Source organism: Pseudomonas sp. SDO52101_S400 (assembly GCF_054071635.1).
Genome location: NZ_JBSVWF010000013.1, coordinates 57,672 through 114,062, shown reverse-complemented (window position 1 = coordinate 114,062; position 56,391 = coordinate 57,672). Strand labels below are relative to the sequence as shown.

Annotated in this window: 42 protein-coding genes (1 of these 42 cut by a window edge); 17 read left to right on the top strand and 25 right to left on the bottom strand. The window is 60.9% G+C overall.

Annotation, left to right across the window (positions count from 1 at the left end):
• Positions 1-143 precede the first annotated feature (143 nt).
• The 3 genes from nfuA to ACW9HX_RS09225 all read right to left on the bottom strand — a co-directional run bounded on the left by nfuA (position 144) and on the right by ACW9HX_RS09225 (position 4,177).
• Positions 144-728, bottom strand: coding sequence for a Fe-S biogenesis protein NfuA (gene nfuA / locus ACW9HX_RS09235; RefSeq protein WP_003225494.1), 585 nt, complete (start codon positions 726-728; stop codon positions 144-146).
• A gap of 90 nt (positions 729-818) precedes the next feature.
• Positions 819-1,820 carry an acyltransferase family protein gene (locus ACW9HX_RS09230; RefSeq protein WP_457380342.1) on the bottom strand — a complete coding sequence of 334 codons (1,002 nt, stop codon included), beginning with the start codon at positions 1,818-1,820 and terminating at the stop codon, positions 819-821.
• Between the two features lie 59 nt (positions 1,821-1,879).
• Positions 1,880-4,177 (bottom strand): fatty acid cis/trans isomerase, encoded by a 2,298-nt coding sequence (locus ACW9HX_RS09225; RefSeq protein WP_457380341.1) that lies wholly within the window; start codon positions 4,175-4,177, stop codon positions 1,880-1,882.
• 159 nt (positions 4,178-4,336) lie between these two features.
• Here ACW9HX_RS09225 and metH point away from each other — a divergent pair, with 159 nt between their 5' ends.
• Together metH and ACW9HX_RS09215 are read left to right on the top strand one after the other, a co-directional pair.
• Positions 4,337-8,047, top strand: a complete 3,711-nt coding sequence (gene metH, locus ACW9HX_RS09220) for a methionine synthase (RefSeq protein ID WP_457380340.1) — start codon at positions 4,337-4,339, stop codon at positions 8,045-8,047.
• Between the two features lie 100 nt (positions 8,048-8,147).
• Entirely contained in the window at positions 8,148-8,366 is a 219-nt protein-coding gene (locus ACW9HX_RS09215; RefSeq protein WP_096819961.1) for a DUF2970 domain-containing protein, read from the top strand.
• A gap of 6 nt (positions 8,367-8,372) precedes the next feature.
• Here the strand turns inward: ACW9HX_RS09215 and ACW9HX_RS09210 are convergent, their stop codons facing one another.
• The gene (locus ACW9HX_RS09210; RefSeq protein WP_457380339.1) at positions 8,373-9,446 is read right to left on the bottom strand and encodes an ABC transporter substrate-binding protein; all 1,074 of its coding nucleotides are present in this window, start codon (positions 9,444-9,446) and stop codon (positions 8,373-8,375) included.
• A gap of 525 nt (positions 9,447-9,971) precedes the next feature.
• Here ACW9HX_RS09210 and ACW9HX_RS09205 point away from each other — a divergent pair.
• Together ACW9HX_RS09205 and ACW9HX_RS09200 are read left to right on the top strand one after the other, a co-directional pair.
• Complete coding sequence (locus tag ACW9HX_RS09205; protein WP_457380338.1) at positions 9,972-11,630, top strand: nitrite/sulfite reductase; 1,659 nt, start codon at positions 9,972-9,974, stop codon at positions 11,628-11,630.
• Positions 11,614-12,108 carry a DUF934 domain-containing protein gene (locus ACW9HX_RS09200; RefSeq protein ID WP_096819964.1) on the top strand — a complete coding sequence of 165 codons (495 nt, stop codon included), beginning with the start codon at positions 11,614-11,616 and terminating at the stop codon, positions 12,106-12,108. Before ACW9HX_RS09205 ends, ACW9HX_RS09200 begins: the two co-directional genes overlap by 17 nt.
• A 42-nt stretch (positions 12,109-12,150) precedes the next feature.
• Here ACW9HX_RS09200 and ACW9HX_RS09195 read toward each other — a convergent pair whose 3' ends face one another.
• Positions 12,151-17,028, bottom strand: a complete 4,878-nt coding sequence (locus ACW9HX_RS09195; RefSeq protein ID WP_457380337.1) for a dermonecrotic toxin domain-containing protein — start codon at positions 17,026-17,028, stop codon at positions 12,151-12,153.
• A gap of 193 nt (positions 17,029-17,221) precedes the next feature.
• On the bottom strand, positions 17,222-18,244 hold the full coding sequence (gene sohB / locus ACW9HX_RS09190; RefSeq protein ID WP_457380336.1) for a protease SohB: 1,023 nt from the start codon (positions 18,242-18,244) through the stop codon (positions 17,222-17,224).
• Between the two features lie 207 nt (positions 18,245-18,451).
• Between sohB and ACW9HX_RS09185 the strand changes: the two genes are divergently transcribed.
• Positions 18,452-19,162, top strand: a complete 711-nt coding sequence (locus ACW9HX_RS09185) for a histidine phosphatase family protein (RefSeq protein WP_457380335.1) — start codon at positions 18,452-18,454, stop codon at positions 19,160-19,162.
• Positions 19,163-19,210: 48 nt separating this feature from the next.
• Positions 19,211-19,528: an SCP2 sterol-binding domain-containing protein gene (locus ACW9HX_RS09180; RefSeq protein ID WP_085730743.1), complete on the top strand. Its 318-nt coding sequence runs from the start codon at positions 19,211-19,213 to the stop codon at positions 19,526-19,528.
• 52 nt (positions 19,529-19,580) lie between these two features.
• Here the strand turns inward: ACW9HX_RS09180 and ACW9HX_RS09175 are convergent, their stop codons facing one another.
• The 10 genes from ACW9HX_RS09175 to ACW9HX_RS09130 all read right to left on the bottom strand — a co-directional run bounded on the left by ACW9HX_RS09175 (position 19,581) and on the right by ACW9HX_RS09130 (position 33,690).
• Positions 19,581-21,164, bottom strand: a complete 1,584-nt coding sequence (locus ACW9HX_RS09175) for an ABC transporter ATP-binding protein (protein WP_457380334.1) — start codon at positions 21,162-21,164, stop codon at positions 19,581-19,583.
• 1 nt (position 21,165) lies between these two features.
• A complete protein-coding gene (locus ACW9HX_RS09170) occupies positions 21,166-22,188 on the bottom strand; it encodes an ABC transporter permease (RefSeq protein WP_457380333.1) in 1,023 nt (340 codons plus the stop codon).
• Positions 22,182-23,252, bottom strand: a complete 1,071-nt coding sequence (locus ACW9HX_RS09165) for a microcin C ABC transporter permease YejB (protein WP_457380332.1) — start codon at positions 23,250-23,252, stop codon at positions 22,182-22,184. Before ACW9HX_RS09165 ends, ACW9HX_RS09170 begins: the two co-directional genes overlap by 7 nt.
• Positions 23,239-25,089: an extracellular solute-binding protein gene (locus ACW9HX_RS09160; protein ID WP_457380331.1), complete on the bottom strand. Its 1,851-nt coding sequence runs from the start codon at positions 25,087-25,089 to the stop codon at positions 23,239-23,241. Before ACW9HX_RS09160 ends, ACW9HX_RS09165 begins: the two co-directional genes overlap by 14 nt.
• A 114-nt stretch (positions 25,090-25,203) precedes the next feature.
• Positions 25,204-27,858 carry a TonB-dependent receptor gene (locus ACW9HX_RS09155; protein ID WP_457380330.1) on the bottom strand — a complete coding sequence of 885 codons (2,655 nt, stop codon included), beginning with the start codon at positions 27,856-27,858 and terminating at the stop codon, positions 25,204-25,206.
• A gap of 118 nt (positions 27,859-27,976) precedes the next feature.
• Positions 27,977-28,480 (bottom strand): RES family NAD+ phosphorylase, encoded by a 504-nt coding sequence (locus ACW9HX_RS09150; protein ID WP_192558160.1) that lies wholly within the window; start codon positions 28,478-28,480, stop codon positions 27,977-27,979.
• Entirely contained in the window at positions 28,477-28,953 is a 477-nt protein-coding gene (locus tag ACW9HX_RS09145) for an antitoxin Xre/MbcA/ParS toxin-binding domain-containing protein (protein WP_457380329.1), read from the bottom strand. The genes ACW9HX_RS09150 and ACW9HX_RS09145 overlap by 4 nt, the downstream gene beginning before the upstream one ends.
• Positions 28,954-29,220: 267 nt before the next feature.
• The gene (locus ACW9HX_RS09140; RefSeq protein ID WP_457380328.1) at positions 29,221-32,145 is read right to left on the bottom strand and encodes a TonB-dependent receptor domain-containing protein; all 2,925 of its coding nucleotides are present in this window, start codon (positions 32,143-32,145) and stop codon (positions 29,221-29,223) included.
• A gap of 91 nt (positions 32,146-32,236) precedes the next feature.
• Positions 32,237-33,187, bottom strand: coding sequence for a FecR domain-containing protein (locus tag ACW9HX_RS09135; RefSeq protein WP_457380327.1), 951 nt, complete (start codon positions 33,185-33,187; stop codon positions 32,237-32,239).
• Complete coding sequence (locus tag ACW9HX_RS09130) at positions 33,184-33,690, bottom strand: sigma-70 family RNA polymerase sigma factor (protein ID WP_457380326.1); 507 nt, start codon at positions 33,688-33,690, stop codon at positions 33,184-33,186. The genes ACW9HX_RS09135 and ACW9HX_RS09130 overlap by 4 nt, the downstream gene beginning before the upstream one ends.
• 298 nt (positions 33,691-33,988) lie before the next feature.
• Between ACW9HX_RS09130 and ACW9HX_RS09125 the strand changes: the two genes are divergently transcribed.
• The 4 genes from ACW9HX_RS09125 to ACW9HX_RS09110 all read left to right on the top strand — a co-directional run bounded on the left by ACW9HX_RS09125 (position 33,989) and on the right by ACW9HX_RS09110 (position 39,282).
• Positions 33,989-35,707 (top strand): hydrogenase maturation protein, encoded by a 1,719-nt coding sequence (locus ACW9HX_RS09125; protein ID WP_457380325.1) that lies wholly within the window; start codon positions 33,989-33,991, stop codon positions 35,705-35,707.
• A 383-nt stretch (positions 35,708-36,090) separates the two neighbouring features.
• A complete protein-coding gene (locus ACW9HX_RS09120; protein ID WP_457380347.1) occupies positions 36,091-36,954 on the top strand; it encodes a LysR family transcriptional regulator in 864 nt (287 codons plus the stop codon).
• Between the two features lie 109 nt (positions 36,955-37,063).
• Positions 37,064-38,209, top strand: coding sequence for a sterol desaturase/SRPBCC family protein (locus tag ACW9HX_RS09115; protein ID WP_457380324.1), 1,146 nt, complete (start codon positions 37,064-37,066; stop codon positions 38,207-38,209).
• Positions 38,210-38,265: 56 nt separating this feature from the next.
• Complete coding sequence (locus ACW9HX_RS09110; protein ID WP_457380346.1) at positions 38,266-39,282, top strand: SMP-30/gluconolactonase/LRE family protein; 1,017 nt, start codon at positions 38,266-38,268, stop codon at positions 39,280-39,282.
• A 77-nt stretch (positions 39,283-39,359) separates the two neighbouring features.
• Here the strand turns inward: ACW9HX_RS09110 and ACW9HX_RS09105 are convergent, their stop codons facing one another.
• From ACW9HX_RS09105 to ACW9HX_RS09090, 4 genes are all read right to left on the bottom strand, one after another.
• Positions 39,360-39,530: a hypothetical protein gene (locus ACW9HX_RS09105; protein WP_457380323.1), complete on the bottom strand. Its 171-nt coding sequence runs from the start codon at positions 39,528-39,530 to the stop codon at positions 39,360-39,362.
• Positions 39,531-39,639: 109 nt separating this feature from the next.
• The gene (locus ACW9HX_RS09100; RefSeq protein ID WP_007959466.1) at positions 39,640-39,882 is read right to left on the bottom strand and encodes a YdcH family protein; all 243 of its coding nucleotides are present in this window, start codon (positions 39,880-39,882) and stop codon (positions 39,640-39,642) included.
• A 141-nt stretch (positions 39,883-40,023) separates the two neighbouring features.
• Complete coding sequence (locus ACW9HX_RS09095) at positions 40,024-42,135, bottom strand: ATP-binding protein (RefSeq protein WP_457380322.1); 2,112 nt, start codon at positions 42,133-42,135, stop codon at positions 40,024-40,026.
• 130 nt (positions 42,136-42,265) lie between these two features.
• Positions 42,266-42,955, bottom strand: a complete 690-nt coding sequence (locus tag ACW9HX_RS09090) for a GntR family transcriptional regulator (protein WP_457380321.1) — start codon at positions 42,953-42,955, stop codon at positions 42,266-42,268.
• 151 nt (positions 42,956-43,106) lie between these two features.
• Here ACW9HX_RS09090 and ACW9HX_RS09085 point away from each other — a divergent pair, with 151 nt between their 5' ends.
• The 7 genes from ACW9HX_RS09085 to ACW9HX_RS09055 all read left to right on the top strand — a co-directional run bounded on the left by ACW9HX_RS09085 (position 43,107) and on the right by ACW9HX_RS09055 (position 50,536).
• Positions 43,107-44,192: an ABC transporter ATP-binding protein gene (locus ACW9HX_RS09085; protein ID WP_457380320.1), complete on the top strand. Its 1,086-nt coding sequence runs from the start codon at positions 43,107-43,109 to the stop codon at positions 44,190-44,192.
• A gap of 1 nt (position 44,193) precedes the next feature.
• Complete coding sequence (locus tag ACW9HX_RS09080) at positions 44,194-45,111, top strand: ABC transporter permease (RefSeq protein WP_457380319.1); 918 nt, start codon at positions 44,194-44,196, stop codon at positions 45,109-45,111.
• Positions 45,108-45,896, top strand: a complete 789-nt coding sequence (locus ACW9HX_RS09075; protein WP_064597101.1) for an ABC transporter permease — start codon at positions 45,108-45,110, stop codon at positions 45,894-45,896. The genes ACW9HX_RS09080 and ACW9HX_RS09075 overlap by 4 nt, the downstream gene beginning before the upstream one ends.
• A gap of 15 nt (positions 45,897-45,911) precedes the next feature.
• Entirely contained in the window at positions 45,912-46,964 is a 1,053-nt protein-coding gene (locus ACW9HX_RS09070) for an extracellular solute-binding protein (RefSeq protein WP_457380318.1), read from the top strand.
• Between the two features lie 220 nt (positions 46,965-47,184).
• A complete protein-coding gene (locus ACW9HX_RS09065; RefSeq protein WP_457380317.1) occupies positions 47,185-48,381 on the top strand; it encodes an amidohydrolase family protein in 1,197 nt (398 codons plus the stop codon).
• The gene (locus ACW9HX_RS09060) at positions 48,378-49,865 is read left to right on the top strand and encodes an amidohydrolase family protein (RefSeq protein ID WP_457380316.1); all 1,488 of its coding nucleotides are present in this window, start codon (positions 48,378-48,380) and stop codon (positions 49,863-49,865) included. The genes ACW9HX_RS09065 and ACW9HX_RS09060 overlap by 4 nt, the downstream gene beginning before the upstream one ends.
• Before the next feature lie 11 nt (positions 49,866-49,876).
• Entirely contained in the window at positions 49,877-50,536 is a 660-nt protein-coding gene (locus tag ACW9HX_RS09055; RefSeq protein WP_457380315.1) for a flavin reductase family protein, read from the top strand.
• Positions 50,537-50,575: 39 nt separating this feature from the next.
• On the opposite strand, the gene ACW9HX_RS09050 is transcribed toward ACW9HX_RS09055, so the two are convergent.
• From ACW9HX_RS09050 to ACW9HX_RS09030, 5 genes are all read right to left on the bottom strand, one after another.
• Positions 50,576-51,235 carry a DUF799 domain-containing protein gene (locus tag ACW9HX_RS09050; RefSeq protein ID WP_457380314.1) on the bottom strand — a complete coding sequence of 220 codons (660 nt, stop codon included), beginning with the start codon at positions 51,233-51,235 and terminating at the stop codon, positions 50,576-50,578.
• Positions 51,232-51,594 carry a DUF4810 domain-containing protein gene (locus ACW9HX_RS09045; protein WP_085710128.1) on the bottom strand — a complete coding sequence of 121 codons (363 nt, stop codon included), beginning with the start codon at positions 51,592-51,594 and terminating at the stop codon, positions 51,232-51,234. Before ACW9HX_RS09045 ends, ACW9HX_RS09050 begins: the two co-directional genes overlap by 4 nt.
• A gap of 29 nt (positions 51,595-51,623) precedes the next feature.
• The gene (locus ACW9HX_RS09040; RefSeq protein WP_457380345.1) at positions 51,624-52,310 is read right to left on the bottom strand and encodes a CsgG/HfaB family protein; all 687 of its coding nucleotides are present in this window, start codon (positions 52,308-52,310) and stop codon (positions 51,624-51,626) included.
• A 167-nt stretch (positions 52,311-52,477) separates the two neighbouring features.
• Positions 52,478-55,576 carry an error-prone DNA polymerase gene (locus tag ACW9HX_RS09035; protein WP_457380313.1) on the bottom strand — a complete coding sequence of 1,033 codons (3,099 nt, stop codon included), beginning with the start codon at positions 55,574-55,576 and terminating at the stop codon, positions 52,478-52,480.
• On the bottom strand, positions 55,552-56,391 hold the 3' portion of the coding sequence (locus ACW9HX_RS09030; RefSeq protein WP_457380312.1) for a Y-family DNA polymerase. It continues 576 nt past the right edge of the window; 840 of the gene's 1,416 nt are visible here — the last part of the coding sequence; the start codon falls outside the window, past its right edge; it ends in the stop codon at positions 55,552-55,554. The genes ACW9HX_RS09035 and ACW9HX_RS09030 overlap by 25 nt, the downstream gene beginning before the upstream one ends.

Below are 56,391 nucleotides of genomic sequence, written 5' to 3'. Positions count from 1 at the left end.
ACAGCCCTTTCGCGAGCAAGTCCGCTCCCACACTTGATCGCATTCCAAATGTGGGAGCGGGCTTGCTCGCGAAGGCGTCATTGAATTTCACGCAAAAAAAACGGCGCTCACGGGGCGCCGTTTTTCATGCCGCAGCGAACACCTTAGTAGTAGGCGTTTTCTTTCTGCGTGTGGTCGGTCACGTCGCGAACGCCCTTGAGCTCCGGAATGCGCTCGAGCAAGGTGCGCTCGATGCCTTCTTTCAGGGTTACGTCCGCCTGGCCGCAGCCCTGGCAACCGCCGCCGAATTGCAGCACGGCAATGCCGTCTTCAACCACATCGATCAGGCTGACCTGACCGCCGTGGCTGGCCAGCCCCGGGTTGATTTCGGTTTGCAGGTAATAGTTGATGCGCTCGTTGACCGGGCTATCGGCGTTGACCATCGGTACTTTGGCGTTCGGCGCCTTGATGGTCAGTTGGCCGCCCATGCGGTCGGTGGCGTAGTCGACGACTGCATCGTCGAGGAACGCTTCGCTGAACGAGTCGATGTAGGCGGTGAAGCTTTTCAGCCCCAACGCTGTGTCTTCAGGTTTCTCTTCGCCCGGCTTGCAATAGGCAATGCAGGTTTCGGCGTACTGGGTGCCAGGCTGGGTGATGAAGACGCGGATGCCGATACCAGGGGTGTTCTGCTTGGAAAGCAGATCGGCCAGGTAATCGTGGGCGGCGTCAGTAATGGTAATAGCGGTCATGGAAACTCCTCGCAGGCTTGAGGCGGAGTTTACGCCAATCGGCGCGCGGCACAAAGTCCCAGTATTTACGTAGGAATAGTTCGCAATCGCCTAATTCGCCAGTTTGCCGTCGATTCGCGCCCTAAGCCATTGATAACTGCGCTTCTCCACCCATTCGTAGCTCAGCCACGAACCGATAGCGATAGCCAGCACACAGACGACAAACATCAGGTACGGGTTGATCCCATAGCGTCGTGCCAGATATCCGCCGGCCGACAGCACCAGCACGTGCATCAGATACACCGAGTACGAACAGTCTCCCAGCAACTTGAGCAGCCTGTTGTGTTCGACATGGCGCTCCAGCGCCATGCTGGCCATGACCAGCACCGCACTGGGCACGCCCCAGTTGAGCAATCGGGGTTCCGGCGGCAGGTGATAGATCGCCAGCAACGCACCACCAATCCCCAGCAACGGCAGCCAGAGCGCCGGCCCGATCCAGCCTCGACGGTAAAGCATGCCGATGCCGATCCCCAGCAGGAATTCATAAACGATGTCCGAGTGATAAAACTCGCTGACCCAGCCAAACCCGGTCCAGGCCTGGCACACAGCAAACAGCAGCGCCGCAACCACCAGCAAGCGGACTTGCAGCCGGAACAACAGCGCCCAGGCGAACAACACGTAGAACAGCATTTCGTAATTCAGGGTCCAGCCGACATTCAGGGTCGGATAGATCCCATAGCCGCCGGGATTTTCAGTCGGGATAAACAGCAACGACAGCAGCAAATGACGCCAGTCCACTGTCTGATCCGGCAGCAGCGGCCGGGCAAACACCACCAGCAACGCCATCAGCACGGTGTAGAGCCAATACGCCGGGACAATTCGAAACAGTCGATACAGCAGAAACCGCACCGGCGGTAGCGCTTTGCCTTCGGTGGACAGGAAAATCACCAGCCCGCTGATCACGAAAAAGATATCGACGCCCACGGCGCCCTTGTCGATGAACAGCTGCCCTATCGGCCCGCGCGCCTCGAAATCGAAGAAAATCTGCATAAAGTGATGGCAGACCACCGCCCATGCGGCGAGCGCTCGCAGGGCCTGCACTGAAATCAACATCGATGGCGCTCCCGATCCCTTACTCCACAGGATTGGGACAGCTGCCATAGATCAAACGATCAAAGATTCTCGTACCGGTTCATATCCAGCACGCCCTCTTCCACCGGGTCGGTTTCGTGGATGTACTGACTCAGGTCGTGGAAATAGAACCAGAACTGCGGATGGCTGCGCCGGATCCCCCAGCGTTCGACGATCTTCTCGAACTGCCCCGCATCTTTTGCACTTTCCATGGCATCGACAAATGCCGGCACCTGATCTGCCGGGATGTTGAACATGAAATTCGGGTAGCTGCTGAGCACGCCCGGATAAATGGTCAGGGTGTCGAGACCCGGCTGATAGCGCAGCGATTCACCGAGCAGGAACGCCACGTTGCTGTGGGCACGGTTGCGCAACAGGCTGTAGACCTCGCGTTTGCCGGAAGCGGTTTCGACGCGCAGCATGGTCGCTTCCGGCAACTGTTCGATCACTTTCAGGCCGGCAGCCGGGCGTGATGTCAGACGGCTGAGCGCCTGTTCGGCGTTTTGCAGCGCCGGGTCGATGTTCGGCCGCGAGCAGTAGGCATCCACACAGCGGTTGATCGGATCGGGCCGTGCGTTGAGGTCGCCGTAGCGGGCGAGCAACTGCATGGCGAAGTCATGCTTCGGGTCTTTTTCGTCGAGCTTCAGTGCCGTTGGCTTGTCGTCGTCGATGGACTCGTAGTCCAGCCACATCTTGAACTGGCCGCTGCTCTGATACCAATCGTCGAGATAATCCTCACGGGAATCAGCCGGCATCAGGCGCAGAAAGTTCTGTTCGGCACCGTTGCGGATCAGGTCGAAATACAGCCGGGTCTGCGCCTGATGGGATACGTTGCCGAACACGTCGAAATTGACCGCCAACTGGTAGTAGGTGCGTTCCAGCAGCGGATAGTCGAACAGCCACATCGTCTGCGGCACCTCACCGATCAGGCCTTTGGTCACCGAAGCGCTGTCGAAGTGGCGGAAGATGCTCAACAGTGCATTGTCGTTGCCGGCCCACAGGGTCGACCAGCTCGGCGCCGGCAGTTCGGCATAGCTGTCCCGGCGCAAGGCTTCGTACTTGTTGCGCTTGTTGCGATAGTCGCGCCACAGGCTCAGGACGCTGCCGACGTCGTCGTTCTGTCCGGGCATGGCCAGCAACGGCGTGGCCTGGCCGCGATAGTTCGGATCGGTGATGTACAGGTCATGTTCCGGCGCCTGGAACAGGGCCCAGAAGTTGTCGCGGATCACGTCGGTGGCGATCTGCCCTCGGCACACCGGGCCGCGAATGAACGTGCGCACGAAATATTCGGCGTTATCGAGCATGAACTGATAACGCGCCTGCGCCGGTATCGCCTCAAACGTGGCGAACGGGTTGGCCCGACTCTGCGGCCCGTAACCCGGCAGTGCATGAACCTGCCAGTTGCCGTTGTAGAACAGACTTTTGACCCGAGCCATCTTCGCCGCGCTCAGCGGGTAGGTGATGTGGGTCTTGTGCACGATCACGCCCTGCACCGGCCACAAACGGTAATACACCTGAGTGCCAGGATCGTCATTGGGACGGCGGGTGGCGATCAGGTCGATCGGCTGACCGGTCGGCGTGCGCGAGCGCACCCACTGGAAGTAATGCCCCGGCTCGCCGTCCTTGAAATAGATGTGTGCGAGAAACCAGTGTTCGAACAGCCAACGCCCGACCAGACTTTCCCGCGCGCCTGGCTGATTGAGCAGGTTTTCCCACTGCACGATCTGCATCGCTTCCCTGGCGCTCGGGGCCAGCCCCTGCTCGTCGATCGGCGCGCCGGACGCCAGCCAGCGCTGCAACGTCTGATATTGCTGGTTGGTCAGGCCGGTGACTGCCAGCGGCATGCCCTCTTTCGGGTGGGCGCCGGCATAGCCGTCGAACTCGGCCGGCATCGCGCACATGTTTTCCCGTTGCAGGCCGAGGACGATGTCTTCCGGCAGTTTGGCGTTGGGTGTCAGCGGTGTTTTGTGCCCCAGCTCCAGCATGCGCGCCATCAACGCAGCCTGACTGCCTTGGGCGTCAAGCACGGAATAGAAGCCTTTCTGCTGCCAGGCACGCTTGCCAAAAGCGTCGTAGAAGAGGCGCGTGGTCGGTGCCGCCTGGGTGCGCTCGCCGTCGTAGACCGGCATCTTGCTCGCGCCCCGCGCCGCGCCTTCGCCGCTGCCCAGGTTCAACTGACAGGCGGAGTCGTAGCACGCATGGCAGGCCACGCACTTCTCGGTGAAGATTGGCTGAATGTCGCGAGTATAGGAAATGGAAGGAGAACTGGCGGGAACCTGTGCAGTCGCACCCAAGCTAAAAACCAGCAATGCTGCGCTGATGACGACGCGGTACGACATGTCCCTGATCCTGATCCTGTAAGAAAAACCCGACGATTCTACCGTTATGACGCCCGTGCCAACATGAACGATATTCATGCAAAAGCGCTGCATGCTCTAAATCCGCACAGGTTTGTTATGATCCCGGTCCTTCGTCATGGCCTTTTTCGAGTAGTCCCAATGTCCGATCGCAGCGTCCGCCTTCAAGCTCTCAAGCAAGCCCTCAAAGAGCGCATCCTGATACTCGATGGCGGTATGGGCACGATGATCCAGAGCTACAAGCTCGAAGAGCAGGATTATCGCGGCAAGCGTTTCGCCGACTGGCCCAGCGACGTCAAGGGCAACAACGACCTGCTCGTGATTACCCGTCCCGACGTGATCGGCGGCATCGAGAAAGCCTATCTGGATGCTGGCGCCGACATCCTGGAAACCAACACCTTCAACGCCACCCGCATTTCCATGGCCGATTACGGCATGGAAGAACTGGCCTACGAACTCAACGTAGAAGGCGCACGACTGGCGCGCAAGGTTGCTGACGCCAAGACGGCCGAAAACCCCGACAAGCCGCGCTTCGTGGCCGGCGTGCTCGGCCCGACCAGCCGCACCTGCTCCCTGTCGCCAGACGTCAATAACCCGGGCTACCGCAACGTCACCTTTGACGAGCTGGTGGAGAACTACACCGAAGCCACCAAAGGCCTGATCGAGGGCGGCGCCGACCTGATCCTGATCGAAACGATCTTCGACACCCTCAACGCCAAGGCTGCGATTTTCGCCGTACAAGGCGTGTTCGAAGAGCTGCACATCGAACTGCCGATCATGATTTCCGGCACCATCACCGACGCCTCCGGCCGTACCCTGTCGGGTCAGACTACCGAAGCGTTCTGGAACTCCGTGGCCCACGCCAAGCCGATTTCGGTCGGTCTGAACTGCGCCCTCGGTGCCCGTGAACTGCGTCCGTACCTGGAAGAGCTGTCGGACAAGGCCAGCACCCACGTTTCGGCGCACCCGAACGCCGGCCTGCCGAACGAATTCGGCGAGTACGACGAGCTGCCGGTCGACACCGCCAAAGTCATCGAAGAATTCGCCCAGAGCGGCTTCCTCAACATCGTCGGCGGTTGCTGCGGTACCACCCCGGGCCACATCGAAGCGATCGCCAAAGCCGTCGCCGGTTACGCGCCACGGCAGATTCCGGACATTCCGAAGGCTTGCCGCCTGTCGGGTCTGGAACCGTTCACCATCGATCGCAGCTCGTTGTTCGTCAACGTTGGCGAGCGGACCAACATCACAGGTTCGGCCAAATTCGCCCGCCTGATCCGTGAAGACAACTACACCGAAGCCCTGGAAGTCGCCCTGCAGCAGGTCGAGGCCGGCGCCCAGGTAATCGACATCAACATGGACGAAGGGATGCTCGATTCGAAGAAGGCCATGGTGACCTTCCTCAATCTGATTGCCGGCGAGCCGGACATCTCCCGCGTACCGATCATGATCGACTCCTCGAAATGGGACGTGATCGAAGCCGGCCTCAAATGCATTCAGGGCAAGGGCATCGTCAACTCGATCAGCATGAAAGAAGGCGTCGAGCAGTTCATCCACCACGCCAAGCTGTGCAAACGCTACGGTGCCGCCGTGGTGGTGATGGCGTTCGACGAAGCCGGCCAGGCCGACACCGAAGCGCGCAAAAAAGAGATCTGCAAACGCTCCTACGACATCCTGGTCAACGAAGTCGGCTTCCCGCCGGAAGACATCATCTTCGACCCGAACATCTTTGCCGTGGCCACTGGTATCGAAGAACACAACAACTACGCTGTGGACTTCATCAACGCCTGTGCCTACATCCGCGACGAACTGCCGTATGCGCTGACCTCCGGCGGCGTGTCCAACGTGTCGTTCTCGTTCCGTGGCAACAACCCGGTGCGCGAGGCGATTCACTCGGTGTTCCTGCTGTACGCGATCCGCGCCGGCCTGACCATGGGTATCGTCAACGCCGGTCAGCTGGAGATCTACGACCAGATCCCGCAGGAACTGCGCGACGCCGTTGAAGACGTGATCCTCAACCGCACCCCGGAAGGCACCGACGCCCTCCTCGCCATCGCCGACAAGTACAAGGGCGACGGCAGCGTCAAGGAAGCCGAGACCGAAGAATGGCGTAGCTGGGACGTCAATAAGCGTCTGGAACATGCGCTGGTCAAGGGCATCACCACCCACATCGTCGAAGACACCGAGGAATCCCGTCAGTCCTTCGCCCGCCCGATCGAAGTGATCGAAGGCCCGCTGATGTCCGGCATGAACATCGTCGGCGACCTGTTCGGTGCCGGTAAAATGTTCCTGCCGCAGGTGGTCAAATCCGCCCGCGTGATGAAACAGGCCGTGGCCCACCTGATCCCGTTCATCGAACTGGAAAAAGGCGACAAGCCGGAAGCCAAGGGCAAGATCCTCATGGCCACCGTAAAAGGCGACGTGCACGACATCGGCAAGAACATCGTCGGCGTGGTGCTCGGTTGCAACGGCTACGACATCGTCGACCTCGGCGTAATGGTCCCGGCGGAAAAGATCCTGCAAGTGGCCAGGGAACAGAAGTGCGACATCATTGGCCTGTCCGGCCTGATCACTCCGTCGCTGGATGAAATGGTCCACGTGGCCCGTGAGATGCAGCGCCAGGACTTCCACCTGCCGCTGATGATCGGCGGTGCGACCACCTCCAAGGCGCACACGGCGGTGAAGATCGAGCCGAAGTACAGCAACGACGCGGTGGTCTACGTCACCGACGCCTCCCGCGCCGTGGGCGTGGCGACGCAGTTGCTGTCCAAGGAACTGAAAGCCGGTTTTGTCGAGAAGACCCGCGAAGAGTACGTCGAAGTCCGCGAGCGTACCGCCAACCGCAGCGCCCGCACAGAGCGTCTGAGCTATGCGGCTTCCATCGCGAAAAAACCGCAGTTCGACTGGGCCACTTACACCCCGGTCAAACCGACGTTCACCGGCACCCGCGTACTGGATAACATCGACCTCAACGTGCTGGCCGAGTACATCGACTGGACGCCGTTCTTCATCTCCTGGGATCTGGCCGGTAAGTTCCCGCGCATCCTCGAAGACGAAGTGGTCGGTGAGGCCGCGACCTCGCTGTACAAGGACGCGCGCGAGATGTTGACCAAACTGATCGACGAGAAACTGATCAGCGCCCGTGCGGTGTTCGGCTTCTGGCCGGCCAATCAGGTGCACGACGACGATATCGAACTGTACGGCGATGACGGCAAGCCAATGGCCCGCCTGCATCACCTGCGTCAGCAGATCATCAAGACCGACGGCAAACCGAACTTCTCCCTCGCCGACTTCGTCGCGCCGAAGGACAGCGAAGTGACCGACTACGTCGGTGGTTTCATCACCACGGCCGGGATCGGCGCCGAAGAGGTGGCCAAGGCTTATCAGGACGCTGGCGACGACTACAACTCGATCATGGTCAAGGCCCTGGCTGACCGTCTGGCCGAGGCCTGCGCCGAGTGGCTGCACCAGCAGGTGCGTAAAGAGCACTGGGGTTACGCCAAGGATGAAGCCCTCGACAACGAGGCGCTGATCAAAGAGCAATACTCCGGCATCCGCCCTGCCCCGGGCTACCCGGCGTGCCCGGATCACACCGAGAAAGCCACGCTGTTCGCCCTTCTCGACCCTGAGGCCCAGGAAATGCGCGCCGGCCGCAGCGGCGTGTTCCTCACCGAGCACTACGCGATGTTCCCGGCGGCAGCGGTCAGCGGCTGGTACTTCGCGCATCCGCAGGCGCAGTACTTTGCCGTGGGCAAGGTCGACAAGGACCAGGTGCAGAGTTACACCTCGCGCAAAGGTCAGGAACTGAGCCTGACCGAGCGCTGGCTGGCGCCTAACCTGGGTTACGACAACTAAGCAAAAGCACGACCAAAAGATCGCAGCCTGCCCCGCAGCCTGCGATCTTTTTTTATGGGTTGACTATGCTTGTCTGACACACACGGCAGACGAGGGATTTATGGACGATCCAGTCGACAACAAGCCACCGACCTTCTGGCAGATGCTGCAAAGCGTCATGGCGGCGGCGTTCGGGGTTCAGAGCGGCAAGAACCGGGCAAGGGACTTCACCCATGGAAAGCCCAGCCACTTCATCTTCCTGGGCATTGCGTTCACAGCGGTTTTCGCCCTGACGCTGTTTGGCATCGTTCAACTGGTGGTGCATCTGGCAGGCGCGTAACCTGCGTCAGTGCATCAGGGTTTGCAGGTTGAACGGATAGCGATACGAGGTCGGACGGCCTTTCGCCGAGAGCTTGCGAAAATGCACGCCGTAGTCCGGCGAGGCGCCCATGGCCAGCAATCGGCGGGCGTGATCTCTGTCGATCAGCTGTAACAGCGGAATCTGCCGGTCACGGCCACCGTACTGATTCAGATCGACGCCTTGCGCATCATCATGAAGTTCGACCAGCGCCCAGCCACCGAGGGTGAAATGCCCGCCGAGCAACGCGCTCAGGCGGCCATCAACCATGGCCCGCAAAGCCTCGGCCGATGTATTGACCGCGCTGAATAAAACGTCCCTGCCCGGCACTTTCCCCGCCTCGGAAACGGCGCGCATCGCGCCGAAAGCCATTTCATCGTTGGCTGCCCACACCAATGACACGTTTGGATATCGGACCAACAATTGCTTCGCCTGCTCGTAGGCACGCTGCTGCGTCCAGCCGCCATACACCAGTTGCCGCAAACGTACCTGAGGATGCTCGGCCAGCGCCCGCTGCATGCCCTTTTCGCGCAGTTGTGCCGAGGGTGTGATCTTGAGCCCGGAAAATGCCAGCAGATCGATGGTCTCACCGGGAGCCACCGCAGGATGCAGCCTGATCAACTCCTTCATCATCAGGTAACCGCCCTCCTCGTCGTTGGGCACCAGACTGCCTACACGATCCGGGCGCTCTGCCATCAGGGTCTGCTGGTTGGGCGTCAGTGCCGAGTTGACGATAAAGAGCTTCACGCCACTGTCGTTGGCCATGCGCAGAATCTGTGGCGCGACGTACTGTTCATTGACGAACACCAGATAATCCGGGCGATCAGGCCCTTGCAGCGCCAATCGCGCCTGCGCCAGGGTCAGTTCAGGCTGACGTTGGGCATAAAGGATGCGCAGGTCGATCCCCAGATCCCGGGCGGCAGCCTGCATGAATTGCGAATAGCTGACCCAGAACGCTTCCTCGGTCGACCCTGGGTTGAGAAACAGCACGGACTCCGCCCGCGCGCCAGCCCCGAAGGCCATGCCCAGCAAAAGCAGGCTGATATGGAGAAACTTGAACATGAAGCATCCGGGCCCAGGGAAAAATGGCCGCGCATTATAGCCATTCAATCGCCGGCCATTAGCGCCTGATCCCGCTTTTTGTCCGACAATCGTCGGAGGCGGGCCCGGAGGGGTCGTTTTACTGATGACTGACCCAGAACACCGCTGTTCCAACGACCAGAATGATCAGGAACAGAATGGCCCACGCATCGACACTGCTATCGCTTTTCCTTGCCTTGGTTGGGTTGCTCATTGCATCGCCTCTTGTCGGTTTTATCGGTGATTGCAGAAAGACTCGACCACAGTTAAGACGATGATTGTCCGCACGACAAATGTGGGTTAGTTAACAGTGATTCTCGTTAGTCGTTTTGGTTCTTTCCATATACTCAAACATCACTTTTGCGCATAACTGCAAACGGGTATATTGCCCCGGCTCCATTAGGGAGTGCGCGGCCGTGCGCGCGTAATTGCAGAGGCACCATCGGACTCCAGCAAGCGAAAACGCAGCGTTTTCCGAGTAGCCCAAAGCCTGAGAACAGGACTTATATGTACGTATACGACGAGTACGATCAGCGGATCATCGAGGACCGCGTCAAGCAGTTCCGTGATCAGACCCGACGCTATCTGGCAGGTGAGCTGAGCGAAGAAGAATTCCGCCCCCTGCGCCTGCAAAATGGCCTGTACATCCAGCGCTTCGCGCCGATGCTGCGGGTGGCGGTGCCTTATGGCCAACTGACCTCGCGTCAGATGCGCATGATGGCGAAGATTGCCCGTGACTACGACAAGGGCTACGCCCACATCAGTACCCGCCAGAACGTACAGTTCAACTGGCCGGCACTCGAAGACATCCCGGACATCCTCGCGGAACTGGCCACCGTGCAGATGCACGCGATCCAGACCAGCGGCAACTGCCTGCGCAACGTCACCACCGACCAGTTCGCCGGTGTTGCGTTCGATGAGCTGATCGACCCGCGTCCGTGGTGCGAAATCGTTCGTCAGTGGACGACCTTCCACCCGGAATTCGCCTACCTGCCGCGTAAATTCAAGATCGCCGTCAACGGTTCGACCTCCGACCGCGCGGCCATCGAAGTCCACGACATCGGCCTGGAGCCGGTCCACAACGCTGCTGGCGAACTCGGTTTCCGCGTGCTGGTCGGCGGCGGTCTGGGTCGTACCCCGGTGGTTGGCGCCTTCATCAACGAGTTCCTGCCGTGGCAGGACCTGTTGAGCTACCTCGACGCGATTCTGCGGGTCTACAACCGCTACGGTCGTCGTGACAACAAATACAAGGCGCGGATCAAGATCCTCGTCAAGGCGCTGACGCCGGAAGTCTTCGCCCAGAAAGTCGATGCCGAGATGGAACACCTGCGCGGCGGCCAGACCACCCTGACCGAAGCCGAAGTTCATCGCGTCGCCAAACACTTCGTCGACCCGGACTACAAGGCACTGAGTAATCAAGACGCCGAACTGGCCGCCCTCGACAAAGAGCATCCGGGCTTTGCCCGCTGGCGCACTCGCAACACTCTGGCGCACAAAAAACCGGGCTACGTGGCCGTGACCCTGTCGCTGAAGCCGACCGGCGTTGCACCGGGCGATATCACTGACAAACAGCTCGACGCCGTCGCCGATCTGGCCGACCGCTACAGCTTCGGTCAACTGCGCACCTCCCACGAGCAGAACATCATTCTCGCCGACGTGGAGCAGAGCCAGTTGTTCACCCTGTGGGGCGAACTGCGTGAAGGCGGTTTCGCCACGCCGAACATCGGCCTGCTGACCGACATCATCTGCTGCCCTGGCGGTGATTTCTGCTCCCTGGCCAACGCCAAGTCGATCCCGATCGCCGAATCGATCCAGCGCCGTTTCGACGACCTGGACTACCTGTTCGACATCGGCGAGCTGGACCTGAACATCTCCGGTTGCATGAACGCCTGCGGTCACCACCACGTCGGTCACATCGGCATTCTGGGTGTGGACAAGAAAGGTGAAGAGTTCTACCAGGTCTCCCTCGGCGGCAGTGCCAGCCGTGACGCCAGTCTGGGCAAGATCCTCGGTCCTTCCTTCGCCCAGGAAGACATGCCGGACGTGATCTCCAAACTGATCGACGTGTACGTGGAACAACGCACCGAAGACGAGCGTTTCATCGACACCTACCAGCGTATTGGCATCGACCTCTTCAAGGAACGCGTCTATGCAGCGAATCATTAAGAACAACGAGGTCGTCGACGAAACCTGGCACTTGTTGCCCAAGGATTTCAACATCGACGAGATCAGCAACTGCGACGACCTGATCGTCCCGCTGCAACTGTGGCGCGAGCACAGCCGCATGCTCAAGGCCCGCGATGGCGGTCTTGGTGTGTGGCTGGACGCTGACGAAGAAGCCGAGGAAATCGGTGACGACGTGAATGAGTTCCAGGTGATTGCCCTGAACTTCCCGGCGTTCACCGACGGCCGCAACTACTCCAACGCCCGTCTGCTGCGTGACCGTTACGGTTTCAAAGGTGAATTGCGGGCGATTGGCGACGTGCTGCGTGACCAGCTGTTCTACATGCGCCGCTGCGGTTTCGATGCCTTCGCCCTGCGCGCGGACAAAGACCCGTACGACGCCCTTGAAAGCCTCAAGGACTTCTCGGTGACCTATCAGGCCGCCACTGACGAACCGCTGCCGCTGTTCCGTCGCCGTTGACCACAGGCCCCGAGCCCTTGTCAAAGGGCTCGGGGCCTCTGCTCAAACCGTTTTCGCTCCCAATCTGTTGGGCCCTGGCGTGACCGGCAACTGCAGCCCCGGATGGCGTGCCAGTGCCGCATCGGTCAGTTGCTTGCGCAACTCCAGGCTTTCATTTCTGAAGTTGTCGAGGATTGTCGTCATTTGCTGTGCGGCAGTTTCGCGAGACAGATTGACCTGCGATTCCAGCAGGGAAAAAGCCCGCGCGCTGCGATCCAGCATCTCGGCGAATGCATCCTGACGACTCGTCAACAAATACTCGGCCCAGAATTCCTGCCGACTGATCGAATCGGACAGTCGTGAGCTGTTTTCAGCCTTGACCACTTCCAGATAAGCCTTGTCGATCTGCTCGTCGGTGACCTCGACGTCCAGCTGCACATTCAGCTCAGCGGGTTGCGCAGGCAGTTCCAGACGTCCCGCCAGTCGTACCCGGTAAATCAGACTGATATCCAGCGCCTGGCGCAGGTTCAACGACTCTGTCCGGGCGCGACGGGCGGTTTCCAGCACGACCTGCTTTTCCAGCTCCTGCAATCGAAACAGTCCGCGCAGCAGACGAATAAGATCGCCTTCAAGCGTCTGGCCACCGGTGCGAGCCACTGCCGCGGCCCTGAAGCACAGAACCCTGACTTCCAGATCGCTGAACAGCAAGGACGCATTAGCGGCACTCGCACGCCCCTCCCTGGCCATGCGAAAGAGCACGCGACGCAGCCGGTCGTCTTCACACGCGGCCTCCAGCACATCCCAGACCCGTTGGCCGAGCTGAGCACGGACACGGGAATAGTCAGCCGTCCCCCGCAATTGCATGAGCATCTCGAAAAATGCCCGTGAATCCGGATCAGCTGACAGCGACATCAAGACCTCGGTTGCCCGCTCGACCTGCACGGATGACAAACCGCTGACCCAACCGGCACCTTGCGCGTCAGCCGCTGGCCGCGCCGTGGCGAGGTAGTCGGGAATGATGACACCCAGGCTGATACCTTGCGCCCGCTGATAATCGGCAATGGCCTGAAGGCTGGTCGCGGACAAAGGGTTGCCATCAATATGAGTGCCCCGATTGAGCACTGCACGCGACTTGAACACGGACGCCGGGACTTCCACGATTTTGTTGTTGCGCAGATCCAGGGTTTCCAGATAAGTGAGCCCATCGATGTCCGCAGGCCATTGAGTGATGCCCGTATCGTGCAAGTCCAGATGGCGCAAGTTGCGCATCGCGCTGACGTCAGGTGCGTGCCCCAACGCCTTGTTCAGGCTCAGGTCAAGTGAACGCAAATGCGCTTTGCTGCCCAGTTCCTGCACGGATTCTTCCGTCAGGCGGATCTGGTTGTTACTCAGATCCAGATCCGTCAGCCCCGGCATGTCTGCAATCGCCAGGGGAATTCGCGTCAGCTCGTTGCCAGAAAGCTCCAGCACCCGCAGACGGGTGAAGTTACGCAGGAAGGCATTTAATCCGGCGCTGGCACCTACGCCATTCATGTTCAACGCCGTCACATGCGCAAAGTCACCGACGATCACGGGAAACTCGCCCAGTGGCACCCCGTCGAAGGTCAGGCTGTAATGACTTTCACCTGGTTGTCCGGGCGTGCGGGTTTCCTTGCGCCACGCTCGCAGAATGGCCCGTGCCGCCCGAGCTTTATTGCGGGAGGACACTTTGAGTCTCATGCCTTCGCTATCGTGGTACCAGGTATCGCGCAGCACCCAACGCTCCAACGTCCCCAGGATTGTCCGGTATTCCTCTCGCATGACCTCAAGGGTTCTAATGGCCAATACTTCGTCAATGCTCAGTGACGAAACAAATTGATCAATCTGTACTGATGGTGAGGGGTAAAGCTCGTTCGCTCGCCGTGTCAGTACCGGCGATTTGTTCGGCACCGAACCTTGTACCGGCACTGAGTGCACGACGGCTTGCTCGACCTGTCGATCTGCCAGTCCCATAGGCGAGCGGTAGTCGCCCCGCAAGGCCTCAACCCCCAGTACTTTTGCAAATGCCTCGCGCCGCTGCAGGGCCAGCGCGGTAATCTTTCCTCTCAAGCCCGTGCCATCCAGATCCGCATCCACGCCAATCGCTTTGCGCGCGTGCGCCGGGAGGCTTTTTGACAAGGTCTGGAAAAAATTCGCCCGGGTACGTTCCGGCTGACTGGAAACCACAGTGTTGCGTGAGTCCAGGCCTTGATAACGGTCGGGGTACGCTTCGAGCAATACCTGATGTGCAGCGCCGCCAGGACCGACAGTGGCCCGCTGATCGGTATGCACCCCCCAATCAAGAATCTCGATAAACACATCGCCGGGCCAGCCGGGCAAATGCGTCAAAGTGTCGAGCACCAGCATATCCGCATCACGTCCGCTCGCCGCGTCCAGATACAAGCCCTCGTATGCCCGGTTCGTGCGCTGGATCTGTTGAAAACGTCGTGCCTCTTCCGCCAGACGCAGCGGTACGGTATCGGCATCAAGCTGCTCCCATTCATGCGCATTGGCATGGTGCGCCAACTCATCGGCGACACTGGCCGAGAGCCCCGGGAATGCCTTGATGATCGGCTCGCCCCTGGGCAACTCGCAGACATCGGCGCGCTGAAACAACCGGTTCATCATCGCCATGCGCAAGCGCGGCGCCAGCCCGGCAATATGTTTGCCCAGCAGCGCATGCTGATTTTTCTGCTCCACGGTGGTAGATCCCAGCAAGCGCGAACGCTCACTGTCGTTCAGCGCTGCCAGCAGCGGAGAGTAAAACTGTCCCCTGCTCAGCAGGTCTTCATTGATTTTCACCTCGCGGGTTCCACTGGTTCCTCCGTAGCGTGCCACTTCGTTAGCGGTGATATCCGTCACGACAATCGCCATGTCCGGCGGCCAGCGTCCTGCCATCGTCAGTGAGTACAACTGCAGATCGGCATCGGCCTGCGGCGCAGAAGCTGTAGCGGCCATCTGCTCGATGAACGTCGTGACATCGATATCCGCGCGAAAACGTCGGACCGTATCGGTCAGCATCGCCATTGGTTTGCCGCGCTCGACAAACAGCTGGCGCATGGCGGCATCGTCGATACCGCTTGCCGCGATGATTTGCAGGGCCCGAGTATCCGGAATCTTCGACTCACGAAATCCCAGACGACGGAACAGCGTCAGCGAGCTCCACTCATGAAGCCGTTCGGAATCGTGCCGCCAGGCACCCGCCCCATTGGTCTCAAGCACCGGGGAATAGCGTTTAGGCATTTGTGGCGTATGCACTTCCCATAAACGGGTGCCGCTCAACGGACGTACCGCGTACGCATCAGTTCCCAGGGGCAGATAACCATCGCTGCCACGCCAGACCAGTCCTTGCGCGTCCGCCGACAGACTGCTCGGCAATGACTCCTGCTGGCGGTAAGCGCTCATGTCCGGATTCCACAACCGATACGACAGGTTGCCTACCGGCACACGCCGCAGGCCCTGAATGAAACTCGACGAGCGCACCGCTCTATAGGCCTTGCCCGCGGCAACACCACCGGCAGCAAAACCCGCCATGAGAATCAGGTTTTCGAGGGTATCGAACAGACAGTCAGCGGCATGCTCCTGATCACCATGGGCCCAGTTGTCGATACCTTCATAGATCTCGCCGAGCAACTGCAGGCCTGCGACGGCACACATGACCTGACCCAAAAGCGGTACGAATGAAAGAAAGAACAGAGCGGTATTCAGCCCAATGGCTTTATAGGTATCCAGCCGCGCCAATCGGGTTTTTTCATCTTCGTCATCAGTGGGCACCACCAGCAGACGAGTGTCGGCCCTGACCTGTGCAGCCCGATGCTGAAAGATCGCCAGAAACAGATCCTGTTTTGCATCACCTTCAAGATCGATACCTGTCAGCGGCAGGTAGATCGAAGAGAAAGGGAGTTGATTCGGCCGGGTGTTCAAGAGCCGTACATCCAGCCCGGTGAGGAACATCGAGCGATCCTCCATCGATATGAAGCGCAAGAAAAAACTTCGAAATTCGGGATCGCGCAAGCGCCAGCTCAACTCGATTTCGAACTTCTGAAACGACACGTATTCTTTCAAGGGGTGTTCGGGATCACCGGGCATATAGATTACGCAACGATAATCGTCATCCGCATGTTCACTGATCGGGCCGATGAACATCGGCCCTCTGAGTGTCACTCCGAGCATTTCAAGACTTTGATACCCGAGTGTGTTGTTGCCAAGTTTGATCGATGATGCCCGGTCTCGCACCGATGCAAGCATCTGGCAGATATCGAAGCTGATGTGGCCACGCAGGTAGGCCATATGTCGATCCACATCAAACTGATCTTTTGAATAAGCTACAGATGTTTCCTGCAAACTTGCGACTTGATCGCCGCCACCAAAAAATACTTCAACATGTTTTTGATATTGCTTACCAAGATCCAGATAGCGACACAATCTCGCGAACTCATGGGGCTGCATCCCTAACACCTGATTGGCGTGCCCCGTCACCCGCTTCGGAATGTATAACAGAGACCTCTCGTGATAATTACTGGCCAGGGTTTCCGACAGCTCGAAGTTCTCGCAAGCCGCCGTCAGCAAGCCCCGATCAATCGGCAGTACCAATTTTTTGCGCAGGCCGAGCAGGCTCGATGTGGAACGCACATGCTGAAATATCGCCCCATCAACTTCAAAGGCCTCTCCGAGCTTCTCGGCCATCGCCTTGGCCAACAGTGGCGTACAAAAGCTCTGCGGGGATTTCAGCTGGCGAAATTGCTCCAGCGCGGCGTCGCGCGATTTGAAACTGGTTTTGAGACTCTCATACAGATTCTTGCGGGCGGCCTCAGAAGACGCCAACAACCAGGGAGGGATCTGTTTCTTATAAAAATCGAAGAAGACACCTTGTTGCGCAGGTGTCATAACGGGAATACCTGTCTTGCTATTTTCAACTTCCATGTTTAACAACTTTATTCGGAGAGAGGGCATTCAGAATAAAGTCACGACTTCTTTCAATACAGCGCGATTAGTTGATGAATCAACCTCCAAAACAACCAATACATTCAACTATAAAACATCTATATACCGCACTTCCCCATAATAAAAATGCATGACGCTCGTGTGGCTGAAGCCCCACGAGCGTTCGCAGTACTTACCAGAAACGTTGCTGAGTCAGACGGCTCCACCAGCTCAGCAACACGCGATCCACCGAGCCGCTGGCCGCCATGCCGATACGCTCCTGCAAGCTTTTGCGCTCGGCATAGTGCAAGTGATAGACCTCGGACTGTCTGGCGCGCTCGGCCAGGTATTCGTCGCTGGTCTTGAGCTCGTCCACCAGTTGCTTTTCCAGCGCTGCGATGCCGAGCCAGACTTCACCGGTCGCGACCTCGTCGATCGCCAGTTGCGGGCGATAACGCGCGACGAAGTTCTTGAACAGTTTATGGGTGATGTCCAGGTCTTCCTGGAATTTCTCCCGTCCCTTCTCGGTGTTTTCGCCAAACACGGTGAGGGTGCGTTTGTATTCACCGGCCGTCAGCACCTCGAAATCGATGTCGTGCTTTTTCAGCAAGCGATTGACGTTGGGCAACTGTGCAACCACACCGATGGAGCCAAGAATGGCGAACGGAGCACTGATGATCTTCTCGCCGATGCAAGCCATCATGTAGCCGCCGCTCGCTGCGACCTTGTCGATGCACACGGTCAACGGCACGCCGGCCTCGCGGATTCGCGCCAGTTGCGATGACGCCAGGCCGTAGCTGTGCACCATGCCACCGCCGCTTTCCAGGCGCAGAACGACCTCGTCCTTGGGTGTGGCCAGCGTCAACAGCGCGGTGATCTCGTGGCGCAGGCTTTCGGTGGCCGACGCCTTGATGTCGCCGTCGAAATCCAGCACGAATACGCGCGGTTTGGCGTCCGGTTTCTTCTTCTGTTTCTTCTCGGCCTTGGCCTCGCCCTTGCGCAAGGCCTTGAGCTGATCCTTGTCGAGCAAGGTCTGCTCCAGGCGCTCACGCAGGCCTTTATAAAAATCGTTGAGCTTGTTGACCTGCAATTGGCCAGCGGACTTGCGCCGGCCCTTGCTGCGCAGGGCAGCAAAACTGGCCAGCACCACGAGAATGGCGATAACCAGGGTGACGGTCTTGGCCAGGAAACTGGCGTACTCAGTCAAAAACTCCACAGTGACTCCTTCAAACGATGCGCCGTTGAGAAACGCGCGCGGGAATGAGTTCCAGCATACCCATGCACCGCCTCGTCGGCCAGCCGTGAAACCTCTGGAAACAGGCCTGTAACGGGCATTTCAAACAAGCGTATGTTTTTTCATTGACAGCTCTCCGTCATCCCCATAACCTCGCCACAACCTTCAACGTACCGGGATGACGCGGACGTGGGCAGCATCTACTTGATTCGACATGGCCAGGCCTCCTTCGGTGCAGACGACTATGACGTCCTGTCGACGACCGGTGTACGCCAGGCAGAGATCCTCGGCCGCCACCTCGCCGAACTCGGCATCAGCTTCGATCGCTGCCTTTCGGGCGACCTGCGCCGCCAGCAACACACGGCCAACAGCGCGCTGGAACAGTACGCTGCCGTCGGCCTGCCGATCCCTGCTCTGGAAATCGACTCGGCCTTCAACGAATTCGATGCCGACGCCGTGATCCGCGCCCTGCTCCCGGCCATGCTGCCCGAAGAACCCGAAGCGCTGGATATCCTGCGCAACGCCGCACAGAACCGTGGCGAGTTCCAGCGCATCTTCGCCCTGATCATCGAGCGCTGGCTGGCCGGCACTTACGACACTCCGGGGCTGGAAAGCTGGCTGGGATTCGTCGAGCGGGTCCAGGCCGGGCTGAACCGCATACTCGATCAGGCCGACAACACCCAGAAAATCGCAGTGTTTACCTCGGGCGGCACCATCACCGCCCTGCTCCACCTCATCACTCAAATGCCTGCCCGACAGGCCTTTGAACTGAACTGGCAAATCGTCAACACCTCGCTCAACCAGCTGAAGTTCCGCGGTCGCGAGGTGGCTCTGGCTTCCTTCAACAGTCACGCACACCTGCAACTGCTGAAGGCCCCGGAACTCATCACTTTTCGCTGAGTCCGGATTACTGTGACCCTGCTGCAATCAACCAAAAAGGATCGAACCATGACCTCCGTAGCTGATGCCGTAAAAGCAATGCAAGCCAAGTTCAACCCAGCCGCTGCTGCCGGTCTGGATCTGATCTTCGGTTTCAACATCACTGACGAAGACAAGCACTACGCCCTGATCGTCAAAGACGGCACTTGCGACATCCAGGAAGGCGAAAACGCCGACGCCAACTGCACACTGGTGCTGGACAGCGAAACCCTGAAAGGCATCGTCAGCGGCGAAACCGACGGCATGCAAGCATTCATGGGCGGCAAGCTGCGCGTTGAAGGCGACATGATGCTGTCGATGAAACTGTCCGAGCTGTTCCCGGCGTAAGACTGCAGCCAGCCTGCAAACAAATCCCGCCCCTGTGGCGGGATTTGTCGTTTCAGGCATTCAAACCATCAAACGAAGCCGCCAGCAACTCCCGCGTATAAGGATGCTGTGCCGAGTGGAACAACTCGGTCGTTTCCCCGCGTTCCACCACCTCGCCATCTTTCATCACGATCAGGTCATGGGCCAGGGCCCGCACCACCGCCAGGTCATGGCTGATGAACAGATAGGCCAGCCCGTGTTCCTCCTGCAACCTGCGCAGCAGCGCGACGATCTGTTTCTGCACGGTGCGATCCAGCGCGGAGGTCGGCTCATCGAGCAGAATCAGGTCCGGCTTGACCACCAGTGCCCGGGCGATGGCGATGCGTTGTCGCTGCCCGCCAGAGAACTCGTGCGGATAACGATGGCGCATCGCCGGATCGAGGCCCACTTCCCGCAAGACATCAATCACGGCCTGTTCACGTTCCCGCGCATTCATGTCGCTGTGCACCTGCAAACCTTCGGCGATGATCTGCTCTACGCACAAGCGCGGACTGAGGCTGCCGAACGGGTCCTGAAACACCACTTGCAGGCGCTTGCGCAGCGGCCTTAGTTGTTTTCCGCTCAGGCCTTCCAGTGCCTTTCCTTCGAGGCGAATGCTGCCTTCGGCCTCGATCAATCGCAGGACTGCCTGACCAAGGGTGGATTTGCCCGAGCCGGACTCACCGACGATGCCCAGGGTCTTGCCTCGTTGCAGCGTCAGATCAATACCGTTGACCGCGTGCAGATACGACTTGGGGCGCAACCAGCCGCCGCCGAGCCGGAAGCGCACGTCGAGATCGCGCACTTGCAGCAGTTCCTCGGTTTTGTCCCGGCATAGCGCTACGCCGCCGGGCTCGGCATTGAGCAACTCGATGCTGTAAGGATGCTGCGGCGCCCGGAACAGTTGCTCGCTGGTCGCCTGTTCGACGATTTCCCCAGCACGCATTACCGCCACTCGTTGAGCGATGGTGCGCACCAGATTCAAGTCATGGCTGATAATCAGCAGCGCCATGCCCAGTCGCTGTTGCAATTCTTTGAGCAACAGCAGGATCTTGCGCTGCACGGTGACATCGAGAGCGGTGGTTGGCTCGTCGGCAATCAGCAATTGCGGCTCGCATGCCAGTGCCATCGCGATCATCACTCGCTGCCGTTGCCCGCCGGAGAGCTGATGCGGATAAGCCTTCAGACGCTCGCTCGGGCGTTGAATGCCCACCAGTTCCAACAGCTCCAGAATCCGTTTGCGTGCCGCCGCACCCGCCAGGCCTTTGTGCAGCGCCAGGCTTTCGCCGAGTTGCCGCTCGATGCTGTGCAGCGGATTGAGCGAACTCATCGGCTCCTGAAAAATCATCGCAATGCGGTTGCCGCGCAATTGCCGCAGATAGCGCTCATGCACGCCCAATAACTCTTCGCCGCCATAGCGGATGCTGCCGTCAATGCGGGTGATGGCCGGGTCCAGCAATTGCAGGATGCTGTGGGCCGTCACCGACTTGCCGGAACCGGATTCCCCCACCAGCGCCAGGCATTCCCCCGGGCCAATATCGAGGTCGATGCCGTGGACCACTTCCTGGCCTTTGAAGGCAACCCGCAGGTCGCGTATTTCGATCAAGTGTTCACGCATATCAAGTCCTGGGGTCGAAGGCATCACGGCACGCTTCGCCGATGAATACGAGTAATGAAAGAATCAGCGCCAGCGCAAAAAATGCTGTCAGGCCCAGCCACGGCGCTTGCAGATTGGTCTTGCCTTGGCCGATCAACTCACCCAGCGAAGCGCTGCCCGCCGGCATGCCGAAGCCGAGGAAATCCAGCGCCGACAGGGTCGCGATGGCTCCGGTGAGAATGAACGGCAGGTACGTCAGCGTCGCGCTCATGGCGTTGGGCAGAATGTGCCGCACGATCACCTGCGCATCGCCGACGCCCAGCGCCCGCGCCGCTTTCACATATTCGAGCCCTCGGCTGCGCAGAAACTCGGCGCGCACCACGTCAACCAGGCTCAGCCAGGCAAACAACGCCATGATGCCCAGCAACCACCAGAAATTCGGTTCGACGAATCCCGACAGAATGATCAGCAGATACAGCACCGGCAGCCCCGACCAGACCTCCAGCAAACGCTGTCCGATCAAGTCGACCCAACCGCCGTAGTAGCCCTGCAACGCGCCGGCGGCGATGCCGATCAAGGCACTGATCACAGTCAATGCCAAGGCAAAGAGCAGCGATACCCGCGTGCCGAAAATCACCCGCGCCAGCACATCCCGCGCCTGATCATCGGTGCCCAGCCAGTTTTTGCCGGAGGGCGGGCTCGGTGCCGGTTCCGTGAGGTCGTAATTGACCGTATCGAATCCGAACGGGATCGGCGCAAACCACATCCGCCCGCCCTGCCCCTCGATCAGCTCGCGCACCTGGGCGCTGCGATAGTCCGGCTGGAACGGAAGCTCGCCACCGAAATCCTGTTCGGTGTAACGCTTGAAGGCCGGGAAATACCATTCACCCTGGTAGGTCACCAGCAGCGGTTTGTCATTGGCGACCAGCTCGCCGCCGAGGCTCAAACCGAAAAGTACAAGAAACAGCCACAACGACCACCAGCCGCGCCTATGAGCCTTGAACCGCGCCCAGCGGCGCTGTCCGATGGGAGAAAGCATCAGCATCGGGCGGTCCTCGCGGAGAAGTCGATGCGCGGGTCGACCAGCGTGTAGCACAGGTCGCCGAGCAGTTTTATCAAGAGTCCGAACAGGGTGAAGATGAACAGCGAACCGAACACCACCGGGTAATCCCTCGACACCGCCGCCTCGTAACTCAGGCGGCCGAGACCGTCGAGGGAGAAGATCACCTCGATCAGCAAAGAGCCGCTGAAGAACACTGTCACCAGTGCCTGAGGCAACCCGGCGACCACCAGCAACATCGCATTGCGAAACACGTGTCCGTACAACACCTGTCGCTCACTCAACCCCTTGGCCCGGGCCGTGACCACGTACAGCCGCGAGATCTCGTTGAGGAAGCTGTTCTTGGTCAGGATCGTCAGGGTCGCAAAACCACCGATCACCAGTGCGCTGACCGGCAGCACCAGATGCCAGAAGTAGTCCGCCACCTTGCCCCATAGCGTCAGCTCGGCGAAGTTGTCCGAGACCAGCCCGCGCACCGGAAACCAGTCCAGCGCCGTGCCGCCGGCAAACACCACGATCAACAACAGGGCGAACAAAAAGCCCGGCATCGCGTAGCCAATAATGATTGCCGCACTGCTCCAGACATCGAATGCCGAACCGTTGTGCACGGCCTTGCGGATGCCCAGCGGGATCGACACCAGATAGGTGATCAACGTCGCCCATAAGCCCAGCGACAAAGTCACCGGCAGTTTCTGCCAGATCAGTTCGGTCACCGTCGCGCCACGGAAGAAACTCTTGCCGAAGTCCAGTTGCGCGTAGCTTTTGAGCATCAGCCACAAACGCTCGCTGGCAGGCTTGTCGAAGCCGTACTGGCGCTCGATATCGGCCACCAGCTTCGGGTCCAGGCCACGGGTCGCGCGGGACTCGCCGCCAATGCTTTCGACATGGCTGGCACCCACCGCCCCGCCGACGCCGATCCCCTGCAAACGGGCGATGGCCTGCTCCACCGGGCCACCGGGCGCGGCCTGCACGATCACGAAGTTCACCAACAGAATTGCCAGCAAGGTCGGCACGATAAGCAGCAAACGCCGCAGGCTATAACCCCACATGAGCAAACTCCTTTTGCTGTTTTTGCGCCTGAGTGGCGGTCAACGCCGTGGGGCTGATTTCCCACCAGGTATCGAGGCCGGCGTCGTACAGCGGAGCAATCGCCGGTCGGCCGAAACGGTTCCACCACACCGTGGAAATTCCCGGCGGGTAGTAATTGGGAATCCAGTAGTAGCCCCACTGCAGCACCCGATCCAGCGCCCGGGCATGACGCAAGAGGCTTTCGCGACTGTCGGCCTGCACCACCCCTTCGAGCAACGCATCCACCGCAGGGTCGCGCAGCACCATGTAGTTGTTGGAGCCCGGATCATCGGCGCCGTCGGAACCGAAGTAGTTGAACATTTCGCGCCCCGGTGCCTGGCTCACCGGGTAGCCGACCACGATCATGTCGTAATCGCGATTGCGCACGCGGTTGGTGTATTGCGCGGTGTCGACCTGACGGATATCGAAGCCGATGCCGATCTGTGCCAGATTGCGTTTGAACGGCAGCAGCAGACGCTCGAAACCTTTCTGGCCATTGAGAAAGGTAAATTGCAGCGGCTCCCCGGCGGCATTCACCAGTTGATCGCCACGGGGTTTCCAACCGGCGGCCTCCAGCAATTTCAGCGCCTGCAACTGTTGCGCGCGAATGTTGCCACTGCCGTCGGTGCGCGGCGCCTCGAACACCTGGCTAAAGACCTCATCGGGGATCTTGCCGCGCCACGGCTCGAGGATTTTCAGTTCTTCAGCGTCCGGCAACTCAGTGGCCGACAGCGCACTGTGGGAGAAAAAACTGCGCTGGCGCAGGTACATGTTGCGCATCATCTGCCGGTTGCTCCATTCGAAATCCCAGAGCATGGCGATCGCCTGGCGTACTCGGCGATCCTGAAACATCGGCTTCTGCAGGTTGAACACGAAACCCTGAGCACCTTGAGCGGCGCCGGGCGCGAGGTGTTCGCGCAACAACTTGCCCTGCTCCAGCGCAGCGCCGGCATAACCGATGGTGTAACTGGTGGCGGAGAATTCGCGGTTGTAATCGAAGCCGCCGGCCTTGAGCACTTGCCGCGATACGTCGGTGTCGGCGAAGAACTCGACGCTCAACTGATCGAAGTTATAGAGCCCGCGGCTGACTGGCAGATCCTTGCCCCACCAGTCCTGAACCCGCTGGAATTTCACACTGCGCCCGGCATCCACCGCGCTGACCCGATAGGGGCCGCTGCCGGGCGGAATCTCGAAACCCGCGCCTTCGGCAAAGTCCCGCGTGCGCCACCAGTGCTCGGGCAGCACGGGCAGCACCGCCAGATCCAGCGGCAAGGTGCGACTGTCGTTGTTCTTGAATACGAAGCGCACTTGCGTCGGCGACTCGACTTGTACCTCGGCGACATCCCGAAACTGTTGCCGGTACTTCAGGCTGCCCTGGGTGGTGAACAGCTCGAAGGTGTAGCGCACGTCCTCGGCGGTGATCGGCGTGCCGTCATCGAAACGCGCCGCTGGATTGAGATAGAAGCGCACCCAGCGCCGATCCGCGTCCAGCTCCATGCGTTGCGCCACCAGGCCGTAGACGCTGTAGGGCTCGTCCTTGCTGCGATAAGCCAGTGGCGCGTAGAGCCAGCCATCGATCTCGGCGACGCCGGTGCCTTTTTCGACATAGGGAATCAGGTGATCGAACGGGCCGCTTTCAAGCGAAGAACGCCGCAGGCTGCCACCCTTGGGCGCATCGGGGTTGGCGTAGGCAAGATGCTGGAAGTCCGGGGCATACTTCGGGGCTTCGCCGTAGACCGTGAGGGCGTGTTGGGGCTGCGCAAATATCGCCGGGCTCAACACAAGACATACGCCCAGCAAAGTGAGTCTGGAAAACATGGGCAGATCCTTTAACCGCGTACCCGCCTGCTTGTGATGTGCAACAGACAGGCACTTTTTATAGGGCCGGTTTTAGAACGATGGGTTACTAAAACCGGCGCTGACTGGTCATTCTCAGAACTTGTAGTTGACCCGCGTGTACAACGTGCGCCCGAACGGATCGCCGTATTTCGGGTCGTAGCCGCTTTGGAACGTGTAGGTCTGATTGCTGAATGGCGGCTCGCGGTCAAACAGATTCTTCACCCCCAGCGTCACGGCCAGGGTCTTGCGCCAGGTGTAAGTGCCGGCCACGTCCCAGACGTTGTATGAACCAACGTAATCGTGGGCCTCACGATCCGAGTCGTGATAACCGCTGGTGTAGCGGTTGGTCAGGCTTGCGCCAAACGGGCCGTAGTTCCAGCTGCCGGTCAGGCTGTGGCGCCAGCGGGCAACGGCGCCGGCCGATGAGAAGTCACCGCCACGGAAGTCCCCCAGCTTGTCGATGTAGTCGCCCTTGAGCTGCTGCTGATACTCGTAGCGACTGACATAGGTCCCTTGCAGACCGATACCGAAGTCGCCGTAAGGCGTGCTCGGCAGGCGATAGTCGAAGCTCACGTCGACGCCGTTGGTCTTGATCTTGCCCAGGTTGGCCAGGCCCGTAACGACGTGATCGATAGAGCCGTCAGGCTTGCGAATCAAACGCTCCGGGTACAGCTCCGGGTTCTCGAACACCGCCGACTCGGGGAATTCGGCGATCTGGTTGGCGATGTTGATCCACCAGAAATCCAGCCCGGTGGTCAGGCGATCGAACGGCTGATAAACAAAACCGAGAGTGACGTTGCGTGCGGTTTCCGGGCTCAGGTCCGTGTTGCCGCCCGTGGTCCGGTTGAACTGCTGGGCACAGTCGCGGTTGGCGATCCCGCCATTGCTCGGATTACCCCCGGCGCACAGGCGCGGGTCGTTGTAGTTGGCGTTGGTGAAGGTGGTGAAGTTCGGGTTATAGAGCTCGTACAGCGACGGCGCGCGGAAACCTTCGCTATACGCGCCGCGAACCACCAGTTCCTTGAACGGCTGGAAACGGAACGAGTATTTCGGGTTGGTGGTGCTACCAAAATCACTGTATTTGTCGTGTCGTACGGCAGCGGACAGTTCCAGGCTGTCGAGCACCGGCACATTGACCTCGGCGTATTGAGCCGCGACGCTGCGATCCCCTGACACGCTGCCGTTGGGGTCCACGCCGAGGCTCTGCACATCACCGGCAAACGCGGCGAAGTCCTGATGGAAGTCTTCCTTGCGGTACTCGCCGCCCAGCGCCAGCGCCGAAGGGCCGGCGCCAAACCAGTCACCGATCTCGCGGCTGACACGGCCATCAATCGCCTTCACCCGGCCCACAGCGGTTGCGTAATCACCGTCCACGGCGTTAGCCGCCAGTAACGCGGAACCGGCAGCCGTCTGCGGGCCGAACGGGTTGATCACACCGTTGGCAATGCCCTGGCTGACAGCCCGGTCATTTACATAACCGCTGCGGATCGTATTGACCACTTTGTTCTGGTTGTACGAGGCGCCGACGTTGTAGTCCCAACCGACGAGCGTTCCGTCGAAGCTCAGCAGCAGGCGCTGACCGGTGTTGTCATCCTCATGCTGGCGAGCACCGACAGCGGTTTCGCGCCAGTTCACGTCCACCGGTTGCGTCGGATCAAGGGCAAAACCGCTCGGCCCGGGGGTGATGCCATTGCCGGGATAAAACGCCGTACCGGGATTCACCTGATTGCCCATCAGGGTGCCGGGGCCGATCTGGGTACGGTTTTCGTTGCGCGCCCAGAAGTATTCGAGGCTGACGTTGTGATCGTCCGACAGCTTGCCGGTGGCTTTGGCGAAGGCCGATGTCTTCTCGGTTTCCGGCACCAGATCGAGGTAGTTCCACAGGCTCTGGCGGCAGATACCGTTGCGCGACAACAGCCCCGGCGCATTGCAACCGGAACCGGCCAACGGGTTGGTGGCGTTGCTGCCCTGGCTCCAGTTGGCCGGCGATGCCGTGCCGGAGGTGTAATCAAGCCCTCGCCCCGGCTGGTAGTTGTAGGTGTAAGCACGATCTTCGGCGGCCAAACGTTGCTGCTTGTCGTAACTCACGACGCCGAAGACGTTGAAGCGATCGTCCTGCAAATCACCGAATCCCCAGCTGCCGCTGAAATTACGGCTTTCACCGCCACCGGAGTGCGTCGGTGTGTCGTAGTGGGTGCTGATCTGGCCTTCGGTAAGGCTGGTCTTGGTGATGAAGTTGATCACCCCGCCGATGGCATCGGTGCCATACAACGCCGAAGCACCATCACGCAGTACTTCAACCCGGTCGATGGCGGCGAACGGAATCGTATTGAGGTCCACGCCGGAACCGTTGATGGCGTTGGTCGCGTTGTTGCTCAAGCGGCGCCCGTTGAGCAGCACCAGCGTCTTGTTCGGGCCGATTCCACGCAGGTCGGCGTAAGACGCCCCGCCGCTGCTCGAACCCACCGAACGCCCTGAGCCTACGGACGACTGGTTGGCAGAGATCCGGTTGACCAGCTCTTCAGTCGTCGTCACACCTTGCTTCTGCAATTCTTCCACCCGAAGGATGGTCACCGGCACGGCGGTTTCGGCATCGACCCGGCGGATCGCGGTGCCGGTCACTTCGACCCGTTGCAGTTGAGTGGTCGGTTCTGTGGCACGGCTGTCGGCGGCAATCGCCGGCAATGTGTTGATCGCCATCAGCAAGGCGAGGCTCAACGGGGATCTAACGGGTGAAAATCGAATCATGAACAGCCATCCCTGCGTTTTGGTTTATGCAGGGATGTGCGATGGCAGATGGCGATTTATAGGGCGCGATTTAGACCGTTGGGTGCTGAGGTTATGCAAAAAAAGGCATGTGGATTGCTCAGGCCAGTTCTGCATCCCTCAGCAATCGTGTATCCAGCCCGAACCGCTCTTGCGAGACCATCCTGAATTGCCCTTCCGCCAAATCGCAGCTCACCAGCAAGTTCCACGAATGCCGGGTGGCTGCCGAGGGGATCAGTACGAACGGATGCTCGGCGAGCAATGCATCGGCAAAATCCTGCTGGTTAGGCGAAGACTGTGCCGGGCTCATCCAGTAAGGGTTGGGCAGCTCCTCGGGTTGCACGATTTTCACAAGTGCCTCACTGATCACCTCAAAGCACGTCAGCACATAGGGACTTTTATCCAGTGCGTTAAAACTCCCATGAGCTGCCACCTCCAGAATGGCGGTAGAGGGATCGATCGAGGCATAAACGACACGCCGACCGGGCCGGTTCCATCGGCCACCCTGCAGTTCCGAACCAATACCGCTGTCCCAGGTGCATCGATAAACCTCAGGGTCCAGCCGCCACGCATACCAACGGTCGTCCCAAGGCAACGGGTTCATTGATAAACCCCGTATTTGATTCGGTGCAGATAAGCATCGACCGATTGATACCCCAAAGAGCTCTCAATCAATGTGACGGGTCTGTAACCGTTTAACCATTTGGTTGCCTTGTTCAACCATTCCTCGGCGCTCGGCTGATCGTGGAACACCTCGATGGCGGACTCCAGAGCGTGCGCATACTGGAAGGCGATCATGCTCTGCTGGCGGCTCAGGCGCGTAGGCTCGTCGCTGTTAAGCAAGCGCCGTACGGTTCTGACGGACCTTCCGGTGATGAGCTGCACAAGTTCGCTTTCCCGGTACAGCTCAGACGTTGAAATCATGTTGACGACGTCGCGCAGATCAAAGCCTTCCAGCGCATAACGGATGATGTACATGGTGTCCCTGTCCCATATCCGGCCATGCAGCAACAACTCCACGGGTTTGCCCTCGACTCTCTTCAGCCCTGTGAGCCGGGGTGCTTTTGTCTGGGGCATGGGAGCACCCTCCGTAGGGCACCTGGCGTGATCGGCACGCCAGAAATCACGAGGGGAATAAGTAGAGTTTTCGTGCTCGAGATGTGCGGTTCGCATAATCCATCCAATGTCAGGGGCCCGAGCGTTCAGGCCGGTCAGTGACTTCATGTCACGACCGATGCTATAGGCCCCGCTTCCGACGGCCAACCTTAAAAAGTCGTCGGAAATATCCCTGCTTTCACTCAAAATCCGGCAACTTCCGTAGGACGTTGCCGGACGCCTCCATACTCAACTGCCGAAGTGATAACTCACATCCAGCCACCACTGGCGGCCGTAAGGGTCGTAGTTGCCGGTCGGGTAATACGGCCAGCCTGCCGAGTCGTCGTGCTTGACCTGATTGAGCACGTTGTTGACCGTCAGACCTACGCTCGCCCGGTCGTTGAGCTTGTATCGCGCGCTGGCATTGAACACCGTCCACGGCGACAGACGCCCGTCGCCCGCGCCATTAGTGACGGAGCCATACCGAATGCCCATCAGCGTCGCCGTGGCTTTCTGGTAATCCCAGGTCAGGCTGGCGTTGACCTTGCTGCGCCAGTCGTAGTTGGTGCGCGAAGTGCGCCAGTCCTGGGTCGGGGCTTCGTCCGATTCCTTGTAGAAGTGCGACAACACCAGGGTGTAGCCCAGCGCCGAACTGAACGCGCCGTACTGGCCCGCGCCCCAGCGAATGTTGCTCTTGAAATCGAGACCGCTGACTCGCTCGCTGGCGGCGTTGATCGCATTCACCCGCACCCGCTGCAACTGGTTGGGATCGACGGCGGCATTGCCCGGGTTACGGTCAACTCGTGCCAGGGTGGACTGACAGTTGGCCGAGTTGATGTCCTGAGTGCCGTTGCGGCATTCGTTCTCTTCCTGCAACAGGCGGTTTTCGTCGACAGTGGTCAGCAGGTCATCGATTTCCACGCGCCAGAAGTCGGTGGAGAAATCGAAGTTGCGAGACGGCGACCAGACAAAACCATAGGTCCAGGATTTGCCGCGTTCGGATTGCAGATCCGCCGTACCGCTTTGCGTGTAGTCGACCCGCCCGCGATCGCACGCCCCCTCCACGCCCTGGCTGCAACCGTAGTAGTCGATCTGTGCCGGGTAGTAACCGTTGCTGTCGGACTGATAGATGTAGTTCAGGTCAGGCGCCCGGAAACTGGTGCCGTAACTGCCGCGCAACAACAGGCTGGTGACCGGACGCCATTCCAGGCCGAGGTTGTAGGTTTTCTGCTGCTCGGTGCGGCCACTGAATTTGTACTGGTCCCAGCGCCCAGCCGCTGTCGCCAGCACGGTGTCGGTGACCGGAATGCTGAACTCGCCGCCGGCGGCGTAACGCTTGCGCGAACCGCCGGAGCTTTGCGCTGGCGTCACGCCATAGAAACTGCCGTCGTTGAGGCTGTCGTCCGGATCGATCCGGTATTGCTGTTTGCCTGCTTCCAGTACGCCGGCGAATCCGACCGGGCCGGTCGGCAGATCAAACAGCTCGCCGTTGATCGAGGCGTTGTAGCTGGTGGACACCGACTTGCTGCTTTGAGTCAGGTTGCCGCGAAACTGCTCCCATTCCTGCGGCGTCAACGGCCGGTCAAGACGCGAAGCGTCCGGGGCAAACACCGGGTACCCGCCGCGCGTACCGAGCTGCGGGCCAAGGTAGAAATCCTGGATCGACGACAGCGGCGTGTAGCGTGTGGTGCGTACGCTTTTGTATTCCGAGCGGTTGGCCGCCAGGTCATAGCGCCAGCCGGTGTTCGCGATCTTGTCCGACAGCCCGAGGGTGCCGGTCCACGAGGTGTCGCGCCACTTGCTGTTGTTGCTGGTGCGTCCGCCGATTTCCTCTTCGCCGAAGCGCCGATACCAACGCTCCAGATTGCCGCTGTTCTGGTTGATGAAGTCCGGCGAAGTGAAGGTCGGGCCACGGGTGTTGTTCTGGATGTGATCGAGGCCGTACATCAGGTCAGCGAACACTTGACCACTGTCGCTGAAATGCCACGTACCGCGGGTGTAGCCGTCGTAGTTTTCCTTTTGCGTCTGGATCGTCCAGTAATCGTTGTACATCTGGTCGGTGCGGCAACGCCCGCCGTTGTTGAACAGTTTGTTGTCGAACGTGCCTTGATAGGCACCGCAGCCCGGCCCCAGGTAACGGTTGTTGCTCAGATCGCGACGGTAACCGACATCCGCCAGCGGCCCGCTCTGCATGAAGCCACGGTCATCGGCCCAGATCGGATCGCGGTTGGTCAGCTCGAGCCCGAACAGGCCGTCGAAGTCGCCCCAGCTGCCACCACCACTGATCTGCAATCGCCGGTTGTCACCGCCGCCGCGCTCGCTGGTGCCGCCCTTGAGGTTGACGTCGACGCCATTGATTTTGTCCTTGAGGATGATGTTTACCACCCCGGCAATCGCATCCGAACCGTAAATCGCCGAGGCGCCGCTACTGAGGATTTCGATGCGATCGATGATCGCCGAAGGAATATTCGCAAGGTTGGTGAAGTTGACCTTGCCGTCGTACGGCGTCGGGTAATCGGCAACCCGCCGGCCATTGATGAGCACCAGCGTGTGGTTGGGGCCGAGGCCGCGAAGGTTGAGGGCGCTGGCCGCCGGTTGCCAGGTGTTGCCGTAGTCTTCGCCCTGGGTCATACCGGTGTTTTGCGTCTGCGTGGCGAGGGCGTCATAGACGTTCTTGTAGCCCCGCGCTTCCATTTCTTCGTGGGTGATGACATTGACCGGCGTCGCGCCATCGGACTGCGCCCGGGCGATCCGCGAGCCGGTGACCGTGACTTTTTCCATACGGTAATCGGCGCTGCTGGCGGGCACTACAGCTGCAGCTTTCACGGGCGCAGCGTTCGGCACATCGGCCTGGCGAATGCTCAAACCCTGAGTGCCCTGCTCGACTTGCAGCCCGCTGCCGAGCAACGCCTTCTCCACCGCCTGCCGGCCGCCCAAGGCACCGCGTACCGCGCTGCTGCGCTTGCCTTGCACCAGGTTCTGACTGAAGGAAATCGGCACGCCGGTCTGGCGCGAGATGTCCAGCAGCACCTCGTCGAGGGCTCCGGCGGCAATGTCGAAGGTAAAGACCTGAGTGGCGGCGTCTTGCGCCAGAACGGTGGCCGGGACAATGCCCGTCGCCAGCACGATGGCCAGCGTCAGGCGGGACAATTGTTTTTGTTTGAATGAGAACATCGAGGGGCTTCCCTGTTGAAGGCGTCTGCAGGGAATGAGCAGCGGGCCGGCGCTTTTTATAGGGTCGCGGATAGACCAGGAAGTTATGGTTTTATAACCGTGCTTCGATGCTCACCCAATAAGGGTTGTGCCAGGTGACGCGGATCGGCAGCGAGCGTTCGAGCAACTGCAAGGTGCGGTCGCTGTCGTCCAGCGGATAGAGGCCGCTGAGGCGCAGACCGGCAACCTCCGGGCTCAAGTGCAGAATGCCCCGACGGTAGCTGCGCAGGCTGTCGATGACTTCGCTCAACGGGCGATCACGCACTTCGAGACGCCCTTGTACCCAGGCGCTTTCCTGGCCTTTGCTACGCTCCAGTGCGAGGATTTCCTGGCCGTTGAACAGCAGACTTTCGCCCGCCTCCACCAGTTGCCGCGCACCGCCGGCAGTCACCACTTCGACTTGCGAATGCAGCATGACCAGCCGCGTCGAATCTTCACCGCGCTGCACCAGGAATTTCGTACCGAGTGCACGCATCCGCCCGTGATCGGTTTCAACCACGAAGGGCCGGGCCAGATTTTTCGCCACGTCGACCAGCAGCTCACCGCTGCGCAAAGCCAGCAGACGCTCGACGCTATCGAATCGCGGCACCACTCGGCTGCGGGCGTTCAGCGTCAGGGCGCTGCCATCCTCCAGCGTGAATTGACGTCTCTCGCCTGTACCCGTCGACAACTCGCCGGCCTCCGGCAGCCATCCATAACGTCGACCGAGCAAACCGGCCAGCACGGCGATACCGAGCACGCCGAGGCTGCCGCTGATGAATCGACGACGGCTGCCGGAGGGAGCATTCAGGCTGTGCAACACACTCTCGCGCGGCAACCCGCGCAGGTTCGAATGGCGCAGCAGGTTCAGCCCGCCGCCCATTTGCTCGATGATCTGTTGATGCCGTGGATCCGCCGTACGCCAGGCGTCGAAGGCTGCACGCTCCTGCAGGCTGACGTCCCCCGATTGCAACAGCGCCATCCATTGCGCGGCTTCGTCGATCAGCGTTTCGTCCGGTCTCATGCCTGCATCGCCTGATAGCAACGCTTGAAAGCTTCGACCATGTACTGCTGAACCCGACTGGTGGATACGCCGAGGCGTTCACCGATCTCGCTGTAGGTAAGACCATCGAGCTGATGGTAGAGAAAAGCAGCCTTGGCCTTGGCCGACAGACCGTTGAGCAAGCGATCCACCGCCAGCAGCGCTTCGATCACCAATGCCCGCTCCTCGGGCGACGGATGCACGGGCTCCGGTGCCAGGGCCAGGCTTTGCAGATAGGCGCGTTCCAGATCCTGCCGCCGCCAGCCTTCATAAACCAAACGCCGGGCAATTGTGGTCAACAGCGCGCGCGGCTCGCGAATCGCCAGTGGATCGGGCAATGCCAGCACCCGAAGAAAGGTTTCCGAAGCAATGTCCTGTGCGCTGTGCGGGCAACCGAGGGTACGGCCGACCGCTGCACATAACCATCGGTAGTCCTTTTGGAACATTTGCCCGATGACCTGGTAATGCGGGTTGTGACTCCCCATGCCTTACTCCCTGAAAACGGGCTCCACCCGCTGCGAAAATCCATGGATACGCCGGGATCGTCCGGCGTTGATCAGGGCTGCGACTGTGCAATAGCGTCGCGGACATTTGAAGTAATAAAAAATCAGGATAAGCAAACCATTAAGAATAAGGCGCTTGGTCGCCACGGCAACATTGGCTGACACAACGTTGATCTCGATCAGTGGCGCCGGCCACGCCACTCTCTAACCTTGCGCCTCCATCGATAGCCACGGACGGCTCACCGGGAGCCTGCGGCTGACCTTTCAAGGAAGAGCAATCATGCGATCACTCAACATCATTCTTTTGTCGTCGGCGTTCAACGGTCTGACCCAGCGCGCCTGGCTGGACCTGCGTCAGGCGGGACACTCGCCCAGCGTGGTGCTGTTCACCGATGAGGCCGCCGTGTGCGAACAAATCGAAAACAGTGGCGCCGACCTGGTGATCTGCCCGTTTCTCAAGGACCGTGTCCCCCATGCGCTGTGGAGCAACCCGCAACGTCCGGTGGTGATCATTCACCCCGGCATCGTCGGCGATCGCGGCGCCAGCGCACTGGACTGGGCGATCATGCGCGAGCTGCCGTCCTGGGGCGTGACCGCCCTGCAAGCGGTGGAAGAAATGGATGCCGGCCCGGTCTGGGCCACTTGCGAATTCAACCTGCCGACAGGCCTGCGCAAATCCGAGCTGTACAACGGTCGTGTCAGCGACGCGGCAATCCGTTGCATCCGTGAAGTGGTGGAGAAATTCATCGAAGGTTTTGTTCCGGTGGCCCTGGATTACGCTGATCCCAAAGTTCTCGGACGCCTGCAACCAAACATGAAACAGGACGACCGCACCTTCAGCTGGCACGACTGCTCGCACTTCATCAAGCGTTGCATCGACGCGGCGGACGGTCAGCCCGGCGTACTCGCCAGCCTCGCTGGCGGGCAGTATTACGTGTATGACGCGCACCTTGATCAGCGCACCGGGATGCCAGGCGAAATCCTCGCGGTACACGACGACGCAGTGCTGGTGGCGACGGGTGATCACAGCCTGTGGATCGGCTCGCTGCGACGCAAACCGCAACCCGGCGAAGAAACCTTCAAGCGTCCGGCGCGACATGTGCTGGCCGGGCAACTCTCGCACGTGCCAGTGCTGGACTGGTCGATTGCCAACGCGCCGTTCAGCGACGAGGCGTATCAGCCGATCCGTTATCGCGAATCCGGGCAGGTCGGCGAACTGACACTGGAGTTCTACAACGGCGCCATGAGCACCGAGCAGTGCCAGCGCATGGTCGAGGCTCTGCGCTGGGCCAAAGCCCGCGACACTCAGGTGCTGTTGGTCAAGGGCGGACGCGGCAGTTTCTCCAACGGTGTGCACCTGAACGTGATTCAGGCCGCCGAGGACCCGGGCGCCGAAGCCTGGGCCAATATCCAGGCGATCGACGATGTATGCGAGGAATTGCTCAGCGCGCGGCAACTGGTGGTCTGCGGAGTCACCGGCAATGCCGGCGCGGGCGGTGTGATGCTCGCGCTGGCCGCTGACATTGTGTTCGCCCGTGCCGACATCGTGCTCAACCCGCATTACAAAAGCATGGGCCTGTACGGCTCGGAATACTGGACCTACAGCTTGCCCCGCGCCGTCGGCCCGGCCATGGCCGAACAATTGACTCAGGCCTGCCTGCCGGTCAGCGCTGCGCAGGCGCTGCAACTGGGCATGGTCCAGGAAATCGGCCCGCGTTGCCCGGACGAGTTTGGTTTGTGGTTGCTGCAACGGGCCAACTCAGTGCGGACCGATCCGACGTATGCGGCGGTGCGTGAGCGCAAGCTGCGGGTCGATCATGAGCTGATCCGCCAATGCCGCGAAACCGAACTGCAAGAGATGCAGGAAGACATGCTGTACAACCGCAATCAGTTTGCCGAGAAGTGCCGCAATTTTGTCTACAAGCGCAAGACTTGCTGCACGCCGGCGCGGTTGGTGGAGGGTTGGGCTCGGGTGGTTGAGACCGATCTGGTCAGTTGAATCGTTAGGGCCGCTTCTCCCCTCACCCTAACCCTCTCCCGGAGGGAGAGGGGACTGACCGAGTTGTGTTGCGCTATACATCGACCTGAAAAATCGTGTCGATTATGGATTCAAAGCCAAACTTTCAGGTCGATGTATCTCGTCAATATCCCCGGATCGCTCCCCTCTCTCTCCGGGAGAGGGAACTGACCGAGTTGTCTTGCGCTATACATCGACCTGAAAAATCGTGTCGATTATGGATTCAAAGCCGAACTTTCAGGTCGATGTATCTCGTCAATATCCCCGTATCGGTTCCCTCTCCCTCGGGGAGAGGGCTAGGCGGGCGGCGTTCCGATGAGGCGCTTTTGACTTACAATGCCGGCACCTCAACCACCGGCCCACCCATGGACATCGACCTCGCCCGCACCTTTCTGGAAATCGTCCGCCACGGCAGCCTCGCCGCCGCGGCAGAAAAGCTGTTTGTCACGCAAACGGCAATCACCGCCCGCGTACAAAAGCTCGAAAGCCAGTTGGGTAGCACGCTGTTCGTGCGCAACCGCGCCGGGGCGCGCCTGACCGCCAATGGCGAGGCCTTCGTGGTTTACGCCAATCAACTGGTGCAGACCTGGGAGGCCGCACGCCGCGACCTGCCGTTGCCCGAAGGTTATGACAACGTGCTGCACATCGGCGGCGAGGTCAGCCTGTGCAACCCGTTGATGCTCAGTTGGGCTGCCGAACTGCGCGAGAAGATCCCAAGCCACGCCCTGCGCATGGACATCCGCGACGGCGAAAACCTGCTGCGCCAGCTCGAACTCGGCGTGCTGGACGCGGCGTTGGTCTATCAACCGGAATACTGGCCGGGGTTGCAAGTCGAGCAAGTGCTGGAAGAGAAACTGATCCTGGTCCGAACCCCAAACCGCCCTTCGCCCTACGTGTACATCGATTGGGGCTCCGACTTCCGCCGCCAGCACGACGCCGCGCTGCCGGAAAAGGCCAAGGCAGCCCTGAGCTTCAACCTCGGCCCGTTGGCCCTGCAATACATTCTGGAGAACGGCGGCAGCGGCTATTTCCGCACCCGGGTGGTGCGCACCTATCTGGAAAGCGGCGCACTGGAAATCGTCACCAAAGCGCCGGAATTCGGTTATCCGACCTACCTCGTCTATTCCCGCGACCGTGACTCGGCAATCCTGCAACAGGCGTTCGACCTGCTGCGCGAAGTGATCAGGGCCGATGACGACTGGTCGCAACGCTGGAACCCGTTGAGCTGAAGAACGCTATGTACCGGAGCATGGCAGTTGTGACCTCCAGGTAGCGCCTGCACAAACGGCGGGATCGGCTAATCTGCCGGGATAACGACAATATCTGCAGGTGACCGCAGTGAGGCAGACCACCGAGGCATTTCGCAGCCGCTATCGCGCGGCGATTCATCCGCTGTACAACCCGTGGCTGCATGGCGCCTTCGTGCTGCTGTTCGGCGTACTGGCGATCGGCGCGTTCTGGAGCAGCGCGCATCAGGTGCGGACGCTGGAGTGGCTGGCCGTGCCGCTGACCTTGCTGTTCTTCAATTTCGGCGTGTACGTGGTGCACCGCCACCTCGGCCATCACAAGAAAGCCTTCGCCAAAATGTTCTACGCCCGCCATGCCGGCGACCATCACAGTTTCTTCACCCCCGGCCACATGACCTGGGACAGCGCCCGCGACTGGCGGGTGATCCTGTTTCCGGCGTGGCTGATCGTCGTTCACACGCTGGTGATCACCCTGCCCCTGTGGTGGCTGTTTGCGCAGGTCAACGCCAACGTTGCCGGGTTGTTTGGCGGCAGCATGGTGCTGGGCTACCTGACCTATGAAGTGTTTCACGCTTGCGAGCACTTGCCTGCGCAACATCCGCTGAGTCGCCTGCCGTGGATCCGCCAGATGCGCCGCCTGCACGAGCTGCATCACCGGCGCGAACGCATGCAGGAGCGCAATTTCAACATCGTCCTGCCCCTGATGGATTACCTGTTCGGCACCCTCTACTGGGAGCCGGAACCAGTCCCCCTGACCGACTCGAGAACGCCCATGACCCGCATGCAGCATCCGATCGACATCGCCGGCGAGCCGATTGCCGTACTCGCCTACGCCGCCACCGTCAGCCGCTGGCCGGAGTGGCACCCTTCCTCGCTGAAAATCGATGGCCCCGCCGGCCCGTTGCATGCCGGTGCCCGTTTCGAAGAAGACATTCATGCCGGTGGCCGCGAAGGGCATTTGAGCTGGGAAGTCACCGAATACCTGCCGGGGCGACGCTGGTGTGCCCGAGCCCAGGGCGATCATGGCTTGTCATTGCATCTGACCTACGAATGCTCGGCCGCTGGCGAAGGCACGGCCTTCGTGCGGACCCTGGATTACCGCTTCGAAAGCCTGGGCATGCGCATTGCCAATCAGTTGCTGCTCAAACGCCGCATCGAACGTGAATCGGCGGCCTCGATGCTGGCCCTGCGCGACCGGGCAACCCGGCATCTGTCTCTCGCGGGAGCTCACGTGTGAAGTTGCGCCATCTGATCCTGCTGCTGGTGATTTTGATTCTGGCCTTCCTGTTGCTGATGCCGACCAAAGTCGAGCCAGTGGCGTGGAAGCCACAAGCGGCTCCGTCCTTGACCGAAGGGGTCTACGCAGACAATCAACGCCTCAAAAGCGCGAAGCAGGTCGGCCCGAACGATATCGAAGGTCCCGAAGCCCTGCTACTTGAAAACGACTTTCTGATCACCGGGCTGCATGACGGACGCCTGATCCGCACCAGCCTCGATGGCCAACAGCGTCAGGTCCTCGCCGATACCGGCGGACGCCCGTTGGGCCTGGCGCGGCACCCTAACGGTTTGCTGGTGATCGCCGACGGGGTCAAGGGTTTGCTGTCCCTTGATGCCCAGGGTCGGCTGACCGCACTGACCACCGAGGCCAATGGCCTGAAGTTCGGCTTCACCGATGACGTGGCCATCGACAAATCCGGGCATTACGCCTACTTCAGCGATGCCTCAAGTCGCTGGGGCTACGGCCACGACGGCGAAGCGATCATCGAGCACGGCGGTGACGGGCGTCTGCTGCGCTATGACTTCCAGACCGGCAAGACCAGCGTTCTGCTCGACAAGCTTGAGTTCGCCAACGGCGTGACCCTCGGCCCGGACGACGCCTATGTGCTGGTCAACGAAACCGGCGCTTATCGCATCAGTCGCTACTGGCTGACCGGACCAAAGGCCGGCACCCATGACCTGTTCATCGACAACCTGCCGGGGCTGCCGGACAACCTCGCGTTCAATGGCCGGGATCGTTTCTGGGTGGCGCTGTACACGCCGCGCAATCCACTGCTCGATCGCACCGCCGGCCATCCGCTCGTGCGCAAGATGATCGTGCGGGCGATGACCGTCCTGCCTAAACCTGTGGAGAAGCGAGGGTTCGTATTGGGACTGGATCTGGACGGCAAAGTGATCGCCAATCTGCAGGATGCCAGCGCCGGCAATTACTCGCCGATCACCACGGCGCGCGAGTATGGCGACTGGTTGTATTTCGGCTCGCTGAAGGCGACGCATATGGCGCGGTTGCCGCTGGATGCGGCCTTGAAATGAAGGCCTGAAATTCTTGTTGAACCGGCGTCCGCCATCGCTGCGATGCGGCGGGCCGACGATCCAGCGATGGCGGACGGTCAGTTGCTGGATCGATCGAATTTTTCCGGGTCTTCATCTTCCGGCACATCCGCGATCTTCCGTTCCTCCTCAGGATGGTGGACGGTATGCGCCGGACTGTTGGGCTCGGGATGGGTGGGAACCGGGTCGAATGCGCCCTGCTCCTCACTGGGGAATCTGGTTTTGTTCATGAGGCACCTCGCAGAGAGTCGTTAAGTGAAGACTCTGTACATTCGAGGTGCCGTTCGGGGCTGTCGTTCCAGTCGTTTCACCGCCGAGGGGCGATGACGCGACTGACGGTCAGGTTCGAGCCTGCAACTGCTCGACGATCTTGTCTTTGACCTGCAAGCGTTTCTCTTTGAGTTTCTTCAGGGTGTCGTCGCTCGGCGCATCCGAGGTCGCCGTCTCGGCCTTGACGACTTCGGCGTCCGCCTGGGAATACTTGTTGATCAGTGCATCCAGATGTGGATCCGCGGTGCGTCGTTGCTGGATCTCTTCCTTTGTAAGTTTCAAGTCCTGTAACAAATCATGGGTCACCGGCATGGAACACCTCCGTCAGTTGATCGGCAGCCAACGCGACCGATTGCGCTGGCCAATTATCAGAATGGCCTCGGTTGACCGGTTCTGTCGACCACCTGTCAGACCAGCGGTGTCCGTTCGTCGCCCTTCGTCAATCAGCGACAGTCAGGCGCTCAACACCGCACGGATCATCTGCAACAGCGCCTCAGGCCCGTAGGGTTTGCCGAGCAGGTGGGTGTCGGGGCTGAGCTGGTGATTGCGCGAGATGATGTCGCGGGTGTGGCCGGAAGTGAACAGCACAGCCACCGCCGGCATCTGCACCTTGGCCCACGCCGCAAGGTCGGAGCTCTTGATCAGTCCGGGCATGACCACATCGGTGAAGATCAAGTCGACCCGGGCACCTTCCAGCAACATTTGCATCGCCGTGTCACCATTGCCGGCAACCAGCACGCGGTAACCTTCTTCGCGCAGCAGCTCGACCGCCGAGGTACGCACCGCCTCGTTGTCCTCGACTACCAGGATGGTTTCGTTGCCGCCCGCCTGCTGTCGACGCACGCCTGGGGTGTCATCGAACAGCGGCCGCAGACTGCGCGGGAAATACAACTGCACCCGCGTGCCCTCGCCGACCTGGCTGTCGATCTCGACATGCCCACCGCTCTGTTTGACGAACCCGAACACCATGCTCAGCCCCAGCCCCGTGCCCTGGCCATCGGCCTTGGTGGTAAAGAACGGTTCGAAGACCTGCTCCAGCATGTGCGGCGCAATGCCCACGCCGCGGTCACTGACCGAGACCCGGACAAAATCCCCTGGCAGGATGCCCTTGCCGGCGCAAAACGCCCGATCCAGCGAGGTATTGGCGGCTTCGAGCACAATGGTGCCCTCGCCCTTCATGGCGTCCCGGGCATTGATCGCCAGATTGAGAATGGCGTTTTCCAGCTGATTGCGGTCGACGTTGATGTGCCACGGTTCTACGGGCAACTGCACGTCGATCTGAATGGTTTCGCCCAGTGCCCGTTGCAGCAACTCGCCGACGCCTTCGAAGATCTGCCGTGGATCGCACACCGCCGGCGACAGCGGCTGACGGCGGGCAAACGCGAGCAGTTGCGAAGACAGCTTGGCGCCGCGTTCCACCGCCGCCAGCGAGGCGCTGACCCGACGCTGGACGTTGGCATTGTTCGGCTCATGCCGCGCCAGCAGATGCAGGTTGCCGGCGATCACTTGCAGCAGGTTGTTGAAGTCATGGGCCACGCCGCCCGTGAGGCCGCCGATGGCTTCGAGCTTCTGCGACTGGCGCAATTGCTCTTCGGCACTCAGGCGCGCCTCGACTTCATCGGCCACACGCTGTTCGAGGTTACGGGTGAACTTGAGCAGGGATTCTTCGGCGGTCTTGCGTTCGTGGATGTCGATCAGCACGCCCGGAAAACGGAACGGCTGGCCCTGCTCATCGAATTCGCAACAGCCGCTGGCCAGCACCCACAGATGGCTGCCATCGGCGCGGATCACGCGATACTCGGCGTTGTACGGTGCGCCGGTGCGCACCGAGTTCTCGACGCACTCCTGCACCCAGCTGCGGTCATCGGGATGTATGTGCGCTTCGGCAATATGCTGCGGCAGGTTGCTCAGGTCCTGGTCCGGCGGAAAGGAAAATGTGCGGGCGAATCGCTCGTCGGCCGACAGCACGTTGTTTCTCACGTCCCAGACAAACGAGCCCAGCAGGGCCCCGGCGTTCAGCGCCAGGCGAACCCGTTCGTTGTCGGCGCGATAGGCATCTTCAGCGGCCTGACGCAGACGCTCGGACAACACCAGTTCAGTGGTTTCCACCACCATCGCCATCACGCCCGAAGGCACCCCGGCATCATTGGCAACCGGGCTGTAATAAAGGTCTAGCCAGACATCCTCGGGCACGCCATCGCGTAGCAGCACCAGTACTTTGTTGCGATATTCAAGCGTGCCGCCCGCCAGACAGGTGTCGACCACATGCCGGTTGAAATCGGCGACCTCCGGCCAGCCCAGTTCCACCGGTGATCCGAGCAGATACGGATGCCGTCCGCCAGCGAATCGGGAATAGGCGTCGTTGTAGATCATGTAGCCGGCATGGCCCCAGAGCATGACCATCGGCAACGGCGAGGCCAGCATCAGCTGCACCGTGCTGCACAGGCTGGCCGGCCAGGTTTCGAGGGGGCCCAGATCGGTCCCGCTCCAGTCAAAGGCGCGGATGCGTCCGGCCATCTCGCCCTGCCAGCCGTCACACCCGTGGCTATCGGATAAAAACTGCATCGACTGCTTCAACGCCTTGTGGTTGGTCCGCTCGATCGCTACGCCCGATGACGTGGCACCCGTCTGTTTCGAGCACGCCGGGCAGCGATGGTTTCATAGAGGTATAGCCGATTTCACTGGCGGCAGACACTCAGACCTCGATCAGGTGCTTGAGCGGATGGTAGCCGGTCTTGAGCTTCGCAGCGACGTCGAGAATCGCCTTCTGGATGCCATCCAGATGCATGCAGGTCAGCTCGATGGCTGCGCTCTGATTGCCGGCCTCGATGTACTCGATCAGGCGAAGGTGTTCGTCGTCGCGACAGGCTTCGTGGCTGTCGTCATCCAGCGCTGCGGCGTACAGCGAGGCGCGGGAAATCAGCTTCTGGAACCAGTCGAGCAGTACCGGGTTGTTGAGGCTGCGGGCCAATTTGATGTGGAACTCGCCGAGCAGGTGAATCAACCGCTCGTGGTCGCCGGCCGCATGGGCTTCGTCCTCCAGCAGCAAGTGATCGCGCAGGTCCTGCATCGCGGCGGTGTCCTTGCGCCGGCACAGTTCGGTGACGATGCCGATCTCAATCAGACGCCGGGTTTCGAACAGCGAACGGATCTCTTCATCGCTGGGCAACGACACCGACGCACCTTTATTGGGCTCGGTGGTGACCAGGCCGTCGGCCTCCAGTTGCTTGAGCGCCGCCCGAACCGACGTGCGGCTGACATTGAACAATTCGGCCAGCGATGCCTCGCCCAGTTTCATTCCCGGACGCAGCGAACGCTTGCTGATCGCCTCGTAAACCCCTTGGTAGACGCGGTCGACCGTGGTTTCCAGTTTCTTCTCGGTCATTCGAAAACTCCTTCAGTGCGGGCAACGGTTCCCGGCGCGATCCCTACACGAACGTCAGCCAGGGAAAAAGGGGGTTGCACCCGCAGATTAATCCGGGTATTTCTAAATTGCATTCAGATATTGCATACAATAATTAGAGGATTGCACCATTATGGGTCAACCAATAGCAATTGAAGTGCGTAATGTCTCCAAACGGTACTCCGATGATCCTGGCCTCGCGCCGGCCCTCGACAAGGTGTCGGTGAACATCGCCGACAACGAGTTCTTCACCCTGCTCGGCCCCTCGGGCTGCGGCAAGACCACCCTGCTGCGCACCATCGCCGGCTTCGAACACGTCAGCGACGGCGAGATCCGTCTGGCGGGCGAAACGGTGAACCACCTGCCGCCGTTCAAGCGTCGGGTCAACACGGTGTTCCAGAGTTACGCGCTGTTTCCGCACATGAGTGTCGCGCAGAATATCGCCTTCGGCCTCGAGATGCAGGGTCTTGATCGCAAGACGATTCCGGGGCGGGTCGACGAGATGCTCGCGCTGGTGCAGATGGAGCACTTGGCCGGGCGCAAACCGGCGGAACTGTCCGGCGGCCAGCAGCAACGCGTCGCTCTGGCACGGGCCCTGGCGCCGAAGCCGAAAGTGCTGTTGCTCGACGAGCCGCTGTCGGCGCTGGACTTGAAGCTGCGCAAGGAAATGCAGGTCGAACTCAAGCGCGTGCAGCAGGAAGCCGGGATCACCTTCATCTTCGTCACCCACGATCAGGAAGAGGCGCTGACCCTGTCCGACCGGATCGCGGTGATGTCCGCCGGCAAGATCCTGCAGATCGGCACCCCGACCGACATCTATGAACGCCCGCAGCACCGTTTCGTCGCCCAGTTCATCGGCGACATCAACTTCCTCCCCGGCCAGCTCAAGCGCGGCCAACACAACGAAAACATCTTCGTACCCAATGGCATGCCGGTGGAAATCCCCTGCCCGCCTCAAGGCGTCAATGGCAGCAGCGTGCAACTGGCGTTCCGCCCCGAGCGTTCGCAACTGGTCGCCGCGGATCAGCCCCATCACCTGCGCGGGGTGATCGAGGCGGTGCTGTATGTCGGCACCGCGACCCTGTACCAGTGCCGCTTGAACAACGACATCAAAGTCATGCTGCGAGAAAACAACGAAGGCCTGAACGCTTGTCGCACCGTCGGTGAGCGCGTGGCCGTGCACCTGCCGCCCCAGGCCTGCCTGTTGATGGAGGCCTGAGATGAGCGTCAGCAGCACTTCCCCCTCCCTTAACCGGGCGCTGTTGCTCAGCCCGGTGGTGTTGACCCTGCTCGCCCTGATCGCCATTCCGCTGGGGATCATGGGTTACATCAGCCTGCTGCCACGCAACACCTACGGCGGCGTCGACTGGCAGGCCCAATGGCAACTGCAGAGTTACGTGCAGCTGTTTTTCCAGGAAGGTTTCGACGGCGAACTGGAGCTGAACTGGGTCTATGCCCAGGCGCTGTTGCGCTCGGTGTTCCAGGCCGGCGGCACCACAGTGCTGTGTTTCCTGTTCGGATTTCCGGTGGCGCTATGGATGTCGAGCCTGACCCCGCGCCGGCGCAACCTGATGGTGTTGCTCATCACCATTCCGTTCTGGACCAACCTGCTGATCCGCAACTACGCGTGGCTGATCATCCTGCGCGAACAGGGCTGGGTCGCCCAGACGCTCAACGCGCTGTTCCCGAGTGCCGGCGGCATCACCCTGCTCTACAACGATTTCGCGGTCAGCGTCGGTCTGGTCTACAGCTTTCTGCCGTTCATGATTCTGCCGATCTACTCGACCCTGGAAAAACTCGACTGGCGTCTGGTGGAAGCCGCCTATGACCTGGGCGCCAACCGCTGGCATGCACTGCGCCGGATCATCCTGCCGCTGTCGATGCCCGGGGTGATTGCCGGCGCGCTGCTGGTGTTCGTGCCGAGCCTCGGCGCCTTCATCACCCCGGCGATTCTCGGCGGCGGCAAAACCCTGATGATCGGCAACCTGATCCAGCAGCAATTCGGCACCGCGCGCAACTGGCCGCTGGGCAGTTCGCTGTCGTTCCTGCTGCTGGGGATTCTGCTGTTGTCGCTGGTGCTCTACGCCCTCTACAGCCGCAGCGCGGCGAAAAACCTGAACCGGGGAGCGAAAGCATGATCTCTCTGCACCTGAAGAAACTCCCGGCGACCCGGGAAATCAGCCTGCTGATCCTCGCCTATCTGTACGTGCCGATCCTGGTGTTGATTGCCTACAGCTTCAACGCCAACCGCTCGGCGACGGTGTGGACCGAGTTCTCGTTCGCCTGGTACGGGCGGATCCTGGCCAACCCGTCGATCCAGACGGCGGCGCTGAATTCGATCATCGTCGCGACCATCGCCACCGTGTGCGCCACAGCGATTGCGTTGCTGGCAGCGCTGGCGACTTACCGGCCGTTTTACGGGCAGAAAATGGTCGAGGGCGGGATCAACCTGCCGCTGATCCTGCCGGAGATCGTCACCGCCGTGGCCACCCTGCTGCTGTTCATGGCGCTGGGGATCAAGCTCGGTCTGATGACAGTGATCGTCGCGCACATCGGCTTCTGCATTCCGTTCGCCTACCTGCCGATCCGCGCGCGCCTCAACGATCTGGACAAGAGCCTGCTGGAAGCCGCCAACGACCTGTACGCCAACCCGTGGCAGGTGTTTCGCCGCGTGACCCTGCCGCTGCTGTGGCCGGCGGTGTTGTCCGGTTCGGTGCTGGCGTTCGTGGTCAGCCTCGACGATTTCATCATGACCTTCTTCGTTGCCGGGCCCGGTTCGACCACGTTGCCGGTGTACATCTTCTCGGCGATCAAGGCCGGCGTGACACCCGAGATCAATGCGATCTCGACCCTGATGCTGGTGATTTCCATCGTGCTCGTGGTGCTGGCCTTCTGGCTCGGCCAACGCGGCAAACAACAATAAACCTGGAGCGCTCTCATGAAATTGAAAAACATGCGTCTGGCAGTATCCGGTCTGGCCCTGAGTTGTTTCACCGCGTTCGGCGCCCACGCCGCCGAGCCCAAGCAATTGTTCTTCTACAACTGGACCGATTACTACCCGGTGGACCTGCTGGCCAAGTTCGAAAAGGAGACCGGAATCAAGGTCACCATGGACGGCTACGACAGCAACGAAACCCTGCTCGCCAAGTTGCAGGCCGGCGGCGCGGCGTATGACGTGATCGTGCCGTCGCAGTCGATCATGCAGACGCTGATCAAGCAGGATCTGCTGCTGGAAATCGACACGCCCACCCTGAGCAACTTCCAGTACGTCAAAGGGCCGTTCCGCGACCCGAGCTTCGACCCGGGCCGCAAGTTTTCGGCGCCGTACCTGTGGGGCACCACCGGGTTTTCCTATGACAGCGCACGGGTGCCGGGCGGCAAGCTCGACGATTCGTGGAAGGAATTCTTCGAACCGCGCAAGGAACTGCAAGGCCAGCTCGCCGCCCTCGACACTTCCAGCAGCGTGATCAACGCCGCCAGCCATTACCTGAACGTCGACGAATGCACGGAAAACCCGCAGGACGCCAAGCGCATCCTCGAGCTGCTACAAAAACAGAAACCGTTTTTGAAGATGTACAGCTCCGACAACACCGTCGACCGCATGGCCTCAGGTGAGGTGATCATGATGCAGAACTGGAACGGCTCGACGGCCCGGGCCACGTTGCAGAAGAGCACGATCAAATACGTGTACCCGAAAGAAGGCCTGGCGATGTTCCAGGACAACTTCGCCGTACCGAAAAGCGCCCCGCATCCGGGCAACGCGAAGATCTTCATCGACTGGATGATGAAACCGGAAAACGCCGCTGCCGTGTCCAACGCGATCGCCTATGCCAACGGGATTCAGAGCGACCAATTGCTGGATGCGAAATGGAAAGTCATGGACGCGATCAACATGCCCGAGGAATACGCCTCGCGGCTGCGGCCGGAGAAGGAATGCAGCAACAAGGCAAGGGAGCTGCAGGATCGGATCTGGTCGAAGCTCAAGGGTTGATCCGAAACCGCTGCCCTCACCCTAACCCTCTCCCGGAGGGAGAGGGGACTGACCGAGTTGTCTTGCGCTGTCCGCCGACCTGAAAGACCTGGTCGACTATGGATTCAGAGCCAATCGTTCAGGTCGGCGTAGCTCTTCAATATCCCCCATTCGGTCCCCTCTCCCTCCGGGAGAGGGCTAGGGTGAGGGGAAAAAAATCCAAAGAACAAACGAGGTTCCAATGACTGCCCCCCGCTGGCTCAGAAACATCCGCCCCTACGGCGCCCCCGCCGAAGACCTGCTGATCGAAAACGGCAAGTTCACCCAACGCCGCCCGGCCTCGAACACCCCGCTGGCCGCCACCGACATCGACGGCCAGAACCAGTTGCTCACCGCCCCACTGGTGGAAAGCCACGTCCACCTCGACAAGACCCTGTACGGCCAGCCCTGGCGCCCGAACAGCGCCGGCCCCACGCTCAAGGACTACATCAGCAACGAGCGCCGCGTATTGCGCGAAGTGAAAGCGCCGATCGCCGAACGCGCCGGCGCCCTGCTGGAAAACTGCATCGCCCGGGGTTCGCTGACGATGCGTTGCCACGTCGACATCGACCCGGAATTCGGCCTGCGTCACGTCGAAGCCATGCAGCAACTGCGCGAACGCTACGACGACCTGATCGACCTGCAACTGGTGGTCTTCCCGCAAACCGGCCTGATCAGCCGCCCCGGCACCGCCGAGCTGATGCGCGAAGCCATGGCCCTGGGCGTGGAAAACGTTGGCGGGCTCGACCCCTGCGGCATCGACAACGACCCGATCGCCCAGCTGGATTTCGTGTTCAAACTGGCGAGCGAATTTCAGCGCGGCGTGGATATTCACCTGCACGACAAGGGTGAACTGGGCCTATGGCAGATTGCGCGGATCGCCGATTACACCGAGCGTTTCAACCTGCAAAACCGGGTGATGATCAGCCACGCCTATTGCCTCGGCATGCTGCCGTGGAGCCAGGTCAAACCCGTCGCCGAACGCCTCGCTGCACTGGGCATTTCACTGATGAGTTCGGCGCCGGCCGACTGCGCCGTTCCGCCGTTTATGGCGCTGCGCGAGACCGGGGTCAACGTGTGCCTGGGCTCCGACGGCATTCGCGATGCATGGTCGCCGATGGGCAATGGCGACATGCTCGAACGGGCGATGTTGCTGGCGTTCCGTTTCGACCTGGGCAAGGACGATGAACTGGCGGCGGCGTTCGAAGCGGCGACGGTCAATGGAGCCCGCGCATTGGGAGTCGAAAGTTACGGCTTCGACATCGGCAAACCTGCGGACTTTCTGTTGATGCCGGTCGAAACCCTCGGTGAAGCCGTGGTCGCGCGCCCTGTACGTCAGGTCTATCGCGGCGGCGAACTGATTGCCAGCGGCGGTCGTTTGCTGGGCAGCCGTCTGTGAAACGGATCGGCCTGAAGGCCAGTTGCGTGGTCGGTTTCGACGGCACGCAACACGTGCTGTGGCGTGACGGCGAGGTGGTGTTTGCCGGGGCGCGCATCGAGTTTGTCGGGCGCGGTTACCAAGGGCCGGTGGATCAGTGGATCGACTACGGCAATGCGCTGATCGGTCCCGGCTTCATCGACCTCGATGCCCTCGGCGATCTCGACTCCACGGTGCTGACTCTGGACAACGGCGACGAACGTGCCATGGGCCGGATGTGGTCTGCGGATTATCTGGCGGCCGGCCCGCGTGAGTCGTTCAGCCCCGAAGAAGAGGTTTTCAAATACCGCTACGCCTTCACCCAGTTGATCCGCAACGGCATCACCACGGCCATGCCGATCACCTCGATGTACTACCGCGAATGGGCGGAGACCTACGAGGAGTTCGCCGCTGTCGCCGACGTGGCGGGCGATCTGGGGCTGCGCACTTATCTCGGCCCCTGCTACATGAGCGGCATGAGTTACTGGCGCGCCGACGGCACTCTCGCCCATCACTGGGACGAAGCTCGGGGCCTGGCGGGGCTGGACGCGGCCGAACGGTTTTTCAAGGATTTCGATGGCGCCCACGCCGGGTTGATTCGCGGTGCGCTGCTGCCGGATCGCATCCAGACCTGCACCCCGGCGCTGCTGCAACGTACCTCCGCCCTGAGCCGCGAACTGAACGCACCGATGCGTCTGCATTGCTGCCAGGCGCCCGGCGAAGTGGCGATGGTCGAGCAATTGCGCGGTGCTTCACCGCTGGGCTGGTTGCAACAACTCGACCTGCTCACCCCGCGCAGCCTGTTGCCCCACGGCATCTACACCTCGGGCGATGACGACCTGCAACGGGTCATCGACAGCGGCGCGAGTCTGGTGCACTGCCCACTGGTGTTTGCCCGCGATGGCGAGGCATTGAATTCGTTCGGCCGCTATCGGGCCAAAGGCATCAATTTCGCCCTCGGCACCGACACCTGGCCGGCGGACTTGCTGGAAAACATGCGCCACGGTTTGAACATCGCCCGTTTGATGGAGGGCGGCTCGGCGCTGACCAGCAGCCTCGATCTGTACAACGCCGCCACCCTCGGCGGCGCCAAGGCTTTGGGCCGTGACGACCTCGGTCGCCTGGCTCCCGGCGCCAAAGCGGATATCACCGTATTCAACCTGCGCGGCCTGCACCTGGGCCCGTTGTTCGACCCACTGAAAAACCTGCTGCTGGCCGGACGCGGCGACGACTGCATCGCCAGTTACATCGACGGTCGCTGCGTAATGCACGACGGTCAGGTCAACGGCGTCGACTACCCGGCCCTGCAACGCCAGGCCCAACGCCAATACGAAAAACTGATGCGCAGCCACAGCGACCGGGCCCCTGGTCGTCCGGACTGGAAAACCCTGTTCCAGCCGGCCATTCCGTTCGCCGATGACTACAGCGCCGAGGCGCCACTGAGCACCATCGATCCACTCTCCTAGAGATTTCTGCCATGCACAGCTTCGATTTCAGCCAACTGAGCCCACGGGAAAAATACAAGATTCTGATCGGCAGCGTGGTGCCACGCCCGATTGCACTGGTCACCACCATCGACGGCGAAGGTCGGGTCAACGCCGCGCCGTTCAGTTTCTTCAATGCACTGTCGGCAGACCCGCCCATTCTGGCGCTTGGCGTGGAGAACTACGGCGACCAGAGTCCCAAGGACACCACGCGCAATATCCAGATGAATCAGGAATTCACCGTCAACATCGTCAACGATGCGCTGGTGGAGGCCATGAACGTTTGCGCCGTGCCGTTTGCACCGGGCTTCGATGAGTTGACGGCTGCCGGCCTGACGGCGATTCCCGGTACTTCGGTCAAATGCCCGCGAATCGGCGAAGCACCGGTGGCGCTGGAATGTCGACGGATGATGGCGCTGAACATCGGTCAGTCGCGGGAGATCATTTTTGGCGAGGTGCTGATGGCGCATGTGCGCGACGAGTTGATCGATCCGACAACCCTGTACATCGATCAATTGGGACTGGATGCGATCGGGCGCATGGGCGGGCATGGTTATGCACGGACCCGGGATTACTTCGATTTGCCGACCCGCTCGTTGCAAGCATGGACGGAGGCGCCGGGGGGTGGCGAGCGGTTCTGGCCCACCAAATAAAACGGCGGCCCACCGAGGTGGGTCGCCATTACAGGTCGATCAGTCAGTGCCGTACTTCGGCGACCGTGGCCCGTACAGCAGGCCTGCCGGATGACCGGCCGACAGCAGACGATTGCTGGCCACACCGGCAATCGGATAGCCGGCATCGGTGGAGCTGTTGACGATCTGTTTCACCGCAGCGGTGATCAGCGCGCCGATCAGGCCGCCGCCACTGTTATTGCCACCCTCTTCGCTCGACGCCCGGGCCGAACCGGTCCACAGGGTGGTGCCGGTTTTCAGGTCGACCAGTTTCGCGCTGGCGGTCACGGCGGTTTCGCTGCTGATCACCATGTAGCGTGTGCCGTACTCGCTGACAGTGATGTACAGCGCTGCGTCGGCGCCGAAGATTTCGTGCAGTTTGTTGGCCGGCGCCTGATGGATGTCATCCGGCGTGGTCAGGCCGTTCTGGCGGAACGTCTCGTCGACCAGCGTGATCGGCAATACGTAATAACCGGCCTCGGCCAACGGGAACGTCACTTGCGACAGCAGGCTGTAGGACGCCTTGACGTCCGGCGAGGTGTTCAGCGGCGGCAGCACCAGAATGGACTTCGGGCGTGCTTGCTTGTACGCCGAATAGTCCACGGTTTTAGGCGCGACGCAGCCGCCGAGAACGGTCAGCGCCAGGCCCGCAGCCAGCAGTTTCAGGGCGCGCGAGATCATTTGGCGTCTCCGGTCTTGGCGTTCTTAAGCAAGAAATCCATGTAGGTGCCGGACTCGGGAAACAGGGTCTTTTCGGTGCGCAGTTGCTGCACCATCTGATCGTCCTTGCCCATGCTCAGGTACAGCAGACCGAGATGAGCGTGGTAACCCGGCGGTACCGGCTTGCCACTGGCGCGGATCTTCTGCAGATCGGCTTCCAGCGCTTCGGCCTGGGCTTCTTTCGGCGTTTCGCTTTTGAAGTATTCGTAGACTTGTGGCTGGTAGCCTTCCCACTGGTACAGGGTTTGCGGGCTGCTGCAACCGGCCAGCAAGGCGCTGGCGGTCAGGGCCATCAGCGACCGAGACAGGGACAGATTCATGGTGTATTGCTCCTTGCGATGGGCGTCTATCAGTTGCCCGGTTTCCAGGCACCGGCGTTCATGCCATCGACCAGGCGATTGATCGCCTCGCGCATGGCCAGATCGAGGACTTTGCCGTTGAGGGTGGAGTCGTAGGCAGCGGTGCCGCCAAAGCCGATGATTTCACGGTTGGACAAGGCGTATTCGCCGGCGCCCTGGGTCGAATACACCACTTCGGAGGTGCTGATATTGACGATGTTCAGGTTGACCTTGGCGTAGGCGACCTGGGTCTTGCCACGGCCGAGAATGCCGAACAGCTGATGATCGCCGGTCTCTTTGCGGCCGAACTCGGTGACGTCACCGGTGACTACGTAATCGGCGCCTTTCAGACGCTGGGCCTGGCCCTTGATCGCCGCTTCCTGCTGGATCTCGCCCATGTTGTCGCGGTCGAGCACGGAGAAACGGTTGGTCTGCTGCAAGTGAGTGATCAGGATGGTCTTGGCCTGACCACCGAGACGGTCGACGCCATCGGAGAAGATCCCGCGCATGTAGCTCGAGCGGTTGTCGAACTTGCCCACGGCCATCGGGATACGGACACCGGACCAGGCCTGGGAGGCGCTTTCCACCTTGGCCACCGGCAGTGCGCGGGAGCTTTCGGTGGCGCAACCGGAAAGCGAGCCGGCCAGGGTGCCGAGGACGGCAATCGCAACGCCCGAGACCAACATCCGGGAGGTCATTCTCACTGTGCATTCCTTCTGAAAAATGATGTGTCCCGGCACCGCAAAATCGTGGGGGATCGGGAAAGGGGCGGCATTATGCCAAAGTGCCATCAGTGAGGACAGGTTTTTTTGACGCCAGTGAATTGGCTAAATATCAGACACAAAATCCTGTGGGAGCGAGGGTGTCAGTGGAAATCGCGGCTTTGCACCCGAATTCCGTTGAGCAGCGGGCTAAGGTCGCTCAGCCGCCCGGCGATCAAATGCCGGACTTCACCTTCACGCTCCCAACGGCCATCGACCTTGAGCAATTGCGAGCCCACCAGCACCTGACGCTGGCGCTCGGCCAGATCGCGCCAGACCACCACGTTGACGTTGCCGAACTCATCCTCCAGCGTCACGAAGGTCACGCCGCTGGCGGTGGCCGGTCGCTGGCGTCCGGTCACCAGCCCTGCCACGCTGACCGGTCGCCCATGCTCGACCTCCAGCAACTCCCGGGAACTGCGACAGCGCCGCGCCCGCAACTCGTCGCGCAACAACGTCAGCGGGTGCGGCCCCAGCGTGGTGCCGAGAGTGGCATAGTCGGTGAACAGATCTTCGCTGACACTCGGCGTCGGCAGCAGCACATCCGGCTCTTCCTGACTCGGCAACCCGGCAAACAGCCCGAGCTGTTTCTGCACCCCCGCCACCTCCCAGCGCGCCCGATGGCGGTGACCGGCCAAGCCACGCAACGCTCCGGCGTCCGCCAGCAGCGCCTGGGCCCGACTGTCGAGCCCGGCCCGTTCGCCCAGATCGGCGACATCGGCAAACGCGCCCCTCGCCCGAGCCTTTTCAATGCTCCGCGCGTCTTCCTCGCGAAAACCCTTGATCATCCGCAGGCCCATGCGGATGGCCGGTTGCGCGCCGGCAATCGGCTCCAGACTGCAATCCCAGTCACTGGCGCGCACGTCCACCGGGCGGATCTGCAAATGATGGCGGCGTGCATCCTGGAGAATCTGATCCGGGCTGTAGAACCCCATCGGCCAACTGTTGATCAGCGCACAGGCGAATGCCGCCGGTTCGTGGCACTTGAGCCAGCAACTGGCGTAGGTCAACAAGGCAAAACTGGCGGCGTGGGACTCGGGAAAACCGTAACTGCCAAAGCCCTTGATCTGCTCGAAGATCTGCGCAGCGAATTCCGGGCTGTAGCCGTTTTTCTTCATGCCGGCGGCCAGCCGCTCCTTGTGCGGTTCCAGCCCGCCGTGGCGTTTCCATGCGGCCATGGAACGGCGCAACTGATCGGCCTCGCCGGGGCTGTAGTCGGCGGCAACGATGGCGATCTGCATCACCTGTTCCTGAAACAGCGGCACGCCGAGGGTGCGCTTGAGCACCACTTCCAGCTCCGGTGACGGATAGGTTTCCTTTTCTTCCTTGTTCCGGCGACGCAGGTACGGATGCACCATCCCGCCCTGGATCGGCCCCGGCCGGACGATGGCCACCTCGATCACCAGATCGTAGAAGTTTTGCGGGCGTAAGCGCGGCAGCATCGACATCTGCGCCCGGGACTCGATCTGGAACACGCCGATGGTGTCGGCGCGACTGATCATGTCGTAGGTCGGGCGGTCGTCGGGAGGAATAGTGGCCAGGCTCAGGTCCTGATGGCGATGGCGGCGCAGCAGGTCGAAACAGCGGCGAATCGCACTGAGCATGCCGAGGGCGAGGATATCCACCTTGAGCAGGCCGACCGCGTCGAGGTCGTCCTTGTCCCACTGGATGATGGTGCGGTCGGCCATGGCGGCGTTCTCCACCGGCACCAGCGTGTCCAGCGGCTGCTCGGAAATCACGAAACCACCGGGATGTTGCGACAGGTGCCGGGGGAAGCCGATCAGTTGCCCGGTCAGGCTCAGCACCCGGTGCAGGATCGGGCTGTCCGGGTCGAAGCCACTTTCGCGCAGGCGCTCCACGGGCGGCGTCTCATCGCTCCAGTGACCGCAGCAGTCGGCCAGCGCGTTGATCTGGTCCGGCGGCAAACCCAGTGCCTTGGCCACGTCGCGGACCGCGCCGGCAGCGTGATAGGTGCTGACCACCGCCGTCAGCGCCGCACGACGGCGACCATAACGACGGAACACGTATTGCAGGACTTCTTCGCGGCGCTCGTGCTCGAAATCCACGTCGATATCCGGCGGCTCGTTGCGCTCCCTCGACATGAAACGTTCGAACAGCAGCGTGGTGCGATCCGGGTCGATCTCGGTGATGCCCAAGGCAAAACACACCGCCGAGTTGGCCGCCGAACCCCGGCCCTGACAAAGGATTTTCTGCGCCCGGGCGTAACGCACCACGTCGTGCACGGTGAGGAAGTAGCTTTCGTAACCGAGTTCGGCGATCAGCTCCAGCTCATCGTCGATCTGTTTGAGCACCTTGGGTTGCGCGCCTTTCGGCCAGCGCCAGGCGATGCCTTGTTCGGTCAAATGACGCAGCCAGGAACTGGCGTCGTGTTCCTCGGGCACCAGCTCTTTGGGGTATTGATAGCGCAACTGGCCGAGGTCGAACGTGCAGCGGCGAGCCAGATTCACCGATTCGTTCAGCAAGGTCTGTGGATACAGCTCGCGCAACACATCGAGGCTGCGCAGATGCCGCTCGCCGTTGGGGTGCAGGCGCAACCCGGCCTCGGCCACCGGGACGTGATGACGGATCGCAGTCATGGTGTCTTGTAAGGCTCGCCGGCCACGGGCGTGCATGTGCACATCGCCGCTGGCCACGGCTGGAATCTGCAGTTCATTCGCCAGATTCAGCAGTGCGGCCAACCGCTGCTGATCGTTCTGCCCGCGATGCAATTGCACCGCCAGCCACAGACGCTCGCCGAAGGTTCGCTTGAGCCACCCGCCCTCTTCCACGTCATCGACCGAATCCGGCACCCACAGCACCAGCAATCCCGGCAGCGGTTCGCCGAAATCCTCGTGCAGAATTTGATACTGGCCTTTCTGCGTACGCCGCCGGGCCCGGGTGACCAAACCGCACAGCGCCTGATATCCCTCGATGTTTTCTACCAACAACACCAGTTTCGGCCCGTTCTCGATGCGGATTTCGCTGCCGATGATCAGCGGCAGCTCCACGGACTTGGCCGCCTGCCAGGCACGGACAATTCCGGCCAGGGTGCACTCATCGGTGATCGCCAACGCCTGATAGCCGTGTTTCTTCGCCCGCTGGAACAGCTCCAGCGCACTGGACGCACCGCGCTGGAAACTGAAGTTCGACAGGCAGTGCAACTCCGCATAACCCAAGTTCACGCGAACCAGCCCTGCAGCCACAACGGGCCGCCCTCACCCACTGCCCGGTACGCCCAGCCTTGCTGGCCGGCGCGGTTCTGGATGAGGTAATAGTCGCGGCGCACGTCGTCACCGTCCCACCAGCCGGACTCGATGCGCTCTGGCCCCATGAGGATGCGCGCAGAGCCTTCGGGTACGGACTGCGGCTCACCCAGCAACCAGCCCGGACGCTGCACGCCGGGTAACGCAGCACAAGGCTGCTTGTCATCGGCGTTCTGCCACGCGCACTCCGGGCGATGATCGGCCTGGAAGCGCAGGCCCTGCACCGCGTCATCGCCCAGCCTTGCACGCAAGCGTTCGCGCAGTTGCTCCCAGGACAAGGTCTGCTGTGGACGGTCGTCGAACAGTTCCTGAAACTGCGGCACGAAGCTCGGCAGGTCCTCGGCGCGCAGACGAAAACCGCGAACCGGGGCTTCGACCTGTACCTGCTCCAATCGGCCACGGGCCAGCTCGAAGAGCATCGCCGGATCACGCTCGGCGCTGAGCAGGCCGACCTTGATCAGCGTGTCCGGCAGCCCCGCATGTTCCAGATGCAAGTCGAAGCGCTGCACGCCGCTGTCGCGCCCGCACAAGAACGCCGCCAGATCGGACGTCAGGCGGCGTAATGGAAACAGCAGAGCCTGATGAGACTGCACGTCGAAATTGAGTTCAATGCGCACATCGAAACGATCCGGCGGCAGGTAGAACGCCAGCGCCAGCGGTCGTGCGCCGAACAGCGTATCCAGGTGCTTGAGCATCGGCGCCTCAAAACGCCGGGCCAGAGCCTGACGCGGCAGGCTCTGCACCTGATGAAGGTT

Bases quoted from the DNA above. Each gene is read 5' to 3' on its own strand.
- ACW9HX_RS09205 (WP_457380338.1), top strand. From the start codon at position 9,972: ATGTACGTATACGACGAGTACGATCAGCGGATCATCGAGGACCGCGTC.
- ACW9HX_RS09150 (WP_192558160.1), bottom strand. From the start codon at position 28,480: ATGAACCCGTTGCCTTGGGACGACCGTTGGTATGCGTGGCGGCTGGAC.
- ACW9HX_RS09045 (WP_085710128.1), bottom strand. From the start codon at position 51,594: ATGAATCTGTCCCTGTCTCGGTCGCTGATGGCCCTGACCGCCAGCGCC.
- metH (WP_457380340.1), top strand. From the start codon at position 4,337: ATGTCCGATCGCAGCGTCCGCCTTCAAGCTCTCAAGCAAGCCCTCAAA.
- ACW9HX_RS09065 (WP_457380317.1), top strand. From the start codon at position 47,185: ATGACTGCCCCCCGCTGGCTCAGAAACATCCGCCCCTACGGCGCCCCC.
- ACW9HX_RS09120 (WP_457380347.1), top strand. From the start codon at position 36,091: ATGGACATCGACCTCGCCCGCACCTTTCTGGAAATCGTCCGCCACGGC.
- ACW9HX_RS09160 (WP_457380331.1), bottom strand. From the start codon at position 25,089: ATGTTTTCCAGACTCACTTTGCTGGGCGTATGTCTTGTGTTGAGCCCG.
- ACW9HX_RS09100 (WP_007959466.1), bottom strand. From the start codon at position 39,882: ATGCCGGTGACCCATGATTTGTTACAGGACTTGAAACTTACAAAGGAA.
- ACW9HX_RS09075 (WP_064597101.1), top strand. From the start codon at position 45,108: ATGATCTCTCTGCACCTGAAGAAACTCCCGGCGACCCGGGAAATCAGC.
- ACW9HX_RS09040 (WP_457380345.1), bottom strand. From the start codon at position 52,310: ATGACCTCCCGGATGTTGGTCTCGGGCGTTGCGATTGCCGTCCTCGGC.
- ACW9HX_RS09225 (WP_457380341.1), bottom strand. From the start codon at position 4,177: ATGTCGTACCGCGTCGTCATCAGCGCAGCATTGCTGGTTTTTAGCTTG.
- ACW9HX_RS09180 (WP_085730743.1), top strand. From the start codon at position 19,211: ATGACCTCCGTAGCTGATGCCGTAAAAGCAATGCAAGCCAAGTTCAAC.
- ACW9HX_RS09105 (WP_457380323.1), bottom strand. From the start codon at position 39,530: ATGAACAAAACCAGATTCCCCAGTGAGGAGCAGGGCGCATTCGACCCG.
- ACW9HX_RS09085 (WP_457380320.1), top strand. From the start codon at position 43,107: ATGGGTCAACCAATAGCAATTGAAGTGCGTAATGTCTCCAAACGGTAC.
- ACW9HX_RS09055 (WP_457380315.1), top strand. From the start codon at position 49,877: ATGCACAGCTTCGATTTCAGCCAACTGAGCCCACGGGAAAAATACAAG.
- ACW9HX_RS09200 (WP_096819964.1), top strand. From the start codon at position 11,614: ATGCAGCGAATCATTAAGAACAACGAGGTCGTCGACGAAACCTGGCAC.
- ACW9HX_RS09175 (WP_457380334.1), bottom strand. From the start codon at position 21,164: ATGCGTGAACACTTGATCGAAATACGCGACCTGCGGGTTGCCTTCAAA.
- ACW9HX_RS09140 (WP_457380328.1), bottom strand. From the start codon at position 32,145: ATGTTCTCATTCAAACAAAAACAATTGTCCCGCCTGACGCTGGCCATC.
- ACW9HX_RS09130 (WP_457380326.1), bottom strand. From the start codon at position 33,690: ATGGGGAGTCACAACCCGCATTACCAGGTCATCGGGCAAATGTTCCAA.
- ACW9HX_RS09095 (WP_457380322.1), bottom strand. From the start codon at position 42,135: ATGCAGTTTTTATCCGATAGCCACGGGTGTGACGGCTGGCAGGGCGAG.
- nfuA (WP_003225494.1), bottom strand. From the start codon at position 728: ATGACCGCTATTACCATTACTGACGCCGCCCACGATTACCTGGCCGAT.
- ACW9HX_RS09195 (WP_457380337.1), bottom strand. From the start codon at position 17,028: ATGGAAGTTGAAAATAGCAAGACAGGTATTCCCGTTATGACACCTGCG.
- ACW9HX_RS09050 (WP_457380314.1), bottom strand. From the start codon at position 51,235: ATGATCTCGCGCGCCCTGAAACTGCTGGCTGCGGGCCTGGCGCTGACC.
- ACW9HX_RS09215 (WP_096819961.1), top strand. From the start codon at position 8,148: ATGGACGATCCAGTCGACAACAAGCCACCGACCTTCTGGCAGATGCTG.
- ACW9HX_RS09230 (WP_457380342.1), bottom strand. From the start codon at position 1,820: ATGTTGATTTCAGTGCAGGCCCTGCGAGCGCTCGCCGCATGGGCGGTG.
- ACW9HX_RS09165 (WP_457380332.1), bottom strand. From the start codon at position 23,252: ATGTGGGGTTATAGCCTGCGGCGTTTGCTGCTTATCGTGCCGACCTTG.
- ACW9HX_RS09135 (WP_457380327.1), bottom strand. From the start codon at position 33,187: ATGAGACCGGACGAAACGCTGATCGACGAAGCCGCGCAATGGATGGCG.
- ACW9HX_RS09170 (WP_457380333.1), bottom strand. From the start codon at position 22,188: ATGCTGATGCTTTCTCCCATCGGACAGCGCCGCTGGGCGCGGTTCAAG.
- ACW9HX_RS09210 (WP_457380339.1), bottom strand. From the start codon at position 9,446: ATGTTCAAGTTTCTCCATATCAGCCTGCTTTTGCTGGGCATGGCCTTC.
- ACW9HX_RS09080 (WP_457380319.1), top strand. From the start codon at position 44,194: ATGAGCGTCAGCAGCACTTCCCCCTCCCTTAACCGGGCGCTGTTGCTC.
- ACW9HX_RS09070 (WP_457380318.1), top strand. From the start codon at position 45,912: ATGAAATTGAAAAACATGCGTCTGGCAGTATCCGGTCTGGCCCTGAGT.
- ACW9HX_RS09145 (WP_457380329.1), bottom strand. From the start codon at position 28,953: ATGCCCCAGACAAAAGCACCCCGGCTCACAGGGCTGAAGAGAGTCGAG.
- ACW9HX_RS09090 (WP_457380321.1), bottom strand. From the start codon at position 42,955: ATGACCGAGAAGAAACTGGAAACCACGGTCGACCGCGTCTACCAAGGG.
- ACW9HX_RS09110 (WP_457380346.1), top strand. From the start codon at position 38,266: ATGCCGACCAAAGTCGAGCCAGTGGCGTGGAAGCCACAAGCGGCTCCG.
- ACW9HX_RS09125 (WP_457380325.1), top strand. From the start codon at position 33,989: ATGCGATCACTCAACATCATTCTTTTGTCGTCGGCGTTCAACGGTCTG.
- ACW9HX_RS09155 (WP_457380330.1), bottom strand. From the start codon at position 27,858: ATGATTCGATTTTCACCCGTTAGATCCCCGTTGAGCCTCGCCTTGCTG.